Below are 55,929 nucleotides of genomic sequence, written 5' to 3'. Positions count from 1 at the left end.
GATGAGCGCCCAGCAGCCTCGTGGAGACCTGCTTGCCCAGCAGGAGTTCGATCTCTGCCGTCTTCAGCACCGATTTGACGGAATCCTTGTCGCTTTCCTTGCTCTGCTGCGCCTTTGCCGCCTCCTCGTCCCGCTTTGCCGCCTTCTCGGCCTCCATCTGCCTCGGAATGAACCAGCTCAGGAACGCCATGCCGCCGCCAAGCGCCGCAAAGGGAAGGAAGGGCAGTCCGGGCATTACGGAGAGCAGGACGATCAGGCCGGAGGCAACCATCAGCGCCCGGGGATAGCCGCTGAGCTGGCCGATAACCGCCTGGTCGGTGGAGCCCGCGGTGCCGCCGCGCGAGACGAGGAGGCCTGCAGCGAGCGAGACGATCAGTGCCGGGATCTGGGAGACGAGACCGTCGCCGACGGAGAGCTTAACGAAGACGTCGGCCGCCTCGCCGACCTGCATGTCGTGACGCAGATAGCCAATGATGATGCCGCCGAAGACGTTGATCGCCGTAATGATCAGGCCGGCGATCGCATCGCCGCGCACGAATTTCGACGCGCCGTCCATGGCGCCGAAGAAGGAGCTCTCCTCCTCCAGCTCGCGGCGGCGTCGCTGCGCTTCCTTCTCGTCGATCAGGCCGGCCGAGAGGTCGGCATCGATCGACATCTGCTTGCCGGGGATCGCATCAAGGGTAAAGCGGGCGCCGACCTCGGCGATACGCGTGGCCCCTTTGGTGATGACGATGAAGTTCACCGTGATCAGGATCAGGAAGACGATCAGACCGATAACGAAATCACCGGACATGACGAGACCGGCGAAGCCGGAGATGACCCCGCCGGCGGCGCCATGCCCTTCGTGACCGTGAGAGAGAATGACGCGCGTTGTGGCGATGTTCAGCGCCAGGCGGGTCATGGTCGAAATCAGGAGAATGGTCGGGAACGACGAGAAATCGAGCGGCCGCTGGATCCACAGCGCGACCATCAGGATCAGCACCGAGAATGCGATGGAGAAAGCAAGCCCGAGGTCGATCAGGAAGGGAGGGATCGGCAGGAACAGGATCGACAGGATCATCACGATCCCGAGCGCAAAGCCGATGTCCCGGCTCTTGGGGGCAAGTTTCGGAACGGTCAGCGTCGCCTGTTGTGCCATATCTCTTCCGTCTCGTCATGAGAGGGGGGCGGCATGACGTGCATGCTGCCCGGGTATGGCGGAAGAATTAAGCGTCCAAGCTTGCGCGAGGGTGGTATGCGGAGGAGCATGGGGATTTTCACCCGCTCTGGCTAAAACCCGCTCTGTATCCGCGAGAAAACGATATCGGTGAAAATCGAAATCTGTGCGCCGACGAATGGCGCGGAAATGGCGGCCGTGATCATTACGGCGAGAATCTTCGGTACGAAAGTCAGCGTCATTTCCTGAACCTGCGTCAGGGCCTGAATGAAGGCGATACCGACGCCGACCACCATTGCGGCGAGAACGGCAGGGCCCGAGGCCACGATCACTGTCCAGATCGCCGCCTGTACGATGTCGAGGGCATCCGCCTCATTCATGGGAACTCACTTCACTATGACGCCCGGACCGATAACGAGCTCCTTGCCCGTATCGAGCACCGCGATGATTCCGTCGGAGTATAGTTTCACCTCCTTGACGACGCCAGTGGTCTTGCCGTCGGCGCTGGTGACCGTCCTGCCGATAACCGCGTCCGCCTCGCTGAGCGAGGTGCGCTGCAGCAGGCTCTCGAGGTTCTTGTTGGTCTTGATCGTCTGCTCCACCTGCGAGAAGGTCGCAAGCTGCGCGATCTGCTGCGTCGCGTCCATCGGCTGGGTCGGATCCTGATTCTTCATCTGTGCTACGAGCAGCTTGAGGAAGCTCTCGTAGTTGAGCGTCGCCGCGCTTGCATCGCTCGCCGATTCCGTGGCCGAGACGGTGGGCGTGTAGCTGTTGGACGTGTTGTTGACGCCGCTTACCGCCATGGCGCGATCTCCTTGCGTATCTGTTCCACCGTCGCAGGCGTCATCTCCTGCGCGTTGAGGATCTGGTCCTCGATCGGATAAAGCGCCCGGATCGCCTTCAGCGCCTCAAAGGCGCGACCCTGCGTGACCAGTCCGTCGATGCGCTTCAGCTCCGCCAGCACCTCGTCGTTCTTGAAGCAGTTGAGCAGCATCACGACCGACTTGCGGAACATCGCGGTCGATTGGTCGGCGCCTTCCGGATTGATCAGGATCATCTGGGCGATGAAATAGAGCTGCCGCAACGGTGTCGTCGCATCCTCGGGCTGCAGGACGTGGTTTTCCAGGAGGAACGTCACGTCGTTCAGGAATTCGATCGCGACCTTGCGGTCGACGCGCAGCACTGCGCCGTTTACAAAGATTCTTTCGCCCGATTTCAGCGAAATACGCAGTGTGCTCTTCATTTCAGTCCATCCCTGATGATGGTGGTGATGTCGATTATGCCCTGGAAGTTGGAAGACTCGCGTTTGCGGATCTTCTCCGTCTCATTCAGAATCCAGATTCCGATCGAGATGAGGTTGGCGCGCAGCTCTTCGTTGAGCTGATTGTCCGGCGCGCGCAAATCTTCGATGAAGCGAATCCAGAGACGCCGGGTGAAGTAGACCGCTTCGATCGCCTCCCGGGTGTATCCGTCCTTTTCCTTCGCCGCCTGCAGCAGCGCAATGGAACGATCGAGAACCTGCCTCTCCCGATCCTTGGAAACGGCTACGCCTTCCTCCATGATCTCGGCGTATGCAAACTGATACATTCAGACATCCCTCATGCTTGTCCGCATCCTCTAGTCATTAGAGGAAGTCTATCAAACTCAACCGCTGGATCCGCGCCGTCAGCGTGTAGGAGGTCTCTACCTGCGTCAGCAGCGTGTTCATCCGCGTGGAAGCCTCGTAAGTGTCGACACCTTCGAGATCGGTAATATGTGTCTTGATCAGCTTGGTCTGGGCCTGGAGGGAGGTGTTCGCCTTTTTCACGCGCGCCTCCGAAACACCGAGAGTGCTGCGCTCCGCGGTGATCTGCGTATTGGCCTGTTCAATATAGCCGAGCGCCGTCTCGCCGATATAGGCCCGGACCTCGGAACCGACGTTGTCGTCCATGAGCTCCAGTGCGATCACGCTGGCAAGGGCGAATTTCCGGAAGCCTTCCGTCGTCGCATTGGTGGAGCTCTGCACCACCTCGGTCGTGCTGATGCGGCTCGTCATGTTCCGGCTCGACGCCTTGGACCAATCCGCGGCCCACCGCGCATCATCCGCATAAAGCGGTTCGAGCGTGTTGGTGATGAAATCCTCCATCTGAGCCTTGGTGAAATCGCTCATGGAGGCAATACCGTTCGTCGACATGTAGCCGGCGAGCGCGGTGTCGAAGGTCGACTTCGCCGCGGCATTGTAGTCTTCGAAGGGTTTCACGTCGGTGTTGATGCCGGCGAAGAGGAATTCGCCGTTGAAGGACAGGTTCGCCGCCGAAGAGAAGGCCGACATGGCGCTCTGTATTTCTGTCTTCTGGATGGCAAGCTGATCCGCGGCATCGTTACCCTTGAAGGTGACAAGGGTGTTGCGCACCTGCTGGGCGGCTTCCGCCATCGTGGAGAGAGCCGCTTGCGAGGCGGCCAGCCGCTGGGTCACGACGGAATTGGTGTCGACGAGCGTTTCGAGCCGCGCGAGCTCGCGCTGCAGGCTCACGGAACGCGCCGTCGACGAGCCGAGTGCCAGCCCCACATCCGCGTGGCGGCCGGTCGTCACCTCCGCCTGAAGTTTGAGAAGTTCCGCCTGCCCCTGCTGAATGGTCAGGCGCATGGCGTTCTGCACGGCCAGGTTCGAAACGAAGGACGTCTTCATGATTACCTCACGGCTTCCAGAAGCGACGCCATCATGGCGTCGACGGTGCTGATCAACTTGGCCGAAGCCTTGTAGGACTGCTCCAGATCGAGAAGCAGCGACAGTTCCTCGTCGATGCTCACCCCGGTCACACTGCCGAGTGCCTCCTGCGTGCGCGCCAGGAGCGCCGCCTTGTTGTCATCAGCGGTGGAGGCGCCGCTGCGGATCTGTTCGAACCAGCCGATCGACGAGGCGGCGAACTCCATGATCGAGCTCGTGCCGTCGAGCCCGGCCGCGGCGTCGAACTGCATGTCGCCGTCCATCGCGGTGACGAAGCCGTCGAGCAGGTCCGTGAAGCCGGCATTGCCGCCCGGGTTCGAAACGACGCCGTTGAAGCCGCCGTCACGCAGGAGGAACGGATTGGTCCTCGCCGCGGGGTTGACCGAAAGCGTCGCGGCCATCCCCGGCTGGACAGCGCCGGCGGCCGGCACGGTGCCGCCCGACCAGGTGAAGAGTCCCGGCAATCCGCCTTCCTGGAACAGGGTGACCAGGCCGCGGGCCAGCTCGTCGAGCTGCGACTGGAAGGTCGGAGCGGTTTCGTCGCGCAGCTGAAGCAGGCCCGCGAGCTTGCCCCGGGCACTGGTATCGGCACCGCTGCCTGCTGCGAGCGGCACGCCGTCGATGAATATGCCGTTGCCGGTGACGGTCGCATCGTAAGCGCTCTTCGGCGCAAAGGTGACTTCCCTCGGAAGCGTCTCGAACAGAACCGTACCGCCCGATGTGTAGATGACGGTGTCGTTGTTCGCCCGCGTCACGGTCGAAATTCCGACCAGTTCCGATATCTGCTTCAGGATCTTGTCGCGGTCGTCGAGCGCAGCGGTCGTGTCAGTCCCCGCAGCCGTCGCCTGCCTGACCGCATTGTTCGCCGTCTCGAAGCGCGCGAGAAGCGCGTTCAGATTGGCGACTTCCTCGGCGATTTTCTTGTCCGTATCGCGGCGGAGATCCTGCAGGGCGGCCGACGTCCTGCTGATCGAGTTGGCGAGGTCCGATGCGTCCGACACCACCGTGGCGGCGATCGTCGCATTGCCCGGCGTCGACGCGAATGTCTGCAGGCTGTTGCGGAAGGCCGAGAGATAGGTGGACGGCGACGATTCGTAGTCGTTTCCGCCGAGCGCGGATTTCATGATCTCCAACCCCGACAGGAGGCTGCTCTGCGCGGAGGACTGCGAGATGCTGATCAGGTTCTGCTTGAGGAGCGCCTCGTTCTGCGCCCGGTAGATCGATACGATCTGCGCACCGCCGGGAGTGGTCCCGAGCATGGCCATGCGGCGCGAGTAGTCCGCATTGCCCGCATTGGCAATGTTCTTCGAGACCGTGGCGGTTTGATGCGCCGTGGTGCTGAACGCGGATTGCGCGATGGCGATTGCAGAAGACAGCGACATGCCGGTACCGTTTTCTCAGAGCACCTCCGGTAAGAGCCTGTAACGGGCCTTAAGTCCGGAACTGCGTAGTTTCGAATTTGGAATTACCGCTTCAGATTGACGAGAACTTCGAGCAGCTCCGAACCGGTCTGGAAGACCTTGGAGTTGGCCGTGTAGTTGCGCTGCGACTCGATCATCGCCGTCAGTTCCTCGGCGATGTCGACATTCGAGCTTTCGAGCGCGCCGGAGAGGATTTCGCCGAAATCGCCCGAGCCGGCGAAACCGGTGATGATGACACCGGAGTCGACTCCCTGCGAATAGACGTTGCCGGATTCCGGCTTCAGCTTGTCCGGACTCTGGACATTGGCGAGCGCGATGCGATAGCGCGGATCGAGCTTGCCGTTCTCGTATTTGACATAGACGATCCCGTCGGAGTCGATCTGGTAGCCGGCAACCTTGCTCGGCGCATTGCCGTCGATCGTGCCGCCGTCGGCGTTGAAGGCGTAGCCGAGCTGGGTGGTCTTGGTCAGGTCGATGGTCAGGGCCGAAAGGTCCGCACCGGTGCCGGGAAGCGCCGTCATCGCCGTCGTCGTCAACGTGGCGGGAGTGGCCGTCAGGGATCCATCCGCATTGAAATTCAGCGTCTGTGTCCCGAGGACCGTTGAAGAAGCCCGATCGACCACTTCCACGGACCAGGCATTATCCGCCGTTTTCTCGTAGTTGAAGTCCAGAATGCGGGTGTTGCCCTGGCTGTCATAGACCACGAGCGACGTGGTGGAGATATCGCCCACCGCCGCGCCCGACGGCAGGTTGGCGCCCATCGAGCCCTTGGTCGATCCCACGGCAATGAGGCCGTCCGAAGCCAGGTTGACCCGGGTCAGCCCATCGAAACCGTTGACGACGACCGTCGGATCGACGCCGGCCTGGTATTCGTAGCCCATCAGCGTGAAGCCGGCGGCATTGACCAGATTGCCTTGGCTGTCCGGAACGAAGGAGCCGGCGCGCGTCAGGAATTCCTGGCCGTTTGCGCCTTCGACGATGAAGAATCCGCCGCCGTCGATCGCGAGGTCGCTCGCCGAGGTGGTGAAGGTCGTCGCGCCCTGCTGGGAGATGCTGTAGCGCACCTGCGTCTGTACGCCGCCGGAATTATAGGATCCGTTGCCCGAAGGCAGGATCATCGATGAGAACTCCGTGGAGGCGCGCTTGTAGCCGGTAGTGTTGGCGTTCGCGATGTTCTCGGCGACTGTGCTGAGCCGGTTCGACTGGGCGTTCATGCCGGAAACGCCCGTTCTCATGGTACCGTAGAGACTCATTTCGGATCCTCATTTCCTTATTGCGGCGACACTAGAGGCCGGGCCTTGCGTGAACCTGTCTTGAGCTGTTCTCGCCGTGCCCTTCGGCGCTCAATTCCAGTCGATGCAGTAGCCAAGGAAACGCTTGGAATCGATCGGATCGAAGCCGAGTTTCTTGCGCAGTTTCTTGCGCAGCTTGCTGATGTGGCTTTCGACGACATTCTCCTCGACGTCCTCGTCGAAGATGCCGTAGATCGCATTGAATATCTGCGCCTTGGAGACCCGGCGGCCGCGATTGGCGACGAGATATTCGAGGATGCGCCGCTCCCGGCGAGGAAGCGCGAAGACTTCGCCATTGATCTCCGGATCGCGCCCGTCGGCGAAAACGCGGATCGGGCCGATATCCGTGAAATTGGCGATGGCCGTCAAACGCCGGCGGATCGCTGCGACACGTGCGAGGATTTCCCGCGGATGCACCGGCTTTCGGACCACGTCGTCGACGCCGCAGTCGAAAAGTGCAAGCGTGTTCTCCAGCGACGGCGTGTCGCTCATGGCGATGACCGGCGCCCGGGAGCGATCCCGGATCGCGCGCGGCAGGCTCAATGTGCTCTCACCCTGCCCGATCAGGAAGGCTTCGACAGCGTCGATGTCGGAATCGGCGGCGGAGCTTACCCACTCGCCGAACTCCCTTGGATCGAAGCCCGTCGAGGGAATGCCTTCGCGGCCGAATAGGGACGCGTAGCCCTCCGTTACAAGCTCTCTATCATCAACCACCACGATCATTCGCCCGCCTCCGAATCAGTATGGGTGCCTCACTGACACAGAGGTACGAATCCGGGGATTCACGGACAACTAGAGGAAGTTAATGGGTGATTTTAATAGTTGATTAAGAATTACGTGCCGATTTGGTCTATATCTAGTAGGTACTGGTTAACCTTACCACTAACATGATGTTGAAAAGTTAACGCGGGATTACAAAATCACTTGCGATCACAATCTGTCCGCATTGTCGCCACAATCCGGCATTCGCTGAGAATGTGCAATCTTGAGTTGATCAACGACAGAACTGCTGCGCGTTCGGCGTCCACTTTCCATAACCGGTCGCGACAAGGTTTGCGATGACACGGCAGACGTATTTCTTCTGTGCCGGGTCGTTGTTGGGGCCGGCGTGATAGCGGGCGACGGCCATCGTCCAGCTTTCGTGCCTGGTCCGCAAATCAGACAGAAAGCGCGCCGCATATTCGACATTCTTGCGCGGATCGAGCATCTCCTCCGGAGAACTGAAATGTTCCCCGTGGAAGTGGTAGTTGATCTGCATGCAGCCGAGATCGATGAGCTTGGCGCCCTCGGCACGCGCCGCGCCGAAACGCGCGAGAACGTCCTGGGCGCTAGCCCCGAAATAGGCTTTGCCTTCGATGTTCAGGGCATAGGGCTGCAGGGACCCTTTGCGGCCCGTTTCGGTCAATCCGACGGAATAGAGAATCCCGGTCGGGACGCCGTATTTGGAGGCGGCGGATGCGATCTCGCGCTCACAGACGCCTGCGGCCGCAAAGCCGCTAGATGTAGACGTGGCCAGTGCGAGAACGCTCACCACCACCAGGCACATCGTCCGTTCCATCATTGCCCGCCCGCCTTTCCGTCACCGCCTGACCGCCATCCCGTGGCTGACGCCCTTGGCCGCCCTCTTCCCCTGCCCGCTCACGGCCCTCGTGACCGGGCTGTGCCTGCGCCTGAGACTGTCCGCCGCTGCCATTTGCCGAATCGCCGCCGCCGTTGAAGACGATATTCACCTGATCGACCGCAAACCCTTGTGCCCGCAGGGCCTTCACCATCTCGCTCTGATCGTCGCGCAGCTGGCGGAAGGCCTCGCCGGTTTCGACCTTCAGATCGACCTGTAGCTCGTCTTCCTTCAGCCTCAGCGTCGCCGTCACGACGCCGAGGTCGATCGGGTGCATCTGGATCTTCAGCACGTTGAGCGTCTTGCCCGCCTGGCTCCAGGCTTCGGGTTTCGCCGCCGCAGCGGCGGATTGAAGCGCCTCGGCCCATCCGCTATCGCCGGCGATCGCAGTCGTCACCGACGTGGCGTTATCGCTGACCGCAAGCCCGAGAAATCGGCGCGCCTCCAGAACGGTCACGGTCTCCACTGTGGATTTGCCCGGCGATCGGCTGTTCTCCACCCTAGCCCGCTCGCCATCCGGCGAAATGCTCATGGAAACGGCCTGCCCCTTGCCGTCGGCACGGGCGAAGCGGAAGAGCCGATCCGGCTCGCCGCCGGCCACGTCTCCGTTCGTCCTATGCTCATCTTTCGCCGTTTCCGGCGATGTGCCGTCTACACCTTTCGTCACGCCGCGAACTGCCGGGACCGGCTTAGACTCGCCTTCCCGCCGCGAAGCCGCAGCCGCCACGGGCACGGCGCCCGTGAGCATCGACAGGAGATCGGAGACGGTTCCGCCGGCTGCTGCGCCGTTCTCGCCACCCTCCGTCACCGCCACATCCGGCGTTTTATCCACGGCACCGGTCGAGGTCCGTACCGGCTCGCGCGAGCGGCCGGCCCCCCGCTCCGTCGGCTCGCCGATTTCCGTTCCGTCACTCTCGCGTTCGCGCGACAGATGCTGCGTACCGTCGAGATGGGTTTGCGGCAACCGCTTCGCCGCTTGTTCCCGCGCCGCATTCGCGCGCCCGGACGTGAGCCGTGTGTCCGGCGATGCAGCATCCGCGATGGATGCCGGATCATCCCCGCCAAAGGCGTCCGCCTCCGGCGCCGCCGATACGCGACCGCCGCTCGCGGCGGGGTCCGGTTGCGCTGCGCCCGCCGATGTGTGGCCGCCTTGCCCCTGCGCCTTGCGGCGGCCTGCATCGGCGATCGCCTCGCCAAAGGCGCCCGGTTCGGCCTCCGGCCGACCCCGGCCGCTCAGCGACTGCCCCGGCCTGCCGGCGGCCGGCGCCCGCAAACTTTCGTCAAGAGGCCTCATAGTCCCTCCCCCTTCAGCAGCGCATCGATCTCCTCGATCTTCGAACGACCGCTGGCAAGAAAGCCGTCGAGAACCGGGTCGCCTGAAGCGGCAACATCGGTTTCGTTCGTTCCGGCGTCGGACGGGTCCTCGGAACGCTTGTCGGGCGCCTCCTCGGCAGGCTCGCCGAAGGGGCTGATGCCGCTTCCGCTTTCCTCCGCAACCACCCCGCTTTGCTCCCCGGCCGGTCGTCTTTCCGCTATAGGCGCAGGTGCTTGCGCCAGGCTTTCTGCCGATGGTGGCCTGACAACCGCATCGGCAACGGCCTTGGCCGCATCGCGCAGGGCGCGGTCGCGCAGCGACAGCTTTTCCTCGGGAATCGCATCAAGCGCCTCGGTTGCCGAGAAGACGTCCGCGGATGGTACGGCAGCCAGCCCCTCATAGAAGCTCGCAAGCACCTGCGATCTCGCGCCGTCATCTCCCGCGAGCTCCTCGGCTCGCTTGGACGCGAGGCGCGCCAGGGGCTGGTTGCCGGCGATCGCCGCGCGGCGCGCCACCCGCAGATAGACCTCGCGCTGGCGCGCGCTGTCCATGAAAGAGAGTATCTCCGAGACGCGCCCATCGGCCATCTCGTCGAAATGGGCGACCGCCAGCTCGACGAAGACGTCGGCAAACTGGCTCGCATAGGGTGACGTGAGATAGCGTCGCGCATAATTCAGCGCATAGCGAAAGCCCTTCTCCGGAAGGCCGGCTCGCGCCGCCAGCGAAACCGAGCGGCGAAGGGCAGCCTCCTCGATGATGGTCCCCGGTGCCGTCAGGCGCGCCCAATCGTAATGCTTCATCGCCTCGACCGGATCCTGCTGCGACATGGCGTTGCCGAGGATCAGGAACAGATACGGACCGATGCGTGAATTCCGGTATTCCGGGGCAGCCTTGGTGAGGCTTTCGATGATCAGAGGGCCTTTGCCGTTCAGATATTGCCTGAGCGCTTCGGTTACCCGCGAATCGAAATTGCCCTCGATGTCGCGGCCGGCCAGAAGGTCGAGCGTCGCGGGATTGCCGCCGCTCATGACGTAGACGAGAGCCGCGTCGACGTTGCGCGGATCGCGAAACGCCGAGGGATCGGCGGCTCTCAGCCGCTCGTCGATCGCGGTGAGCATGAAGCGCTGCATCTCGCTCGCCGAATGGTCGCCGAGCACCACCGAATCCTGCACATATTGCAGCGATCTGATCATCTTGTAGGGTGCGAGTTCTTCCGTTCCGTTCGCGCGGGCAGGACCGAACGCGAGGGGAACGGCAAGCGCCGATGCCGACAGAATGGTGCCGAGCCGCTTTAGCATGTCTTCAGCCCTGGCCCGATTGCAGCAGGATTTCGATCCGCCGGTTGGCGGGCGCATAGGGGTCGTTCGGCACCTGAAGCCGCCGGTCGGCAAAGCCGCTGATCTGCTTCACGCGCTCCTCCTCCAAACCGCCGCGCACCAGCATGTAATAGGCGCTCTGGGCGCGTGCCGCTGAAAGACGCCAATTGTCGTAGGTGCCATCCTTGAACGGCCGTCCGTCGGTATGACCGCGAACGGCCACGGCGCCCGGGCGCTCGGCGAGCAGCCTGCCGATCTTCTCCATCGCGAGCACCAGCTCCTTTTGCGGCACCGCCGAGCCGACCGCGAACATCGGCGCATCCGTCTGCTCGCTGATCGTCACCAGCAGGCCGCCCTCGGCCGGCGTTACCACGAGGCTTTCGAGAAGCCGCCCGGCCTCGCCGCCGAGTTCCTTTTCGATCTCGGCCTTCAGCGCTTCGGCTTCTTTCTGCCGGTCTTCCGCGTCAGCCTCGATGTCGGGTGTATCCACGGCCTTTGCGCGCCCTGCGTGACCGGCCGCTTTCGGCCCGCTTCCGTTCGCCGCTGACGCCACGTCGGTGGTGTTGCCGGCATCCTTTACCTCCACCTGCTTGGTCCAAAAATCCGGATCGAAGGGATCGCGATAGGCTTCGCCCCCGGCGGCGCCGGTTGAAGGCCCGGACTGGGCCGCGCCGCCGTCACCCTTGACGCTGATATTCGCCTCGTGACCCGCTTCGCGGGCGATTTCGGACAGGACCGAGTAGGGATTTTCGAAAAAGTCGGCGTCGGAATATTTGGTCTCTTCGCCCGATGTCGCCGTCAGCTGATCGCCGGTTTTGGCCGAACCGCCCGACTTCGTCTGTTCGCCGTCGACCTTGGAACGCTGCTGGGTCTTTTCGCCCTGCGCATCCTTGGCCGGGTCCTTGAGGCCCTTCTCCGCCGGTTTTTGGTCGGTCAGCTGCACCGGATTGAAATAGGCCGCGATGGCCGCCTTGGTCTCCTCGTTCGCGGCGTTGATCAGCCACATGACGAGGAAGAAGGCCATCATTGCCGTCATGAAGTCGGCATAGGCGATCTTCCACCCGCCGCCGTGATGGCCGGCATGGCCATCACCCGAACGCCGGACGATGATGATTTCGTTCTTGCCGTTGTGATGGCTGTCGTCGCTCATGCCAGAACCTTGCGAACAGTATCGGACCACGCGGCCATGCGCGTCACCAGTATCGCCTCGCCCATTTCGACGGTCAGGTCGACATCGCCGCTTTCAGCGTGGCGGAACGCAGTCGTTTCAGGCAAGAGCGCTTTTAGCGCTTCGAAAAGCGCAAGCGGTCCCCGCACCGTTATCGTGAGCCCTTCACCGGCAGCGAGGCCGTGCCGGACCATGCCGGCCAGGTTCTCGACCGCGCGCTTGGCGAGTGCCTCGTCCATGACCGGAGCGAGGACGCGGGCCGTCTGGTCGCCGAGCGCCAGCGCGAGCCGATCCGCCATTTCGCCGAAGCCGGCGGCGATCCTGCCGGCAGCCTGTTCCTCCAGGCGCCGTGTCAGGGACGCAATCTCCTCCGCATGGCGCACCTCGAGATCGGCGATCGCCTTCCGATGCTCGAGAGAGAGTTCGGCGCTGGCTTCAGCACGGCCCTGCGCAAAGGCTTCGCGGCGCTCGGCGTCGATATCGATCTCGGGCATGGCCGGCCTCGCGCCGGCTTTGGTTTCCGCATGATCCGTATCGACCTCCGGAAAATATCTCGGCGGCATCCGCGTGAGTTCGACCTTCGGCGGGCTGAAGTCCTTGAGATAGCGGGAAAGCGACGCGCTCATCGGCACGCCTCCCGGTTCGGCCCGGCGAAGGCCGATGCTGCCTGCCGCACCTGCGAAGGCTCTCTCATGGCGCGGAAATCTGTAGAGCCCGACACGTCTGACCGTCTCCTTCGGTCCGGCCGCCCGCGACGGCGACAGGACCAGCATTCTCGATTGTGCAGCGGCTCGCGAAGCGAAGGCGCGATGCAAGCGACAGCCGGACTGAGTTCCGGCCGGCAATCTCCAACAGGACTGCGAAGGAAGGCTATCCGGTCAAACTTGTGCGAAGGTGTTGGACCGCGCCAGGGCAATAGCGCGGTCCAACCATTTTCCCCCGATGCCGATGACCGGCGGCACGGCGGAAAGCGATGCCCTACTCCTGGAACAGGCGGAGAATGTTCTCGGAGGTGGTGTTCGCGATCGACAGCGACTGGATGCCGAGCTGCTGCTGAGTCTGCAGGGCCTTCAGCCGGGTCGACTCCTCGTTCATGTCGGCATCGACGAGCCGGCCGACGCCCTTGTCGATCACATCCATCAGATTGGCGACGAAGCTTTCCTGCATTTCGATGCGGCTGGTGATCGCCCCGAGCGTTGCGGCCGAGTCGGTCAGCTGGCTGATGAGCTCGTCGACGACGCTGATCATGTCGCCCAGCTGCGCATCGGTCGTTGCATCGCCGATCTTGATTTCGGTCGCTCCCGCGGGTGCGGCGCCTGCGTCGATGAGATAGTAATTGCGCGCCGTGCCGGCCGGCGCGGAGTGAAGTGCATCCGCGTCGACCGCCTTGGTGAGCATACCTCGCGCCGGGTCCGCGACGTCGATCAAAACAGATTTGGCGGTGTCGTAACTGAGCGTCGAGACCGTAACGCTGCCGTCGGCGCTGCGGTTGAAGGAGGCGACGATCGATTTGGTGCCCAGCGCTGCCGCCGCACCGTTATGGAGCCAGTTCTCCCCGGAAAAGGAGGCGGACTGAGCGGCCGAGATCAACTGGCTCTTGAGCTCGGTCAACTCCTTGTTGATCTTGTCCTTGTCGACGCCGGGTTCGCTTGCCGCGACCAGCTTGGCCTTGATCTCGGTCATCACGTCGATGACCGTATCCATCGCCGAATAGAACGTGTCGACCTTGGCGGCGCCGAGGCCCAAGGCGTCGTGGACCGTCGACAGCGCGGCATTGTCCGACCGCATCGTGGTTGCGATGGACCAGTATGCGGCATTGTCGGCCGCAGTTTCCACCCGGAAGCCCGAAGAGATGCGGCCCTGGGTGGTCTCCAGATTGTGATTGATTGCGCGCAATGTCTGCAACGCCGCCATTGCGGCGGGGTTGGTCATGATGCTGGTCATTGGTTGTCACCCTGATTGGGAAGTCGGATCATGCCGTAAGCCGGCAACGACGGTGGGGCGTCATGCGCGCTGGCACCATTTTGCCCTGGGTGACAGACCGCCGTTCTTAAAGAACCATTAACGGAAATAGTTAAGAAAAAGTTAACGGCGGTACTGCGCCGGTAACAGAGATGAAGAATTCGTTAAACCGGCAAGTTTGGCGCAAGATCCGCACCAAACGAAAATCCGCGGCGCCCTTTCGGGAACCGCGGATGTTTCTCCTTCAGAGCGGGACGAAGCCGCCCCCTAGCCGGGGCGCCGCTTACTGACGGAAGAGCTGGAGGATGTTTTCCGAATTGGTGTTTGCGATCGACAGCGACTGAATGGCGAGCTGTTGTTGCGTCTGCAGCGCCTTGAGCCTGGTGGACTCCTCGTTCATGTCGGCATCGACAAGGCGGCCGATGCCCGAGTCGATCGAGTCGGTGAGCTTCGATACGAACTCTTCCTGCATGCCGATGCGCATGGAGATCGAACCAAGCGCCGAAGTGGCGCTAATCAGATCCTCGAGCGCTTCATCGACACCCCTGATCAGCGCGGCGAGATTTGCGGCCTGCGTGGCGTCGGTGATGTCGATATTCTCGACGGAAGCGGGTGCGGCGACACTGACAGCCGGGGCCGCAGCTGTGTCGACAATCCAGGAATCGGCGGTAATCGGCGCTGCGGCGGTCGTCACCGCAGCGATTTCCTGGCCGGGCACAGCCGACGAAGCTACCGCGGCAACCCAGACGCCTTCCGCCTGAACATAGCTCACGCCGCCTGCGAGGGCGTAGTTGCCCTGAAAGACCGCCCCGGCCGAGATGAGTTCGTCCACAGTGTAGGCGGCAACGGTGTGCTCGGAAACAACACCGCCCGTGTTGATCGACAGCGTCACGCTCGCCTGTGAAACGTCATAGATCTTGTCGAGAATTCCGCCATTGCCGACCGTATCGAACAGCACCGATTTTCCGTCCAGGACGTAATCGATCGTCTTCACCGAGACGACCCCTGAGGAATCGCGAACGAAAGAGCCGACGACGCTCTTGGTGACGGGCGCCGTCAGATCCGCCTGGAGCCAATTCTCGCCGCTGAAGGAAGCCGCCGTAGCAATGCTCTTCAGCTGCTCCTTGAGCTGCTCGATCTCTTCCTGAATCTTGGCCTTGTCGACACCGTCTTCGGTCGCGGCAACGAGCTTGGCACGAATTTCCTTCACGACCTCGACGGCATTCTCCATCCCGGCATAAGCCGTGTCGATTTTGGCCGCACCGAGGCCCAGGGCATCCTGAACAGCGGAAAGCGCCATGTTGTCCGATCGCATCGTGGTGGCGATCGACCAATAGGCAGCGTTATCCGAAGCGGTGCCGACGCGGAGGCCCGACGACACGCGAGCCTGCGTCTCCTCCATGTTGGAATCGATACCGCGCAGGGTCTGCAGTGCAGCCATCGCTGCAATATTGGTGAGAATGCTGGTCATTATGGGCCCCTTTGAATGGCTAGTTGGAAAGGGACATCCCGGCTGCCACGGGGAATCGAACGCGAGGCATCATGCCGTTAACCGCTTCTTCGTCTTGGTTAACCGTTCGTTGCGTTGAGCCCCACTTAGCGCTGCTATAGTTAACAAAGGTTAAACGATGCTTGCCCAGCTAAAACAACAGAGGGCCACGCTCGACGAGCGTGGCCCTCTGTAAGTTCGGTCAGGGTGGCGGTCGCTCCGTTCGCGACCCCTTTTCGGAGATATTAGCGGAAGAGCGTAAGAACGTTTTCCGAAGCCGAGTTCGCAATCGACAGCGACTGAATGGCGAGCTGCTGCTGAGTCTGCAGGGCCTTCAGGCGGGTCGATTCTTCGTTCATGTCCGCATCGACGAGACGGCCGACGCCCGAGTCGATCGAGTCCGAGAGCTTGTTGACGAAATCGCTCTGCAGGTCGATGCGCATGGCGATCGAGCCGAGGTCGGCGGCAGCGCTGGTCATGTCCGTCAGCGCAGCATCGACACCGCTGATCAGGGCGTCGAGGGCGGCTCCACCCATGCCGACGATGTTGATCCCGGCAACGGACTGACCGGCCGAAACGTTGGCGGCAGGAGCGTTATCGACGTCGACGACCCAGCTGTCAGCAGTGATCGTGCCGGCTGCGGTCGTTGTCGCGGCAAGCTCTTGACCCGTGGCGCCGGCTGCAGCGGTCTCAGCGCGAACCCAGACGTTCTCGACCTTGACGTAGCTGTTACCGCCCTGAAGGGCGTAGTTGCCCTGGAATTCCGCACCGGCTTCGGTGAGAGATTCCAGCGAATAGGCAGCAACCGTGTGCTTCGCTTCGACGCCATTGGTGTTGATCGTCAGCGTGACGCTTGCCTGCGAAACGTTGTAAACCTTGTCCAGGATGCCGGTGTCGCCGACCGTGTCGAAGAGGACCGAGTTGGCGTTGAGGCTGTAGTCGACCTTCTTGACCGAGACGGCGCCGCTTGCGTCGCGGACGAACGAGCCGACAACGCTCTTGATCACGGCACCGCCGCTGAGGTCCGCCTGCAGCCAGTTCTCGCCGGAGAAGGAGGCTGCGTCGGCAATGCTCGTCAGCTGGTCCTTGAGCTGATCGATTTCTTCCTGGATCTTGGCCTTGTCGACGCCGTCTTCAGTCGCGGCGACGAGCTTTTTCTTGATTTCCTTAACGACTTCGATGGCCGATTCCATACCGGAGTAAGCGGTGTCGACCTTGGCGGCACCGAGGCCGAGGGCGTCCTGAACGGCGGAAAGCGCCATGTTGTCGGAGCGCATGGTCGTCGCGATCGACCAGTAGGCGGCGTTGTCGGCGGCCTGGCCAACGCGCAGACCGGAGGAGACATGCGCCTGCGTCTCTTCCATGTTGGAGCCGATTGTACGAAGGGTCTGGAGAGCGGCCATAGCCGCGATGTTGGTGAGAATGCTCGTCATGGTTTAGTGCCCCTTGATGGCTGATGAGAAGGGACATTCCGGTTCCACCGGCGAAAGTCGGTCAACGTCATGCTTGCTAACCAGCTGTTATTCCTGCAGTTAGCCCGTTCTTTCGATGGGCTTAGATAATCTCGGCTTGGTTAAAGAACCCCTAAGAGCACAAGAATTTCGACGAAGTATTTCAACCTTTGCGCGCACGCGCGTGCCATAGTATGCTTAAGAAAAGGTGAAGTGCCGACAACTTACCTAGAAAGCAAAAAACCGCGCCCCGTTTTCTGGGCGCGGTTCGAAGGAGCCAGATGCAGGCACAAGGAGCCTGCATCCGCACTGCACGTCTTTTAGCGGAAGAGCGAAAGGACGTTCTGCGAGTCGGAGTTGGCGATCGACAAAGCCTGGATGGCGAGCTGCTGCTGAGTCTGCAGGGCCTTCAGGCGGGTCGATTCTTCGTTCATGTCCGCATCGACGAGACGGCCGACGCCCGAGTCGATCGAGTCCGAGAGCTTGTTGACGAATTCGCTCTGCAGGTCGATGCGCGAGGAGATGGAGCCGAGCGAAGCGGCCGCGCTGGTCATGTCCTTCAGCGCAGCATCGACACCGCTGATCAGGGCGTCGAGGGCGGCCGCACCCATGCCGACGATGTTGATGTTTGCGACCGACTGACCGGCCGAAACGTTGGCGGCAGGAGCGTTATCGACGTCGACGACCCAGCTGTCAGCAGTGATCGTGCCGGCCGCAGTCGTGGTTGCAGCAATTTCCTGACCCGTGGCGCCGGCTGCAGCGGTCTCGGCGCGAACCCAGACGTTCTCGACCTTGACGTAGCTGTTACCGCCCTGAAGGGCGTAGTTGCCCTGGAATTCCGCACCGGCTTCGGTGAGAGATTCCAGCGAATAGGCAGCAACCGTGTGCTTCGCTTCGACGCCATTGGTGTTGATCGTCAGCGTGACGCTTGCCTGCGAAACGTTGTAAACCTTGTCCAGGATGCCGGTGTCGCCGACCGTGTCGAAGAGAACCGTGTTGGCATTGAGGCTGTAGTCGACCTTCTTGACCGAGACGGCGCCGCTTGCGTCGCGGACGAACGAGCCGACCACGCTCTTGGTCACTGCACCGCCGCTGAGGTCCGCCTGCAGCCAGTTCTCGCCGGAGAAGGAGGCTGCGTCGGCAATGCTCGTCAGCTGGTCCTTGAGCTGGGTGATTTCTTCCTGGATTTTGGCCTTGTCGACACCGTCTTCAGTCGCGGCGACGAGCTTGGCCTTGATTTCCTTAACGACTTCGATGGCCGATTCCATACCGGAGTAAGCGGTGTCGACCTTGGCGGCACCGAGGCCGAGGGCGTCCTGAACGGCGGAAAGAGCCTGATTGTCGGAGCGCATGGTCGTCGCGATCGACCAGTAGGCGGCGTTATCGGCGGCCGAACCGACGCGCAGACCGGAGGAGATGCGGCTCTGCGTGTCTTCCATGTTGGAAGAGATCGAGCGCAGCGTCTGCAGCGCGGCCATTGCGGAGTTGTTGGTGAGAATGCTTGTCATATTCGTTTGTCCCTACGAAATACTGATTGGGGGGACATACCGGACTGAGAAATCGTTACCGGTCACGACGGTCCGGCATCATGCCACTCGGCTCCGCTCAACTCGTGATGGACACCAAACCCGTCGTGTGAGGACGAAATTCGCAGCCATTCATTGCCAAGTGTTTAACCGGAGAAGGGCGTTCCAGGTCCCGGCGCAGCTGTGGTTAATCTCCTGTGAAATCCTATGCTTAACGGAATCTTGTCCGGCGCGGACCCCGAGGGCGAGCGCTTCGTGCGCTCGTCAGATAAACGAGCGCACGAGGCTGCCGACGAGCAGGTTCCAGCCGTCGATCAGCACGAAGAACAGGATCTTGAAGGGCAGTGAAATCGCGGTCGGCGGAAGCATCATCATGCCCATCGCCATGGTGATCGTCGCGACGATGAGGTCGATCACGAGGAAGGGCAGCATGATCAAGAAGCCGATTTCGAAGCCGCGGCGGATTTCCGAAATCATGAAGGCCGGCACGACGGCGCGCAGGTCCACCTTCTCGTCGACGACGACGGTCTGTCCCTTCTCCTGGGCAATGTCGATGAAGAGCTGCAGGTCCTTGTCGCGGGTATTGGCCAGCATGAATTCGCGGAAAGGCTCCGACATGCGCTGCATCGCATCCGTCTCGGAAATCTCGTTCTTCAGGAGCGGGTCGATGCCGTCGCGCCAGGCGCGATCGAACGTGGGCGCCATGACATAGAAGGTCATGAAGAGCGCCAGCGACACCATGATCATGTTGGAGGGCGTCGTCGCCAGTCCCATGCCCGAGCGCAGGATCGCGAAGGCGATGACGAAGCGCGGGAAGCTCGTCACCATGATCAGGATGCCCGGAGCGACAGAAAGGACGGTCAGGAGGCCGAAGGTGCGGATGATCCACGAGGCGACGGAGCCGTCGACCGGCGTATTCAGGATATCGGCGGGGAAGGTCTGAGCCCCGGCAATTCCCGACATCGCCGTCATGGCGATTATAAAGGTGGCAAACCGGAGCATCAGCGAATCATTGGATGACGAAGGTGCGGAACATCACATTCGTTACGCGGCCCTCGGAGCGCAGGTCAACCCGCTCCTGGATGTCATCCCGGAGATATTGGAAGCCGCGCGGTCCTTGAATCTGCTGCAGCGACACGGTCTTGAGGTAGGCTGCGATGTCCTGGTGTATCGTCTCCGCCAGCGCAACGTCGGGAGCGCCATTGAACTGAAGCGCGACCTCGAGGCGAACCCAGTTTTCGGTCGGATAGGCGAGGTTCGTCGTGATCGGATCGAGCTGCACGATGCCGCTTGCCGCTGCGGCGATCTTCGGTATGCCCTCCTCGCCGGTCGCGTTCGCCGGAAGCTCGACCAAAGCCTTCGCCGCCTCGTCAGGCGGCGGCGCCAGGAGCATGCCGGCGAGCCAGCCGCCGCCGGCGGCGACGAGCGTCAGCACCGCCACGGCGGCAATGGTCATCACCAGCGAGGGGGATTTCGTTTCTTTGCTCTCGATTTCTTCCATTGTGCGTTCCGGCCGATCAGAGGGGCGAGACGAGATCGACGAGCTGCTGGCCCCATGGCGGCTGCTGAACCTCCGTCAGGCGGCCGCGGCCGCCATAGGAGATGCGCGCCTCGGCGATGCGGTCGTAGGAAATGACGTTGTCGGCATCCACATCGCGCGGGCGGACGATACCGGCGACATTGAGGATGCGCAGCTCGTGGTTGACGCGTACTTCCTGCGAACCGCTGATGAGGAGGTTGCCGTTTTCGAGAACGCCGGTCACGACCGCGGCGACGAGCAGCCTGAGCTTCTCCGAGCGCTTGGTCTTGCCGTCACCTTCGGTTTTCGTGTTCGAGCCGTATTCCAGATCGCCCGACCAGGCGAAGTCGCTCGTCTGGGATTGCCCGCTGGCGCCGAGATTGAAGCCGCTCGAATTCTTGCGGCTGCGATCCGTCTCGTTTTCGAAGGAGGCCTTGTCGTCGATGCGTATGTCGACCGTCAATATGTCGCCGATGTCGATCGCGCGGGCGTCCTTGAAGAGGGCCGCTTGCTGATCGTTCCACAGCGAGTATCCGTTCGTCACGTGGCGCGGCTGCTTCGGATACATGGCGAGCTGCGGCGTCTGCGTATATTGCAGGCCGCTGCCGATCGGGCTCATGGCCGGCGCCCGCCCGATCTCGTTGAGGGCCTGATTCTGGCAACCCGCCAGGAACCCTGCGGCCAACAGGGCCGTGATGCGCGTTCTCATGATGGCTCCTTGGAGGTATTTGCATCGCTCGCGCTCGAAATGATGTTGGTCAGCACCGCCGCCTTTTCGTCGGTCATTTCGCTCAGGATCAGCGACGACTGGCGCGGCGGCAGGCGCATGACGATTGCTGCCGCGATCTCCGGGCGCACCATCTCGAGCTTGCCGGCAGCGGCATCCGGCTTCATCGCCTTGTAGATGTCGACAAGGCCAAGCTCCGCCTGCTTGAGGAAGTCGTTGCGCCGTTTCAGCCAGTCCTCATATTCCGCCCGGCGTGTCTCCAGCGTCGCGATCCGCTCGTCTACATTCGCCCTCAGCTTCTCCAGGTCCTGGCGCTGCAGGAGGTAGCGCTGGTCGCGCGCCGCGTCGGCGATATTGGTGCAGAACTTCTCGATCTCGCTCGCCGCGGTATCGCCGGCCGACGGCGCCGTGACGTCCTGGGCGAAAGCGCCGGGCATCGAAAGCACGAGCGCGGCGGCGACTGAGCCCAGGAGGGCGCGGCGCGCTCTGCCGAAAAGATGATCGAAGTTTTCGGTCATTGCAGAACAAGCTCCGCCTGAAGGGCTCCCGCCGATTTGATGCTCTGGAGGATCGCGATGATCCCGTCCGGCTTGACGCCTATGCTATTCAGACCCGCGACGAGCGAACGCAGGCTCGAGCCGTTGAGGATGGCGACCGTGCCGCCGTCGGCCTGCGCTTCGATCGTGGTGTTGGGCTCGTAAGCCGTCTGGCCGCGCGAGAACGGCTCCGGCTGGACGATCGTCGGCGTCTCGCTGACCTGTACCGTCAGCGTGCCGTAGCTGACGGCCACTTCGGCGACGCGCACGTCCTGGCCGATGACGATCGTGCCGGTGCGCTCGTTTATGACGACCCGGGCCGGTGCGTCGGTCTCGATCACAAGGTTCTCCACGTCCGCCATCAACCGCGCGAGATCCGCCATCTTCGGCTTCTGGACGAGCACCGACTGCGAGTCCAGAGCTTCCGCGATGCGGCCCCCGAAGTGAGCGGCGGCGTATTTGTTGATCGCCGCAGCCATGCCGACGGCGGTCGAGAAGTCCGGATTGCGCAGCTGCAGCACGAGGTTGAAGCCGTCCTTGAACTTGGACGGCAGTTCCCGCTCGATGATGGCGCCGTTCGGGACGCGTCCGGCCGTGGTCACGCCCTGGCTCAACTGGGCGGCCTCCCCCTGAGCATTGAAGCCGCTGACGACGACCGAACCCTGCGCCACGGCGTAGATCTGACCGTCGGCTCCCGAAAGCGAGGTCATGACGAGCGTCCCGCCGCGCAGCGACGTCGCGTCGCCCAGCGAACCGACGGTCACGTCGAGCCGGCTGCCGGGGCTCGCGAAGGGCGGCAGCGTCGCGGTGACGAGCACCGCTGCCACGTTGCGCGTGCGCGAGTCGCCGCCCTGTGTCGAAATGCCGAGATTCTGCAGCATGGCGCGGATCGACTGATCCGTGAAGGGAGAGGAGCGCAGGCTGTCACCGGTGCCCTGCAGACCGACAACCAGCCCGTACCCGATGAGCTGGTTGTCCCTGCCCGACTGCAGGGATGCGACATCCTTGATCCTCGAGGCCGCATAGGCGGAGGTCAACGTCGCGGCGAAGGCCACCGCAAGGGTCAGCAGCCATTTGCATGCATCGGTCTTCATTTCGCCACCACATGGATCGTGCTGTCCGCCATCACCGTCCCGGAGACGATCACGCCGGTATCGACGTTGCGCACGCGGATCAGATCGCCGACGGCGGCGTCCTGCAGCGGCGAGCCGGCGGCCGTTATCGACAGACCGCCATTGTTGAAGACGAGGCGGACCGTGGAGCCACGCTCGACCGCATATTGCTGGCGCAGCGCCGAGGCCAGGATGACCCGCCCCGGAAGAAGGGTCCGCTTGGTGACCATGCCGTCAGCCTCGTCGAGGGAGCGCACATAGCCGTCGCGCAGGTCCGGGTTGGTCACGTCGACCACCTCAAGCATGCTCGCATCGAGCGTTTCGCCGGGATAGATCGTCTGCTTCGGAATGACGGCCGTCGGCGGCTCCGCAACGGCGGCTGCCGGCGATAGCAGGCAGACTGCCATTGCGGCAAACAGGACGGCCCGCGCCGGCTGCGCGAAGCCGCTTGCGATTGCTTTTACTCCGGCGGATCGGCGAAACATCATGTTTGCCTCCTCTTCCTGTTACCTCAGGTTCTTGCTCACCGTGGCCGCCATTTCGTCCGCGGCCTGGATGATCTTCGAGTTCATCTCATAGGCACGCTGGGCCGAGATGAGGTCGGTGATCTCCTTGACCGGATCGACGTTGGAGGATTCCAGGTAATTCTGCTTGATCTGCGCATAGCCCGGATCGGCCGGGGTGCCGACGATCGGATCCCCGGAGGCCGGCGTCTGCCGGAACAGGTTCTCGCCCATGGGCTCCAGGCCCGCTTCGTTGACGAAGTTGGCGATCGTCAGCTGACCGATTTCCTGCAGCTCGGTATCGTTGCCGATACGCACCATCACCTGACCCGAGGAGGTGAAGACGATCTCGGTCGCATCCTGCGGCACGGTGACGCCCGGGACCACGGTGTAGCCGTCGATAGTGACGAGCTGGCCGGTCGCATTGGTGTTGAAGGCGCCCGAGCGGGTGTAGACCGTCTCGCCATCCGGCGTCTCGATCTGAAACCAGCCGCGGCCGACGAGCGCGAGATCGTAGTCGTTGCCGGTATTGACGAGGCTGCCCTGGATGTGAAGGTTACGCACGGCGGAGGTCTGGACCCCCAGGCCGATAATCGCGCCTTCGGGCACGATCGCCTGGTTGGAGCGGTTCGGGACGCCCTGCGCCCGCTCGGTCTGATAGAGCAGATCCGAAAATTCGGCGCGCGCCCGCTTGTAGCCGGTCGTGTTGATGTTGGCGATGTTGTTCGCGATGACTTCGAGATTCAATTGCTGGGCGTTCATGCCCGTGGCGGCGATGGAAAGGGCCTTCATGTCTCTTCTTCCTCAGATCTGCATGCGCGCAATTTCGAGATAGGCGGTGACCACCTTGTCGCGGATGGCGATGGCAGTCTGGAGAGACTGCTCGGCGCTCATGACGGCATCGACGACTTCACGGGTATTCGCTTCCCCGCGGATCGCCTGGAGCGAAACCCCCTCCGCCGATTTCATCGAGCGGATGGCATCTGTGGTCATGTTGCCGAGGACTTCGGCGAAGCTGCCAGCCTGAGGAACGGCCGTGCCGGCGCCCGGCATGACGGGCGAGGCGGAGTTCGGGCCGGCGCCTTCGGTCTCCTTGATGGCCGAAAACGCGCCTACGGACTGAATTGCGTCGATCATTATTGCGAAGCCCTCAACAGGTCGATTGTCTGGGAGATGAGATCGCGAGACTGCTTGATGGTCTGCAGGTTGGCCTCGTAGGCGCGGTTGGCCTCGCGCATGTCGGCCATCTCGATCAGGATGTTGACGTTGGGCAGTTTCACCATGCCCTTCTCGTCGGCGGCCGGATTGCCCGGGTCGAATTCGATGTTGAAATCCGAATCGTCCGTGCCGAGACGTTCGACCTCGACGAGCGATGCGCCGCTTGCCCTGTCGACCTCCGCCGCGAAGCTGATCGTCTTGCGGCGGTAGGGGTCGGTGCCGGGGGCGTCGCCGGTGGAGCGTGCGTTGGCGATGTTTTCCGACACGATGCGCAAGCGCGTCGATTCCGCCTGCAGGCCGGAGGCCGAGACTTTCAGTGCCGAGGTCAAGGGATCCATGTCGCCTATTTCCGTACCGTCATGAGCATCATCCGGTGAAAGGCCTTCACGAGCCCGGCATTGAGCTCGTGGTCGCGCTTGATCGCACCGGTCTTCATCAATTCTTCTTCGAGCGCGACCGTATTGCCGGACTGCTGTACGGCAACGCCATCGAGAGCGCTGACCTCGGTCACATGTGCGGCTTCCGGGCTTTCGGTGAAATGGGCGCGATGGGTCGCGGCCATTTGCATCCCGGTGTTCTGGAGCACGCTTTCGAAGGGCTGAACGTCTTTCGCCCTGTAGTGCGGCGTGTTGGCGTTGGCGATGTTGCCCGCCACGACGTTCTGGCGAACGGTCAGCCACTGGGCCTGCCGCGACGCGAGTTCGAAAAGCTGAATCGGTTCCATCAAGAGCTCCTGCTGATGATGGCGAACCTAGACCGGTAATCTTGCGTGGGACTTGTCGGAAGACGCGGAAGAACCGAACCCGTGATCTTGCCCCTCTCCTCGGGGTTTAACCCGAGGACCAACCCTCTCGCCGCAGGTGGGGAGAGGGGACGTGGCTCACATACGCGACTCGTTTGCAGCGAGGATTGCATGGGCCGAGGCGGCGGTGCTCGATCCCTTCGCCCCGCATGCGGGGAGGAGGTGCCGGCAGGCGGATGAGGGGCAAGCGCGAGGGGAAGCAGCCCTGCCACACCCCTTATGGCCCCTTCGCTACTTCGCCTCGTAGACCTCGCCTCTGGAGGTGATCATCACCCAACGGCCGTCGCGCTCTTCGAAGGTGGCAAGCCGGCTGTTGTCCGGCAATACCGAACCGATACGGACGATATACATGCCGCCCGGATCCCCGATCAGGGCGCGGCCATTGGCGACATGGATGAGTTTGAAGCTGTCCTTTCCGGGGAACGGCTGATCGGGAGGCCCCATGTCCCTGCCTTCTTCGGCGGGGTCCTGGTCGAGCCCCGGCACCGCCGCGGTCGTCAGGCGATCGACCGCGGCGGCGGTCTCCTCGTCCAGGTCCGTCATTGCCAGCGGCGACACCGACACGATCCGCCGTTCCGGGCGCTCCGGCAGATTCCGCGTCGTTCCCTGCCACAGCGAGGGCATCGAGAATTTCTCCGGATGCAGATAGACGTACCACGGCAGGACTGTCGCAAAGGCGGCCATTGCCAGGCCGACTGCGCCGAGGATCTTGTCGATCAGCGGCATCCTGGTTTCGCGGCGGCGTTGGCGCACGATCTCGTCTGCATCGAAATCCGTCAATTTCATCCCCTGCCTCGCAGGCCGGCGGCGCCCGGCTGATTGCCCGCTGCAGCCGCCTTCAGCGCACTGGCGAGGTCCGTGAAAGCGTCGAAGGCGGGCCGTTCGCCGGGTGCCTGCTTCAATACGTCGTAGATGATCGGCACCTGCTTGATCGCCATGTCGAGATCGGCGTCGCCGCCCGGCCGGTAGCCGCCGATGAGCCTGAGGTCCCGGGTTTCCTCGAAGCGGTGGATCAGCGATTTGAGCCGGGCAACCAGCTTCTCCTGATCCGGCGTCCACGCCTTTCTGGCGAGGCGCGAAATGGAGGCAAGCGGGTTGACCGGCGGGTATCGCCCCTCTTCGGCAAGGCTTCGATCGAGTACGATGTGTCCGTCGAGAATGCCGCGCGCCGAGTCGGCGACCGGGTCGTTGTGATTGTCGCCGTCGACAAGGATCGAGATGATCGCCGTGATCGTGCCGGTTCCCTCGGAGCCGGGCCCCGCCCGCTCGAGGAGCCTCGGCAGTTCGGTGAATACGGACGCCGGATAGCCGCGGGCGATCGGCGGCTCCCCCGCAGCGGTCGCCACCTCGCGGATGGCATGGGCGAACCGGGTGACGCTGTCGACGATGAGCAGCACGTTATCGCCCTTGTCGCGATAATGTTCGGCAATTGTGACCGCGGTCAGCGGCGCCATTTTTCTCAGCATCGGGCTCTCGTCGCTGGTGGCGACGACGGCGACCGATTTCGAAAGGTTGTCGCCCAGCGTGTCCTCGATGAATTCGCGCACTTCGCGGCCGCGCTCGCCCACCAGCGCGATCACCACCTTGTCGAAGGCGTCGGCGCGCGCCAGCATCGAAAGCAGCGTCGATTTGCCGACGCCGGAGCCCGCGAAAATGCCGAGGCGCTGCCCGAGGCAGAGCGGGGAGAAGATGTCTATCGCCCGGACACCCGTCCTGAAGCCCTGCTCCACCCGCTTGCGCGTCATGGACGGCGGCGCAGTGTTCGCGATCGAGCGACGGACATCGCCCTGCAGCAGCGGACCCAGGCCGTCGATCGGCTCGGCCAGCGCATTGATGGTCCGGCCGCACCAGTTATCTGTCGGCGCTATGCGGAAGGCGCCCTTGCGGATGACGACATCGTGAATGCCGATCGGGTCCCCCGGTTCGATCGGGCAGACGACCACCCGCTCGGGTTCGACGCGGACGACCTCGCCGAGATGGGTGCCGGTCGCGCTCTTATGCGCGACGAAATCGCCAAGCCGGACATGGCGCGACAGGCCGCTGACCGTGTAGTGTCCCGGCGAGATCGTCTGGACATGGCCGCCCGGCGCGATGGCGAATTCGGGATTTGCGTAACGCGCGACCAGTCCGGCGAGTGCCGCCAGAGAGGTCGATGCTGCAGGTTTTTCAGAGCCTACGCGTGCCATCCGGCTTTCCGTCTCGTCCCGCCCTTAAGTCCGCCCGATCGAATCATCAACGGCTGCCGCCCAGAGTCTCGATGGCCTTGTCGAGCGATCCCTCGCTGTCGCGCATCAGCGCGGTAACGTTGTCGAACGCGCGGGTGATCATGATCAGCTGCGACATCTCCTGGATGGCGTTCACGTTCGACTCCTCCAGGAAGCCCTGCATCACGCCGACATCGAACCGGTCCACGACCGGTTCCGGCTGGGACGCAGGCATCACGGAACTGTTGTCGTAGCGCATGAAGCCTTTGCTGAAATCGGCCTCGTACAGCCCCAACAGGGCGACCTGCAAGCCGTTCTGGTGAACGGCTCCATCCGCGCCGACGGTGATTTCGCCGGCACCGCCGTTCAATTGGATTGGCGCGCCGCCGGCGTCGAGCACCGGATATCCCTTGATGGTCACGAGCTCGCCGGTCTCCGTCAGCGTGAACCGGCCGTCGCGCGTCAGAGCGGGACCACCGGGCGTGTCGATCGAGAACCAGGCATCGCCCTTGATGGCGAAATCGAGCGCGGAGCCGGTGCGCGCCAGCGCACCCGTTTTGGTGCTCAGGAATTCCTCTCCTTCCGACACATACGACACTTTCGTCGGCTTGGTATCGCCGAGCACCTGGTTGAACTTCACTTCCGTCGCGCGGAAGCCCACCGTGTTGGAGTTGGCAATGTTGTCAGCCAGCGTGTTCAGGCGCTTTTCAAGCGCCATCTGCGATGAAAGCGCGACATAGAGACCGGTCTGCAAATCAGCGTCCCCCGAGTTTCAGATTGTTGATCGTCAGGAGCAGGTCGGGAGAAATTCCGTAGCCGCTCGACGAGCCGAAAACCGCAAGCGGGTCGTAGCCGTCGGAAGAATTGTCGATCTCCCAAAGGGTAGTGAAACGATCCAGGAATTCGGCCATCTTCTGCGGATCCTGGAAGTCCTTGAAATCGATCGCCGCCTCGTAGGCTTCCGCCTGGTGATCCACGTCGGCGGCCGCGAATTCGGCCGGCAGCTGCAGGACGGTTCGGACCACATGCGAGAGAGCCTCGTCGGCGATGATTTCGTAGCCATTGGCGATCGTCGGCGCCATGCGCTGGAAATAGAGCGCCAGCCGCACGCCGGTGTTTTCCTCGCCGGCCTTCTGCTCCAGCGTCTGACGCGTGTATTTTTCAGCCACACCTTTCTGCGCGCGCTCGAAGGCCGTGGCGGCTTCGCCGTGCCGCGCGAAATTCAACGACTCGGCCAGGGCCTTGTAGCGCCCGTCCGCCAGCTTGTTGGCAAAGGCGTCGTCGCTGTCGATGCCTTCGGCAAGGACCTTGCGCATGAAGGCTTTGGCATAGGCCATGTCCTCGAGGCCGTGCGCTTTCATGGCGTAGTTGTAGAGCCGGCTGTCGGCGAAGAAGTCGTCGAGCGTTTTGATGCTGCCGATCTTCGACAGATAGTATTCGGTCTCGCGGGCGACGTCCGGCTGCGCCGAAACGCGCTCCAGCGATTTCGTCAGATCGGCAGTGATCAGCCTGTAGCTCGTATAGGTCGTGGTCACGATCGGCTCGCCCTGTCGCATTGAAGCGGAATGAGGAACTGTGCGGTCTTTCGGCCGCACCAGCTTTTCAGAATCGGACGCCATGCTGCCCGATCTCGATCAACCGTGACGGCATTGGCTTGCGCGAACCTGTCCCGGGCGCCTGGTCTCCGCGGCCAGCCTCACGCAAGGATAAAACCCTATTTCATCGGGAGAAATCACGATCGCGACAGGTATCGGCAATGAACATCATCATCGGGCTTCTTGTGACTTTCGGCTGTATTCTCGGCGGCTACATGGCGATGGGCGGCCACCTGGAAGTCCTGAACCAGCCCTTCGAGCTGATGATCATCGGCGGGGCGGGTATCGGTGGCTTCATCATGGCCAACTCGATGAAAGTGGTCAAAGACACCGGCAAGGCGCTTATAGAAGCCTTCAAGCACAAAGTGCCGAAGGAGCGCGAATACCTCGATACGCTCGGCGTGCTCTACAGCCTGATGCGCGACCTGCGGACAAAATCGCGCAACGAGATCGAGAGCCACATCGACAATCCGGAAGAATCCTCGATCTTCCAATCCGCGCCCACCGTTCTGCAGAACAAGGAGCTGACCGCCTTCATCTGCGACTATGTGCGCCTCATCATCATCGGCAACGCCCGCTCGCATGAGATCGAGGCGCTCATGGACGAGGAAATTCAGACGATCACCCATGACAAGATGAAGTGCTATCACGCGATGACGACCATGGGTGATGCTCTGCCTGCGATCGGCATCGTCGCCGCGGTTCTCGGCGTCATCAAGGCAATGGGTGCGATCAGCGAGGCTCCGGAAGTGCTGGGCGCCAAAATTGCCGCCGCACTGGTCGGAACGCTGCTCGGCGTCTTCCTTTCCTATTCGATCGTCGGCCCCCTCGTCGCAAACATCAAGTCCGTGCGGGAAAAGCAGAACCGTCTCTATGTGATCGTCAAGCAGACGCTGCTTGCCTACATGAACGGCTCGGTTCCCCAGGTCGCACTCGAATACGGCCGCAAGACCATCTCCGCCTATGAGCGGCCGTCCATCGACGCGGTCGAACAGGAGATGATGAATCCCGGCGGCGGCAGCGAAAGCAAGGCGGCCTGACATGAACACGAGCACAGCATCGAACGTCCATGCATTCGACAGGAGCCTGCTTGCGCGGATGACCGGCGCGCTCGGCGACGACAAGGTCATCGGCCGTATCGCGCTCGAGCTTGCCCAGGTCTTCGACATGCACCTGCCAGGTGTTCTGCAATCGGAGACCGGGTGCGACGTCACGATCGCCTATGCGGGCTTCCGAACGGGGCTCCGCAACGATCTTATCGCGGAGCTTGGAGACGGGGTCCTGCTTGGCGATCTTTCCCTGCGCAACTGGTGCGCCGACTTCCAGATCGGCTGCGACAGCCCCGTTCTGATCGCGCTTGTAGAGGCTCTGCTCGGAGCCGAACCGACAAGCATCGAGGAGCCGGCACCGCGTTCTCTGTCGAAGATCGAGATCGATGTCGCTTTGCCGGTCTTTCACGGCATTGCCGAGGTTCTGCGCACGGCCGTGGACGCGCCCGGCGGTTTCGAACCCGTCGTCGGCCGCCCGTATAACAGCGCGGATCGGGCAAAGCCCGACCCGGCGCTCGAAGACGTTTACGCAGCCTCCATCGACATTACCATCGGCTTCGGGCCGGTGCTTTCCACCTTCTCGGTCATCGTGCCGCAAAGCACGCTCCTCAAGACCCGGATCGTCTCTCCCAGGGGCGCGGGCGAGGACAAGAATGCGAAGACCGAGTGGACGGAACAGCTGGAGGAGCAGGTCCGCCGCTCGGCCGTTGCCCTAGAGGCACGGATCCGCCTGGAAAGCCTGACGCTCGACACGATCAGCCGATTGCAGGCCGGGGACGTAATCCCTTTCCGCGACGGCCAGGACGTCCGTGTGGAGGTGAGCGCCAACGGGCGCGAGCTCTATGTCTGCGAGTTCGGCCGTTCGGGATCGAGATACACGGTCCGGGTCAAGGATACCCACGGCTCCGAACAGGACATCCTTCGCCACATCATGAGTTAATCCGCCCTCGCCTGGCAGAATGCCTGAGGCAAGCTTCAACTGGAATATTCGGCACATGGCACCCAAGAAAGCAGCACCCATCGCAGAACCGGCCGCATTCGCAGCTGACGCAGAGCTCGACCAGGCGATCGACGACCTGCGCGGCGTTCTCAAGAAGGACGGCGAGGCTGACTTCGGCGCAGATTTCGCCGCCGCTCAACCGCTGGAGCAGCCGGCGGATTTCGGCAGCGACTTCGGTTCTGCCGACAGTGCCGGATTCGGCGGGGATTTCGCTGCCGGCTTCAGCGGCGACTTCGCGGACGCCGGCGTAGCCGGCGGCTTCGACGCGGGTCCCGATTTCGCCGGTAGAGATTTCGATGCGGCGCCGGCTGTCGGGGAAGCTGCACCGGGCAGCGGAATGACCGCCAATATGGACCTGATTATGGACATCCCAATCGATGTCCAGATCGTGCTCGGGAGCAGCCGTATGCCGGTTTCCGGCCTCATGGCGCTTAACGAGGGCGCGACGATCGCGCTCGACCGCAAGATTGGCGAGCCGGTCGAGATCATGGTCAACGGCCGGGTGATCGGTCGCGGAGAAATCACCGTTCTCGAGGGCGATGTGACCCGCTTCGGGGTCAAGCTCCTGGAGATCAAAGGCACCAAGAAATAGAGCGGGATGAAGAAGTTCAGGCGGTTTCCGCCCGTTTCCCGTTTCAGCTCACTAACAGCCCGATGACCGGGCGGAGATGAATCCATGACGGATTTCGGAAGTTTCGAGGCACAGGCTCAGGCGCTCGCACAGCCGCTGAGTCAGACGGAAAAGGCCGCGGCGGTGTTGCTCGCCATGGGCAAGTCGATCGCCGGCAAGCTGTTGAAATTCTTCACCCAGAGCGAGCTGCAGGCCATCATCGCGGCGGCACAATCGCTAAGAGCCATCCCGCCGCACGAGCTGGAAGCACTCGTCAACGAGTTCGAGGACCTCTTCACCGAAGGCGCAGGCCTGATGGACAATGCCAAGGCCATGGAGAGCATTCTCGAAGAGGGGCTGTCGCCCGACGAAGTGGACGGCCTCCTCGGCCGCCGCGCCACCTTCCAGTCTTACGAGGCGAGTATCTGGGACCGGTTGATGGATTGCGATCCGGTGATCATCGCCCAATTGCTCGCCCGGGAACATCCGCAGACGATCGCCTATGTTCTATCGATGATGCCGTCGAGCTTCGGCGCCAAGGTGCTGCTGCAGCTTTCAGACAAACAGCGGCCGGAGATTCTCAACCGTGCCGTCAACATCAAGAACGTCAACCCGAAAGCAGCCGCCATCATCGAGGCGCGGGTGATCGAAATCATCGAAGAGATGGAAGCCGAGCGCAACTCGCCCGGCCCGGCGAAGATCGCCGAAGTGATGAACGAACTCGACAAGCCGCAGGTGGACACGCTGCTCGCCTCGCTCGAAACGATCAGCACCGATTCGGCCAAGAAGGTCCGGCCGAAGATCTTCCTCTTCGACGACATCCTCCTCATGCCGCAGAGGAGCCGCGTGCAGCTTTTCAACGACGTCTCTACGGACGTCATCACCATGGCGCTCAGAGGTTCTGCGGCGGAGTTGCGCGAATCTATCCTCGCCTCCATCGGCGCCCGCCAGCGGCGCATGATCGAATCGGACCTCGCCGCCGGTGACGCGGGCATCAATCCTCGCGACGTCGCGATCGCGAGACGCTCGATCACGCAGGAAGCAATTCGCCTCTCCGCAAGCGGACAGCTCGAGCTCAAGGAAAAGGAGCCGGAGGCCGCCTGAGGCCCCGGCCTGCCGGTATTTCGCGCTGGGGTTTCGATTTCTGTTGACCCGCGCGGGCTGCTGCTCGCCCGCCCCTTGCGTATGGCGCTGTCCAGGTTCACCACGACATCGAGCGTTTGCGTCTGCTGCCGCGATTCCCTGGCGATTTCGGTTGAGGGTCATCCAGGAGCGCCGTTCAGATTGTCGCCGGCTGAGGAGCTTCCTGTTTCATGGCGGAAGAGCAGGACAAGGACAGTAAGACAGAAGCGCCGTCGGAAAAGAAGATCTCCGACGCGACCGAGAAGGGCAACGTTCCTTTCTCGCGTGAGGTGACCGCTTTCGCCTCGACGCTGGCGATCTATATCTTCGTCGTCTTTTTCCTTTCGGACGGCGCGGCAAACATGGCCGAGGCGCTGAAGGACATTTTCGAGCAGCCGGAAGCCTGGCGTCTCGACACCGCAACCGACGCGGTCGGCCTGATATCCCATGTCGTTCTCAAATGCGCCGCGCTGGTTCTGCCTATCTTCGTCCTGCTCATCGTCTTCGGCGTCGGGTCGTCGATCTTCCAGAACCTGCCGCGACCGGTTCTCGACCGCGTCCGGCCGAAATGGAACCGCGTATCGCCTGTCGCCGGCTTCAAACGGATCTACGGCATTCCGGGTCTGGTCGAATTCGGCAAGTCGCTGTTCAAGATAATCGTCGTTTCGATCGTCGTCGTGCTCGTACTCTGGAACGATTATTTCGCGACGCTCGACATGATGTTTTCCGATCCGGTGATGATCTTCACGACCATGATCTCCGACCTCAAACAGATCGTCATCGTCGTTCTCTTCGCCACTGCTACGCTTGCCATAGGCGACCTCTTCTGGACGCGCCATCACTGGTATACCGAACTCAGAATGACGAAGCAGGAGGTGAAGGATGAGCTGAAGCAATCGCAGGGCGACCCGATCGTCAAATCGCGGCTCAGATCGGTGCAGCGCGACCGCGCCCGTAAGCGGATGATCTCCGCCGTGCCACGCGCAACCCTGATCATCGCCAACCCGACCCACTATGCCGTAGCGCTCCGCTATGTGCGCGAGGAGAGTGACGCACCGGTCGTCGTGGCTATGGGGAAGGATCTGGTGGCCTTGAAAATTCGCGAGATTGCCGAGAAGAACGGCATTCCCGTCTTTGAGGATCCGCCGCTTGCACGCTCCATGTTTGCACAAGTCTCGGTGGATAGTGTCATTCCACCGGTTTTTTACAAGGCAGTCGCCGAACTGATTCACCGGGTATATGCAGCTCAGCCGCAACAAAGACGGGTGACATGATCTTGAAAAAGTGCCAATTCTCCGAAGAACGAGAACAGTTAGTTGCGGAGGCGATCCGTCCGGTTGCGACCGAATTGCGCCTCATCGATGCTGCGGATTTCATCGCACTCCTGCGATTCGAGTCCTATGCGAGCATCGCCGATTTGGTGGAATCGGCGGCCGAGCTCCATTTCCTGCCCGGCACCGTGAACTTCGGCCTCGGCGGCAATTATGATCTCGACTGGGACAGTCGCCCGGAGATCACTCTCGATCTCGAACTGAAGCCGCGCGGCGTCACGGTCTATGCGCGCCTGGTGCTCGCGGGCGATAAGGCCGGCATCGAAATCACTCACATCAACTTTCAGCAGCCGTCGGCCGATCCGGACGAGAATACGGCCTTTCTCGCCAAGAGCCTGGCAGAGGCGAAGTTCGTCAAGTCCTATCCGCTGCCGCTGGCAAGCTGAGCAGCAAACGGCTTTGCGCTTTTGCCCATCTTAGTCTCGCAGAACCACACGCCGTTGCAGCTGACGATGCCACGAGGTTGAGACTCGTGGCATCGGTTTTGGATGTTGCCGACGCCATCAAATAAAGATAAGCGCGAGCCACTCGATTGCACTAATCAATGCTGCGGCGTCACTGCTGGCGCCCACGGCAGTATCCGTGGCTATTTCCGTGGCCATGCCGGTCGCGGTAGCCGCGCTTGCCTCAGTCTCGCTCCCCGTCGATACCGAGAGGCTGGCTTCTACTCCGCTGGATTCGCCTTCGCTGGAGCTGACGACGGAGGATGAGTTGGAGGCGGCTGCATCGCTGGCGCTATTCTGCGAAGCGGTCGCAACAGTCGGCGATTCGAGCTGGTTGCCTGAGTTCGCGCCGAATTCCGTCTCGCCAGGCACTTTGCCTGTCGGCTCACTGTCTGAAGCGACAGTATCGCTGCTGGTGCTCGAACCGTCGTTTGTCACGGTGCTGTTCCCGGTGCCTTGGTCCAGGCTGTCCTCGCCGTTGCCGTCTTGCGGAGGCGTGTTGCTGGCATCGGGTTGGTCGCTCCCGGTGCCATCGTCTTCGGTTTCGCCTTGGTTGTCTCCGTTGCTTTGTGGCGGTTCGGGCGGTGGTTCGTCTGGTCCGCGATTGGCAGGTGGGAGGATGTTCGGAGGGTCATCGTTTGGCGGGCCTTGAATGCCGTCGCCACCATTCCCGCCGCCGTTTGGCGGACCGTTAACGCGCGAGCGAAAAAATTTCAGGCAGGCGGATACACCGCCGCTTGTGGCAAAGATCCCGCCGATGGTCGTCGTTGCGCCCACTCCGGCCGCCGAGAGCGCGTTCTTCTGAAGCGAGCCATCGATGGTCTGAGCGATCCCTGCCGCGGTTCCGAATATGCCGCCGCCGAGACCGATCAGGCAGGCCGGCAATCCGTGGCCGCTCGGATCGAAGCCCCAGGAGGGATTGTTGAGCATGAAGGCGTATCGATTTGCGCTGTCATGCCGGTAGATGCTGGCGGAATACAGCGTGTCCGGTCTCGTAAATCTGGCCAGCACCGGGTGATAGTATCGTTGATTGAAATAATAGAGGCCGGTGTCGGCGTCATAGGGCTGCCCCATGAAGCCGTAGTCAGGCGATCCCGCATCGCGCCCCACCGGGGCGCCGTACGCGTTGTAGAGGAACCAGCTGCTTGCCGAGCCCGATGCGTCCGACGTGAAGGTCAGGCTATGCCGGGCGTCTCCATGGAGATAGGTCTCAGTCGTAGTATCAGCGCTCACCTGGCGCGTATAGGCGGGTCCAAGCCCACCATGCAGCACCGTTTCGGAGACTGTGGTGCCATCCTTTGTCGTTTGCCGAAACTGCGGTGACAAATAGATGTAATCGACGCCTGCGAGATCCTGGCGCCATACGCGATTGCCGGCGTGATCATAGGCAAACTTCGCGGCTGCGCCACCGTTGCCATTGGTGAAGCTTTGCAGACGATTCCGACCGTCATAGGCGGCCGAGAAAGCCAAGCTCGGCGCCGATGTCGACAGGAGATTGCCCATTTTGTCATAGGCAGGATTGAGGGGTTTGCCATCGATCGAGCTTGACGCATCCAGAAGATAGCCGTTGCTCACCAGGGAAAGGCTGGCCGATGATTTGAGATTACCGGCATCGTCATACTGAAATGTCTCCGAGCCGCCGATACGGCTGTCGGCGATCGCCGACAGCCGCGCGGCATCGAATGTCGCCGTCTTCGTATAGTCGGACCATTTCGCCGACGATCCGTTGACTTGCAGCGGGAAGCCATATGGGTCGAGCTGGTAGGCCTCGGTAAGGAGGTTGGTAGCGCCGGCCGTTATGCTGAGCTCGGAGACGCTGAAGTCCGGCGTGTATTCCAGGGCGGTCGTGACGCCATTGGCATATTTGATCGCCTGAGGCTGTCCCATTGCCGAGAAGTCCGAAAGGTTCACCTTCGTAATGCCATCGACGGACAGGCTTGCCAAACGCTCCAGGCTATAGGAAAAGCCGACCACGGTGCCATCGGACATTGTCGTCTTCAGAGGGCGCCTCAAAGGGTCGAATTCGGCAGTCATCGAGACTGCCTGGGCAGGGCTACCGATCTGCAGGTCGCTTTTAACGGTCGAGCCGTAGGGGTCGTAGTTGAAGGAGCGAGTGACGTCGACCGCCTGGCCGGTCACGGTGGCGGAAGCAAGCCTGCCGAGGCCGTTCGGCGAGGTATTGCTGTCGTAGACATATTGCACCGCAATCCCGCCGGGATAGCTGACCGCGACTTTACGGCCAAGATCGTCATAGTCGTAGGAGATGGTGCCGTTGCCTTGGCTCTTCTTCGCCAGATAACCATCGGCGCCATATTCGAAAGTCAACGCGCCGAGGGCTGGAAGCGTTTTTTTGGAGACCCGGCCGACGCTGTCATAGGCATATGTCGACCTGGTCGAGCCGCCGTCTGCCGGCGGCTCGACAGATGTTATACGGCCGATCAGATCACGCCCGTAGCCCGTCTTGATAGTCGCCGAACCGGAAGAGCGTTGATCCTGAAATGCCTGTGTTTCCACCTTGTCCTGATTGGCATAGTAGGAACGGTTCTCGGTGATCGTCGCCTGATAGGCGGTCCCGGCTGCCAGAGTGTGGGTGATCGATTGACCCGCCTTCGTCGTTTCGTAGCTGGTTTGCGAGGCGATGCTTTCGATTTCGTCGCCATTCTGCCACGGTGACGTGGTCTCGATCGGCCGGTCCAGAGGGTCGTAGGCCGTCGTTGCGTAAAGAACCTGCTCGCCCTGAACATATGGGAGGGCGCTCTTCAGCGTCTTGTTCGTGGCGCTGAAGGTTTCGTCCTCCATGACCCGGTCGAGCGCACCTCCGTCGCTTGATTCGGTGAGCATCTGATATTGGCGCTCGAGTCCGTCGTAAAGATAGGTGACGGACTGTACCGACGGTTTGCCGCCTTGCTGCGGCCATTGCGCCAGGTTGGTGCGCGTAACTGCCGGCACGCCGCTCGACCAACCGTGAGTGAAGCTGGTGAGGGTCGCAAGATTGGCCGGCGAGACATCCGCGGGCGCAGTGACATATGTCCCGAGGCAGGCAGCCGTCAACGCGCCCGGATCGACCCCGTCAGGGGCCGGCCCCTGAATGGATTCCCTCCGCCCGAAGGTGTCGTAGCAGGTCGTGAACTGGTTGCCATTCGCGTCGATCTTCAGAGTTTGCTTGCCGAAGCGAGCGTCGTAACCGTACTGCGTGATCAGCACCGCCGAATTCGTGCCGGTAGGTTGCGATTTCTGCTGCACATAGGTGTGGAAGGTCGGTTCGATCGTGTAGCTGGTTGTTGCTCCCCCAGGCTGGGTGAGCGACAGCCGGTTGCCGAACGTGTCGTGGGAATATTGCGTCACGAGATAGACTTGCCTTCCGTCGTCCCAGACGCCCTTGGTTTCGACATTCATGGCTGCATCGTACGTCCAGTGACTAAGTGAGATATCCTGGTCGACCTCGAAGGATTGCAGATTATCCAGCGACGCGTTGCGGGTGGTCTTGGCATACTGTTTGTAACCGAAACGCCAGTTCGCCGGATCGTTCTGATAGGCGGTGTTGCGGTAGACATTGTCGGAGGGATCGCTGTCGGTGCCGGAGCGATCGACAAGGTTCAGCTTGGCGCTCTGCGTCCGGTTTCCATAAGTGTCGTATTGAAAAGTCTGGCCGATGGAGTGTTGATAGGTGCCCCCCTGGAATTTGTCCGTCCGCACGAACGAAGGACGCACCATCGTTGCCTCATTGCCGCTTTCCTTCGAGACCTCCGTGATGACTGACTTGTACTCGAAGCTGTCTACGGACAACACGTCGCCCGCCGCGCAAGTGTTCGCTACCGCATCGGAGCAGCTTACCGTGCGCGACAGCGGCCGCCCGATCAGCGGAAAGGTCTGGCTGTAGGTGACCGTCGTTTCCCTGCCGATCGATGGGTTCGCGTGGCTGCTCGCAGCAAATCCCAACCAGCCTCTGCCGGTGTCGCTCACCTGCCCGCTCCGATAGAAATGCGTGACGGTGTAGCTGTAGGGATTGCTGGCGATAGCCGGGTTATTGCTGTCGGTGGACTCGGCGACCACATAGAACCGGCCGGTCAGGTTCGAGCTCGATCGGTATTGTGGCAGCGTCTCATTCTGCGTAAGCGGGGGGTAGCGCTGGTATTTCGCCAATGCGCCCTGGCCGGCCGTCTCAGAGTAGACAGAGGGATCCGATAAAGGCTTGTAGGAGATCGCGACGGTCCCCAGCGAGGATCGTTCTATATTCGTCATGAGATCGGGGAAGGCGCCCGCAGTCAGTCCCACCTTCACGGCGTCCTGAGTGAAGGCAACGACATCCAAGAGGCCGTCGGCGTTGATGTCGACGATAAGTCGGTTCGTTTGGCTCGCCGAACCGCCCTGGGAAAGGCCGAGTCCTTCCAGTGAGTCCTGGTCCCAACTGCCCGGCACGAACGCTGACCCCGTGGATAGCGCCACCACCGTGCCGCCATCGTTGAACCCGACGATGTCGCCGCGTCCGTCGCCGTTCACGTCGGTCATCATCCGTGGCGTATCGCTGGTCCAGTCGGGCGCGTTGAATTCGTTCGACCAGGTCGCCGGCGGTTCGAAGCCCGCGCCGTTGGACAATCCGACCGTGACCTCGGTGCTGAATCCGACAAGATCGGAAAGACCGTCGCCATTGACGTCGGACATCATGCGCGGGTTGTCGGCATTCCAGGTGCTGCTGTCGGCGAAATTGGCGTAGTTCTGGTCCCAGCCGTCCTGCGAGAAGCTCGTACCGGTGGAGAGGGCGACGTTGACAGAGCGTGTTTGCTGATTCATGGCGACCACATCGCTCTTGCCGTCACCATTGACATCGGCCATGAGGAGGTCGTCGCCGTTCCAGCCTTGCTTGACGCCGATGTCGGCGAACCAGGTTTGCGGCACGTCAAATCCCCCCGAAGCGTTGGCAAGGGCGACTTGGACGCCGTCGTTGAAGCCGACGATATCGGCAGCACCGTCCCCGTTCACGTCCGCGAGATAGCGCGGTGCCTCGGCGCTCCAGCCTGCGTTCGGAGCAAAATAGGCGAATGTGGTCGGTGACTTGACGAAAGTCGAGCTGGTCGCGTCAGCGAGAGCCAGCTCGACTCCATCGTCTGAGAAGCCCACGATATCGGATAGGCCGTCGCCGTTGATGTCGGTCAGGTAGCGCGGTTGGTCGCCGGACCAGTTATATTCCGGAGAGAAGTCTTCGAGCCAGGTCGTGGGTGCAGAGTAGCCGCCCGGTTCCGCGAGCGCGACCTGTACGCCGTTCTTGAACCCGACGATATCGGTGAGTCCGTCGCCGTTGACGTCGGCGAGCGTGACCGGATTGTTCGCCTGGTCCCAGCCGCTTGATGCTGTAAAGTCCCCCTCAAGCCACGTCTGGCTGCCCCCAAACGCATTGGCGCCGGTTTGATAGGTGAAGCGTGAGGGCGAAAGACCCTTGGCGTTCCCGTCTTCGCTGTCGAAGAGTTGCACTGTCGTCAGACGCGACAGCCCCGTCGAGGGCGAGGTTTCGTAGCTCAGTCGATAATTGCCGACGAGATTGTGCGCGAGATAGGTGCTCACGGCGCTCAGGCGCAGCGTCGTTTCCGCCTGCGAGCCGCCGGTGAAGTTCCTGATCGGATCAGGACGGGTCTCGTAGCTAAGGCGAATGAAGCGGTTGGCGGCCGTAGCAGGTTGCGTGTTTACGTTTGCACCGTATGCGATCTCCACCGGATAGGCCAGACTACCCGCCTGGCCCGTGCCTGTCGGATCGGTGCTGTAGGCGAAGCTTATCTGATTCCCGTTCCTGTCCGTCTGGGATGACAAGAGCCATTCACGTATGGTTGCCTGTCCCGGTGCAACCGGCACGCGGCTGTCGTCGGTACCGCCGAAGGTAAGAGTCTCTCCGTTCGGCTGCCGAACCACGAAGGATTGAGGGCCTGCGCCGCTCACACCGTTGGACGTGATCTGGTCCCAGTTGTCGATCTCCGTGCGATAGACGCTGCCATCTGCGCCATTTCCGCCTGTCATGACGAGAAGCCGTTTGCCGTTGAAGGCGAAGCGATCCTCATTGGTGTAGGTGATATCGCCGTCGATGCCGTCGATCGCAATGATCTTTCGGACACGGCCTATTTTCGAAAAGCCGTTGAGGTTCCATCCGACGCCGAGCAGACCGTTCTGGCTGGTGCTGTTGTAGCCGAAGGAAAGAGACGGTTCGTAGCCCTGAATGCCGGGCGGTGTCTGAACCTTGATGGTATAGATCGCGCTGCCCGACGAGGTAACGCTGAAACGGCCCTTGTCGGAACCCGCTTCCTCGTCGGAGGCGGCGTTTGCCAGCCGCGGACCACCGTTTGGCAGCCCGGCCAGAATGAGAACAAGTGCCAGGGACATTCTGAAGAATTTCGCGAAGCGGGTCATGTCTTCCCCCTTTGGATACTCGTAAACAGTTCAGGATTTCAGTATCTCGTTGACGTGAACTCGGGCGCTCGGTCGGCCGCGGCCCGGAAGGCCTGGCTCTCCCGATGGCCCCGGTAGCCCCGGTAATACGCTCGATATGCCTTCCTTACTTTCGCCGGGTGCGCCGCCGCGGCCGCCCCCGCCGCCTGATCCGCACCTGCCGCCTTCGCTTTCCAGGGCCTCGACCGTGATCAGATGAGCCTTGGCCGGTGGGCACGAAATGAAGACGTTCGAGGAAATGCCGCCATTGCCACCGTTTCCGCCCCGCCCGCCCTTGCCACCGCGGCCGCCGAGTCCGGGCGGGCCATAGCGGCTCTCATTCACGTCGGCCCCGCCGCGGCCGCCGTTTCCGCCGCGGCCGCCATCACCACCCTTGCCGCCCGCGCCCCCGTCGCCGCCGCGCCCGGCCTGACAAAAAACCGAGAGGCGATCGCTGGTGCTCGCAAAGGACCGGATCGTGATCTCGGCCGTTTTGCACATGCCGCCGGTGCGGCCGCGGCGCCCGCGGCCGCCGTCTGTGCCGTTCCCGCCATCGCCGCCACTGCACTCATCGAAAGGAACGACATCGACAATGGCAGGACCGAACACCGATGCGCGCAGCTTGACAGAGCGGCCATCGCGCCCAGGGAGACCATCGCGTCCGGGAAATCCGGCCGGCCCGTCGAGCGGCCCGCTGATCCCGCTGTCGACGGGGTGGGGCGTGGGCAGAATGGCGATGTGGTGACTGACTGCGCCGATCTCTTCGTCGGCGTGACCCGGAAGAATGTCGAGCTGCTGGACCAGCATCGAAAAAACATTGCCTCTGACGACAATTCGAGCGCCCCGGTCGAGTGTGAGGCTGCCGATGTTCAAGAGCGTGTAAAGCTCTTCGCGAGTCCCGACGTTCCATTCGTCGGCGGTTGCACTCACGTCGAGAACGGCGCCCGGGCCAAGCTTGACGTCTCTTGCTGAGACCACTTTGAGGCGGGCCGGGAAATGCTCGCCCATCCTCTCGATATCGCTCGCTTCGAGAGGAGTGCCGGCAAAAATGTAAGCCTCGCCGCGGTCATGCACGCCCTGCCAGAGGCGTGTGCGTCCTCCAAGCCCGGCGAAGCTCCGCTGCCGCAGCCGCCGCTCAGTTCCGCCCGCATGCGACATCCATCTGCGCAGAGAGTGGATGTCGCTGATGCGGAGGTGGGCCGTTGCGATGCCACCGGCAGATAGAGCGCCGAAGTCGTGACCGGCTGCGGCCGCAATCATCTCGAATTCGGTCATCGGCGAGTGCTGAACATCCAGCGCCGCGGAGCTGCCGGTAAACATCGCTTCACCCCCCGTTGGCAATCGAGATCGTGCCGGGATTACCGGTGTAGGTGCCCGGGGCGCCGACGGTCCCATTGGTTCCGGGTTGTCCGGCAGTTCCCGCGGTACCGGCCGAGCGATGTTTGCCGCTGCCCGATCCGCCAGCTCCGCCACTGCCTCCAGACCCGCCGGTGCCCCCGGCGCCTCCGGTGCCCGCTGCTGCGATAATGCCTCCGCTCTGGACCATCGTCTGGTTCACATCGTTCGCAAGCGTCACATTGATCGGGTGTCCGTCCACACCGTTTCCGCCGGGTCCGCCGTTGCCGCCGGCGCCACCATTGCCACCATTGCCACCATCGGCGCTCTGGGTTCCTTCACATCCCGATTGGCACCCGTCTCCGCCGATGCCGCCGTTGCCGCCGGCGCCGCCGTTGCCTCCCGCACCGCCCTGTCCACCTGCGCCCGACTGCGTGAGCATGTAGATCGGATTCTGCGTGATCGCATTGAAGGTGAAGCTGGCGGTCAGATTGGGTGTTCCGTCGGCGCCGCGCTGACCGTCGGTACCGGCGGCTCCGTCTGCACCGGCGGTACCTGCGGTCGGGTCCTTCGCGCCGGTGCACACCCCGGGTGAAGGCGTCCCTGAACTGCTGCCGTCTTGACCGTTCGCTGCTTGTGGCTGGTTCGTCCCGGCCGTCCCTGCGGTCCCGGGCTTGCCGAAGATGCCGATCGTGTAGTTCGCCCCGCTGCTGCCGCCGCTCGCGTTGTTGACGACTGTTTGAGCCACGAAAGTGACGCTGGTTGCATAGGCGTTGATGTATCCCCCCTGATCGATCGTCAGAGTTTCGATGTTTAAGGAGACGGGTGTGCTTTCATCTCCCAACGTCCACTCCGACGAGATCGTTTTGTCCGTGGCCGACACCAGTTTGACTTTGGTTGGGAAGACGTGTTTGAGGGCGAGAGCGTCGTCGTGGGACAGAGGCCGATCGGCATGAACTGCCGCTGCGGCACGCAGATGCAACGCCTCGATGCTGCCGTTCGATTCATCCATGAGCTTTGGATGATCTTTCTCGTACTGTCGGATGCGTGCCTGTCTCACCTCGGGGCTTGCGCCGTCATGCATCAGCTCCCGAAGCTCCTCGATCGAATGTACCGTCCGGGTCGTGTGTATCTCGTCCCCGTTTTGCAATGCTTCCAGGCTGTGACCGAACTTCAATGCGCGTTCATGAAAGGAAAGCATGACATTTCACCTCAATTTAGAGTTGTAAACACAAACGGATTTTGGCCGCGAGCGGAGGTCGCGGATATCGATGTATCGAGATAGTGTGTGGCCGACCTATGCGGATGGCGCAATCGAGAATGGGTGGCGCTGGGCCGCGCTGTTCACCGGCCGATGCATACTGCAGAATGCGATGCCGGTCTTTGCGAGAACCGGCGTTTTCTGCAAGTGTTAGTAGAGTACCAAGTCGCGCTACACACGATCTACCCTCAATTTTCGCGGGCTTTCAGAGAGCTCTCGTGAAGAGTGTACAAATCGATAATACAATCCAAGAACAGGATTCATCGTCGGCGCGTGCCGCATCGCCTGCGACCGTTCAAAGGCGCAGAGCATGCGCGCTCCTGCGCGGCTCGCACGGCGCTGGGTCTATTTGGTAGTTCCTGCAAGGGGTTACCGGATCGGACGGCAGCCGTTCGCCGCGCCGGCGCATTTGCCGCAATTCCGGAGGGAAAACCGCTGCGCACTTTTCCTGGAATGGCCGGTTCTGTGCTTTGTCGCAATTCCGGACGGAAAACCGCTGCACACTTTTCCTGGAATGGCCGGTTCTGTGCTTTTGTCGCAATTCCGGACGGAAAACCGCTGCGCACTTTTCCTGGAATGGCTGGTTCTGTGCTTTGTCGCAACTCCGGACGGAAAACCGCTGCGCACTTTTCCTGGAATGGCTGGTTCTGGTCTTTCGTCGCAATTCCGGACGGAAAACCGCTGCGCACTTTTCCTGGAATGGCTGGTTCTGGTCTTTCGTCGCAATTCCGGACGGAAAACCGCTGCGCACTTTTCCTGGAATTGCTCTAGCTGATATAGCCGAGGCGGATGGCCTTGGCGATCGCCTGGATCCGGTTGACCGAGTCCAGCTTCGTCGTCGCGGCGCCGAGATAGGCATTCACGGTATGGACGGAGAGACCCATCTTTTCGGCGATCTCCTCGCTGATATGACCGTCGCCGGCCATTTGCAGGCAGGCGATCTCGCGATCGCTCAAAGCCTCGGTCTTGAACAGGCGCTTCTCGTCAGCGGCCAGGAGGTCCGTCATGATATGGGCGCTGCGGCCGTGCAGTTCCACGATCTGTTCGCCCGAGGCATCGATATAGCTTCCGGCGAAAACCACATAACCGTTGCCTTGCGCGCCAAGCCGTACCGGAAAGGCGATACCCGAATAGGGAAGCGTACGCGCCTTCAGCCGGCGCGTGAACGGAGCGAAATCCGGGGCTTCGGCTGTCTGGTGCTCCCCCTGGCCGTTCCAGAGCAGCGGCAGCAAGGAATGGTCGAGATGCTGGAGCAGCTCCTCGCCGTACAGGTCTATCAGGTCACGCGCGTTTTCCTCGCAGGAGGATCCCCAGTTGTGGAGGACGCAGGCGAGCTTGCGCGTTGCAGCAACGCCCCTTCCGTTCGTTCGCAGAACGGCGAAATTCTTCGCGTTGATCTGCCGTTGCATGGACTGCAGGCGCGTCACCAGCGTCGCCGCCCGCGCCGCTGGCCCGTTTCGGCCCAACCGGTTGCCGTCGCCGCGTTCCTCCGCCACGAGATAGGCCATCGTCCCCGCTCCTAAACCAGATTGTTGCGCACGGCGTGGGCGATCGCTTCGGACCTCGTTCGCGTCGCCGTCTTGCGCATCACACTGGTGATGTAATTGTTGATCGTGTTGCGGGAGATCCCGAGTATAACGGCGATTTCATCGCTCGTCTTGCCTTCGGCGATCCAGAACAGGCATTCGAGCTCGCGCTCGGTCAGCTCGCATTCCCGATCATGGCGCACATCGGCTTTGATCTTGTGACTCGCGACATAGCCGGCAAGCACCGCCATGTCACGCAGCGCCTCCTGGGAGAGAATCACATCCTCGGGGAAAAGCAGCATCAGGGAGAAACGCGTGCGCCCTACGCTGAAGGTCACAGCGCAATAGCTCCGGCTGACGCCGCGCGGCAAACCGATGTCGTCGGGCATCGTATGGAAGGCCGGCTGCAGTTGGGCCAGGCACTTTTCCAGTTCCGTGGTCTTCGCATCGAGCCCGGCGACAATGCCCGAAAGACGCCGCACTATATCGAACGGCCAGTCGGAACAGACGACGAAATCGAGTCCGCCGTCCTGAGAAACGTCATGCCGGGCGAGAAGATAATGCGTTGCGCCGACACATTCCGTCAGCGCCGCCAATCCGTTGCCGAGCCCCGCACCCGAGGCCACTTCCCCCAGCCTTCGGATCAGTTGCTCCCATGATGTTTTGCGACCGCACATCCGCGGCGCAGCGGTCTCCAAGGACCAGACTGCGTCCGACCGCGACATTTCCATGACTTTCAGCCCCCGTGCCCGATTCGACGCCCTGAAATGTCACGCTTGCCCTGTCGTCCCCGACAGCCGGCTTCGCCGGTATTCTTGCCACCAAGCGAGTATCAGGACGCGAATCAATCGCTAAACTGTACATCGGCGACCTCAAAAAGACAGAGCGTCCAGTTGCGCGATTACTTGGCAATCTCGGCCTCAACCATTCACGTGTGCGTGAGCTCGTAGACGGTCGGCCATGCTCCGCCGGCAGCCGAATCGCTAATCAAGCTGTTGATAATGAAGGGAATCTCAAAGGAGATTGCCGATGCCTGCTCAGTTGAAAATCGACGAAGCGGCGCGGGGGTTCGCCTTTGCGTTGCAGATCGGTTGCTTTCGTGGCGGCTCAAATCTTCGACGGATACTTACTTTAAAGCGGGAGATGTTGCCTAAATGCATCAAATCCCGCCGGGGTCACCAATAGCAACGCGGGGAAGGCAGACAGTCCGTCAGCAGAATTATATTTCACGCCTATGGGCATATATTTAAATAAATCTCCCGGACAGCGAAACAACACCGAGTAACCTGCGGCAGCGGCCGCCGGATGCCGAGCGGCCCGCGAATCCAAAACAGTTAAAATTTGGTTTAAATTTACCGGCAGTCGATGGAGATGATTCCGGGCTCCCCAAGGATTCTTGAGCCGGACTCCGCCGCACCGTCGCCCGTCCGGGCTAGACTCGGCAATACTCTTCGACACCCCGCCAGCGTCGACGCGCGCCCGGCGGCGTCACCCGCATAAGCAAAGCCCCGCCTGCGCGGCGGGACTTGCTCCGATCTTCTGGCGCAGGTTGTCACGCAGCCTGGTCGACCGCCCATTTTCGCAGGATCTTCGCGGCACGCTCCTCGCTGATTTCGACCATACGGGCGAGGCGCCGCTCCGGCCCTTCCTTGACGCGGCGGTTGAAGCCGGCCTCGTCGCCGAGATTGAGCAGGTCGTCGGCACCGTCGAAGCCGAAGTCGGAGCCGAAGCCCTCCATGAGGGCGCCTCCTGCGCCGGTGCCGGCGGGCGAGAAGTCCGGCAGTTCCAATCCGGCGGCTTCGCCTTCCAGCTGACCCGGCTGTCCGCCGAAGCCCAACTGGCGGGCAAGCGGCCTCATCCCGAACCATACCACCAGAAAGGCGACCGCGACGAAAGCGAGCGCGTTGATGATGCCGCCGAGGTTGCGTGTCAGCATTTCCATGATCCCCGGGCCCGGCACCCCCTGATCAAGCAGCTGTGTCTCCACGAAATCCATCGCGTTCAGCGTTACGACATCGCCGCGGCCCGGATCGATTCCTGCGGCGGAGGAAACGATCTTCTGCATCTGCTGGAGATAAGCATCGATCTTCGCCTGGTCTGCCGGTTCGCCGGCCATGGCCGCAAGCCGCCCGCGATTGACGACGACCGCGATCGACAGCCGCTCGATCGAATAGCTGTTCTTGACGGTGGCGATCGTCTTGCTGTTGATCTCGTAATTCGTCTGCTCTTCCTTCTTCGCCGCCTCGTCGCTCGACTGCTGACCGGCCCCGCCGCGCGGTGCCGCCTGGGGCACGTTCTGCTGTACCGTCGCGGCATTGTCCGGCTGCTGCTGGCTGGACTTCTGCTCTTCCTTGATCACGCGCGTGGAGCGTTCGACCCGCGATTCCGGATCGAAGACGGTCTCCTGGATCTGTTGCGCATCGGTGTTGAGCCTGGCCGTTACGCTGGTGCGGAAATTGTCCATGCCGAGGAACGGCGCCAGCGCATTGTCGATCTTCTTTTCGAGATCGGTCTGAACGTTCTGGACGACGCCCAGCGACTGATTGAGCGCGCTGTTTCCCGGGTCGTCGCCGGATGCGAGCAACTGGCCGGTCGAATCGAGCACGGTCACGTCGTCGACGTCGAGGCCAGGCACGGAAGAGGCTACCAGATGCCGGATCGAGGCGGCGGCGCTGCGGCCGACCGTGGCGCTTGCGCGTATCATAACCGAGGCCGTCGGCGTCTGCTCGGCCTTGCGGAAGCTGCCGCGCTCCGGCATCACGATGTGGACGCGTGCGGCGGCGATACCGGAGATCTGCTGGATCGTGCGTGCGATTTCGCCCTCGAGCGCACGCACGCGGGTCACTTCCTGCATGAACGACGTCAGTCCGAGCGAACCGACATTGTCGAAGAGCTCGTAGCCGGCATTGGCGCTGCTCGGCAGGCCGCGCTCGGCAAGCAGCAGACGGGCCTTGCCGGTCATGCCCACGGGCACCTGGATACTGCCGCCGTCGGTACCGACCTCGAAGTCGACATTGGCCTCGGCAAGGGCGATGCTGATCTGGGTGACGTCGCTGCGCTCGAGGCCGACATAGAGCGTCTCGAAGGACGGCCGGTTCACATAGATACCCGCTCCGAGGACGAAGCCGATCGCCGCGACGCCCGCCACGGCAAGCGCAATGAGCTTTCCTTGTCCGAGATTGCTCAGATTTTTCGTGAACGTCGAGAATTGATCGAACAGATTCATTCTGTTTCCGCACCCAGTATCGCAAGGCACCGGCACGACTGTTCCGTCGGCACCCTGCGCAGCTCCAACATTCGGGTTTGCTGGATAAACGGCTTGCGCTCAGCCGTTCTGCATCAGCCGCGAATCTACCAGCCCCGACGCGAAGCTAGGCGACGAAACTTGCGCGAACTTGGCGAAAGACGGGTATCGGCCGAACCGTTGCGCGCTGCGCCGTGTTCATCCGCCTGCCGGCCCCTTCTCCCCGCAAGCGGGGTGAAGGAGACTCGAGGCAGCCTCCCGCGCCTCATTTCAGCCTACTCGTCCCCTCCCCGTCAGAACGGAGAGTTAGGGTCTTCTGCGACCGCTATCCTCAGAATGCCTCGAAGTCGCCGGCCGCCCTGGTCAGCGGCTGCGAATGACCGTGAAGGATGCCGCTGCCGAGCGCCCTTTTCATCTCGGCGAGCTTGACGAGGTTTACAGCGGCGGTGATGTCCACCTGCCAGTCGTCAGGAATGGAGGCGGTGATGGTGTCGATAAACTCCGCCAGCCCGCGCGCCTTCTGGACCGCGAGGTCGATGCCCTGCAGCACCATGATCCTGTCCGCGCCGTCGCCGTCGCGGTCGACACTCATGAGCTGCGGCTCTATGCGCTCGATCAAATAGGCCACGTCGTGAAGTTCCGTGACGACGCGCATAAGCACGTCCGGCAGCGATTCTTCCGCGTGAGGCGCCTGGTTGTGGTCTTTCTGCATTATCTCCTCACGGGGCATCACGGCCGGTATGATCAGAAGAATTCGATAGAGCTTTCCGCCGGCTTCGGAACGACGGGGCGCTGGTCCATCTGCAGTGCCCGCTGTGCCTCCACACCCGTCAAGGCGTATTGGCGCGCGCGGCCGGACGACGGCCAGTATTCGAGCTTGCGCCCGTGTTCGCCACCGGTGCTTTCGCCAACGATACGGATGCCCTCGTCCGTCAGGAACTGACGCGCGAAGGCGGCATTCTGCTCGCCGACATTGGAGAAGCGCGCGATCGTTTTGGCGCCGCCGAAGATCTTCGCCTCCAGCCGGTCGCGGCGCGCCCCCTGCTTCAGGAGCCCGTTGATGAGAAGCTCCATCAGGTGTACGCCGTAGCGCGTGGCGTCGGCGCCCGAACTCGGCGAGGACGCCGAACCCGGCAGCAGGAAATGATTCATGCCGCCGACGCCGGCCACCGGGTCGCGCATGCAGGCGGCCACGCAGGAGCCGAGAATGGTCGAAAGCACGATATTCGGATCGTTGACGACCTTGAACTCGCCCTGAATGACATGCATGCGCCTGCCGGCAGCCTCCGTGTTCATTTCAGAGCCCCGAATACGGCCTCGATCGCCGCCTTCATCTTTTCGATCGTGAACGGCTTGGCCAGCACGTTGTTGGCACCGAGCGCCGCCGCTTTCTGCACCAGCGCGCGGTCGCCCTGTGCGGTCAGGATGATGAAGGCCGCCTTCTTCGTGGCAGGGTTTGCACGCACCGCCTGAAGCAGGCCGAGCCCGTCCATTTTCGGCATGTTGAAATCGGAGATCACCAGATGGTGGGGATTCTGGGCCATGATCTTCATGCCCTGCTCCCCATCGCCGGCCGCGGTGATCTGCTTGAAGCCGAGCTGCTGCAGCGCGTCGCCCAACAGCAGGCGGCTGGTGACCTGATCGTCGACGATCAGAACTTTTATCTTTTCGGCGAGGGACATTATTCGATTCCTTCTTTGCGGGCTGCCGCGGTCTTCAATATCTCCTCCCCGATCGATCCGAGGGGAAGCTGCGTTTCGACCGCGCCCAATTCATAGGCGACGCGCGGCATGCCGTAGACGACACAGGTCTTTTCGTTCTGACCGAAGGTACGTGCTCCGGCATGCCGCAACTTCAGGAGGCCGGCAGCGCCGTCGCGGCCCATTCCGGTGAGGATCACCCCGATGGCGTTCCGGCCCGCCAGTTGGGCGACCGAGTCGAACAGGACGTCGACCGAGGGGCGATGCCCATTGACCGGCGATCGGTCGGCAAGCCGGCAGCAAGGCGCGGCGGCGTTGGCGACCTCAAGATGTCGTTCGCCGCCGGGAGCCAGATAGACCTTGCCGATCTCGAGCCGCGCGCCGTCCGTCGCCTCCTGGACGGTCGGAGCGCACAGCCGGTTCAGCCGTTCGGCGAAGCTCTTCGTGAAGGTGTGCGGCATGTGCTGCGTGATCACCGTCGGCGGGCAGTTCGCCGGGAACTTCTGCAAGACCGCGATCAGGGCTTCGACCCCGCCTGTCGAGGCGCCGATAGCGATGACCTTGCGCCCCGCCCGGTAATCGGATACGGCCGCCACCGCCGGCGAAGCCGCCCGGTTGCTGGTGATCATGGATTTCCGCTGCGAACGCGCAGCCGCCTTGACCTTGTCGGCGAGATCGCCGAACGGATGCGGGTCCCCCGGCTGAGGCTTGCCGACGCAGTCGAAGGCGCCGATCTCGAGCGCGGCGATCGTCGCTTCGGCACCCCGGTGGGTGAGCGTCGAGACCATGATGACCGGCATGGGCCGCAGCCGCATGATCTTATCGAGGAATTCGAGGCCGTTCATGTTAGGCATCTCGATATCGAGAGTCACGACATCGGGGTCGAGCTGCTTGATCGCCTGGCGCGCTTCGAGCGCGTCGGCAGCCTGACCGACAACGGTGATATCCGGATCGGCATTGAGCACGGCGGAGATGAGGCCGCGCATGGTGGCCGAGTCGTCGACGACGAGAACACGTGCGGGAGCGCTCATGTCCGCCCTCCATGAAACCTGCCGGTGTGGCGATAGGTCGTGATGCCGATATTGTCGAAGAGGGCCTTGGCATCTCCCGATACGCGCTCCGAGTGGCCGATATAGAGGTGGCCGCCGGCGTCGAGGACGCCTGCGAAGCGCGACCAGATCTTCATCTGCGTCGGCTCATCGAAATAGATCACTACGTTGCGGCAGAAGATGACGTCGAAAGGTCCCTTGAGCGGCCACTGCGCCATGAGGTTGAGCTCGTTGAAGGTGATCAGCCGCTTGACGCGATCATCGATCTGCCACTTGCGGCGGCCGCCCGCTTCGACCTCGCCGAACCACTGCTTGCGCATGGCAGGGTCCACCGTCTCGAGTGCCGTCGCGTCATAGGCGCCGGCGCGCGCCAGCGCCAGGATCTTCGGATCGATGTCGGTCGCCAGGATGCGGAAGTCGTATTCCGCGGCATTGGGCAGGAGCGACAGGACCGTGAGCGCAATCGAATAGGGCTCCTGTCCATCCGAACACGCCGCCGACCATATGCGAACGCGACCGCCGCTCTTCGCCCGAGCGACGAGGCCGGGCAGAACCTCCGTTTTCAGGTGCTCGAAATGATGGTTCTCGCGGAAGAAGCGCGTGAAATTCGTGGTCAGATGCGAGAGCATGTCGCGCCGCGCCGCCGCACCCGCCGGCGAAGCGACGAGCTGACAATAATCGCGGAACCCTTTCAGCCCGAGATTGCGGATATGCTTCGAAAGCCGCGAGTAGACGAGCGACGCCTTGGATTCGTTGAGATAGATGCCGGCGTCCGCGTAGATCATCGCGGCGATCTCGCTGAGATCGCGGCGTGTCAGCGGATATTCGCCGCTGGCAAGACATTCGTCCGGCGGCAATCTCTGTTCGTGAGCGGCCTGGGTTCTCATGCAGCCTCCCTTTCCTCGATCGGAAAGACCGAGTCGAGCTCGACGAGGCAGATCATCCGCCCCTCGATCGCCAATACGCCGCGCGCGAAACTCCGCTCGAAGTCGGAGGCAACGTCCGGCGTCGGCTGAATATCGCTGCCGGAAACGGTGAGAATGTCGGAAACGGCGTCCACCAGCAGGCCGACCACCCGGCTCTTGACCTGTGCGACGATGATCACGTGCCGGACCGTCGGCTCGGGCGGCTTCATGCCGAGCCGTGTGGCGAAATCGATGATCGGCAGCACGGCGCCGCGCAGATTGATGACACCGAGCACGTAGGACGGCGCATGCGGCATGGGGGTCGCCGGCGTCCATCCGCGAATTTCGCGCACCGACATGATGTTGACGCAGAATTCCTGGTCGCCGACGCGGAAGGCGATCAACTCCCGTCCACCATTGGTCGGATGTTTTGCGGCATTGGTCATGGGAACTATCCGGTTGCAGCAAGAGAAATTTCAGGTTTCAGAGATTGCCCGCGCGACGCGGCGACGATGGCATCGACATCGAGGATGAGTGCCACGCGCCCGTCGCCGAGGATGGTGGCCGCGGCGATGCCGGGAACATGCGTGTAGTTCGCCTCGAGGCTCTTGATCACGACCTGACGCTGGCCCTGGATGGCATCGACCATCAGCGCGCGCTGGCCGCCGCCTTCGGATTCGACGAGAAGGGCGACGCCCTCGACCGGATCGGCCTGTGCCCCGCGGAAGTTGAGGATGCGGCCCACGTCGACCAGCGGGCAGAAGGAGTCGCGGATCGAGATCAACCGCTGGCTGGCACCGAAGCTGTGGATCGCAGAGGCCTCCGGCTGCAGCGTCTCGACAATAGCCGTCAGCGGCACGACGAGCGTCTGGTTCGCGACGGTCACCACCATTCCGTCGAGAACGGCGAGCGTCAGCGGCAGGCTCATGGTGAAGATCGAGCCCTGGCCCGGCTTCGACGAGATATTGATGCGGCCGCCCAACGCCTGGATAGAGCGTTTGACGACATCCATTCCGACGCCGCGGCCGGAAATGTCGGAAATCTTGTCGGCCGTGGAGAAACCCGCGTGGAAGATCAGGTTGTCGACCTCTTCGTCCGAAAGGTTTGCGTCCGCGGCGATGAGATCGTTGTCGATCGCCTTCTGACGCACCTTCTCGCGATTGATTCCGGCACCGTCGTCGGCAAGCTCGATGACGATGCGGCCGGAGCGGTGCTTGGCCGTGAGCCGAACCGTGCCTTCCGGGTTCTTGCCCGCGGCAACCCGCTTTTCGGGCGTTTCGAGGCCGTGATCGACCGCGTTGCGGATCATGTGGGTGAGCGGCTCGGCGAGCTTGTCGATGACCGTCTTGTCGACTTCCGTGTTCTCACCCTCGGTGATGAGCCGAACGGACTTGCCGGTCATGTCGGCGATTTCGCGGACGATGCGGGACATGCGCTGAAAGACCGGCTTTACCGGCTGCGCGCGGATCGCCATGACGCTGTCCTGGATTTCGCGCGTAAGCTGCTGCAGTTCCTCAAGACCCATATTGATCGACGACGTGCCGCTGGCATCGTTCTCGATCACGCTTTGCGACAGCATCGCCTGGTTGATGACCAGTTCGCCGACGAGGTTGATCAGGCGGTCGACACGGTCGAGATCGACACGAATGGTCGGGGTCGCGGCGGAAGCGGCCTGCTGGGCGGCGGCTGACTGCGCCGCAGATGCCGGCGCTGAATTGCGGGTATTCTCCGGGGAAACGCGTGCGGCCGACTGCGCCATTTGCAAGATGTTGCTTGCCGACTGTGCCGCAGAGACGGCCGCATCCCGGGCCTCGGCTTCGCCGGCGGTGCGGTGCTCTTCCCCGGCAGGTGCCCCGGCTTCCTCCTCCAGGATCGACAGATCGAAGGGAACGGGCTGCATCGGCAGCTCTTCGTCCATTCCCACCGCGCCCTCTGCCAGCGCGACGTCGAGCTCGCAATCCCACTCGGCGAATTCGAAGACGGAACGGATCGCCTCTTCGCCCTTGTCGGTCTTGAGCGAGATCTTCCAGGAGAAATACGCCGCCTCCGGATTCATCCGGTCGAGCGGCGGCAGGCCGTCCATGTCGCAATGGACGCTCATCTCACCGAGGCGCGAGAGATCGCGCAGGAGCAGCGTGGCGTCGTTGCCTTTGGCGTAAAGCTCGGATTTGGGCTTGAAGACGATCTCATAGGTGGACGGTTCGATCGTCGGCTCCTCGCTCGCTTCAAAATCGTCGAAGGAGAAGGCGACCGGCTGGAACCCTTCCTCGCCGGTAACCGGAGCAGCCGCGGCAACGGCAGCCGGCGCCGCGTTCGGCGCGGGTTCGGCGGCTTGAGGCAGTTCGCCGTTGGCGAGCGCTTCGAGTTCCTTGATCAGCTGCCGGCTGCGCCCCTGGTCGACGCTGCCCCCATCGCGGGCGGCATTGGTGAGATCGGCGAGCACGTCCGCCGACCTCAGCATCACCTTCAAGACATCCTGATTGGGCTCCAGCCTGTTGGATCGAACGCAATCGAGCGTCGTCTCGAACACATGCGCGAAGGAGACGAGATCGTCGAGCCCGAAAGCACCGGCGCCACCCTTGATGGAATGGACGGCGCGAAACACGGCGTTCACCGTTTCCGGGTCGCGATCTCCGTCATTGAGCTTGAGGAGACCCGATTCCAGTTCCGCGAGTTGCTCCTCGCATTCCTGGAAGAAGATCTCTTTGATTTCGTTCATATCCATTGAATGGCTGCCCCCGGAATTCAGGCCGTTACACGCTCGATGGCATCGATCAGCTTGGTCGGGTCGAACGGTTTGACGATCCAGCCGGTGGCGCCCGCCTGCCGTGCGCGGTTTTTCTTCTCCGCATCGCTCTCGGTGGTCAGCACGAGGATCGGCACCGCACGGTAGCGGTCGTTCTTTCGCACACCCTCGATGAAGCCGAAGCCGTCGAGGCGCGGCATGTTGATGTCCGTGACGATAACGTCGGGGTTGGCCGTATCGAGCTTCTCGAGGCCCTCGACGCCATCCTCCGCCTGGATCGTTTCGAATCCGGCATTGTTGAGGGTGACGAGAAGCATGTTCCGGATCGTCCGGGAGTCGTCGACAGTCAGAACTCTCTTCTTCATTGCTCAAATCTCCTTTGCCATCAGGGGACCGATGTCCGTCCCGATGAGCCGTGTCGTTTTAATGAAAGCGTCCGACACCTCGGCAAAGGTGAAAGACAAACGATCCTCTTCCCAGCTTCTTGCAGCGGCCATCAGAACCTGCACGCACAATGTCCCTATCCGCTCCACGCCGGATGCATCGATCGCCAGGGCGCCGCCCTTCAGTGCCAGGAGTCTTTCATGCAGTGCCGTCGCCTCGTTCAGGTCCAAAACAGGAGCGAGCTTCAGCGTTTTTCGTGCGGTGTTTCTGCTGGCCATCTTTCCTCGCTTGAAGTGCCCTAAACTAGCGCCGCCATCCGGCGAAGGACCGTTCGGATGCGTCTTCGCCGAACGGTCGCGCGGTTTCGTCTTCCCGCGCCTCGATCCTTGGCGGAGCGGTGAAGCTCGCGGCCGACCGCAGCTGACGGTCGAGATGGAAGCGGCGGACGGTCTCGCCCAGTTCCACAATGACGCCGTGAAGATCGTCGGAGGACGCCAGAGCCGCGTCCGCAAGGGCGGCACTGCGGTTCATCGCCTGCGCGACCCCGCCGATCTCTGAGGTTGCGGAGGCAAGTTCGCTCACCTGACATTCCGCCTCGCGGACAATGCCGGTGACGGCCTCGTTTATGGAGATCACCTGTTCTGCGATGCTGCTGATCGCGTGCTGCGTCCGGCCGACGATCTCGACGCCGGCGACGACCTGGCTCTTGGTTCCGGTTACCAGTTGCTTGATCTCGCGTGCCGCTTCGCCAGAGCGCTGCGCAAGCGCCCGCACCTCCTGTGCGACGACCGCGAAACCGCGGCCGCTTTCGCCCGCCCGTGCGGCCTCGATTCCTGCGTTGAGAGCCAGGAGATTGGTCTGAAAAGCGATCTCGTCGATCACGCCGATGATTTGGCCGATCTTCTCGGCAGAAGCCTCGATGTCCGCCATGGCCGAGATCGCCTGGCCGGCGATCTCGCCGCTGTGCTCCACTGCGGTGCGGGTTTCGCTTGCCTTGGCCTCTGTCTCGCCGATCCGGATCGAGCCTGTGCGAATTCTCTCGGTTACGCTGCCGAGGCTCGCGAGATGCTGATCCAAGGCTTTTGCCTCCGCGCCGACATTGCCCGAGAATTCGGCAGCACTGCTGCGCAGATCCGAAACGATCGCCTCGGCCGCAGCGGCGCGTTTGTCGGCCGT

55 protein-coding genes (2 of these 55 only partly in view) are annotated in these 55,929 nt (G+C 62.3%); 7 read left to right on the top strand and 48 right to left on the bottom strand.

The annotated features are described in order from the left end of the window. From flhA to SINAR_RS0112840, 32 genes are all read right to left on the bottom strand, one after another. On the bottom strand, positions 1–1,138 hold the 5' portion of the coding sequence (flhA, locus tag SINAR_RS0112995; protein ID WP_027999500.1) for a flagellar biosynthesis protein FlhA. 950 nt of this gene lie to the left of the window's left edge; the window shows 1,138 of its 2,088 coding nt (coding positions 1–1,138); its start codon is at positions 1,136–1,138; its stop codon lies off the left edge, out of view. 131 nt (positions 1,139–1,269) lie between these two features. Continuing rightward, positions 1,270–1,536, bottom strand: coding sequence for a flagellar biosynthetic protein FliQ (locus tag SINAR_RS0112990; protein ID WP_003529857.1), 267 nt, complete (start codon positions 1,534–1,536; stop codon positions 1,270–1,272). Positions 1,537–1,542: 6 nt separating this feature from the next. Next, positions 1,543–1,959, bottom strand: coding sequence for a flagellar hook assembly protein FlgD (gene flgD / locus SINAR_RS0112985; RefSeq protein ID WP_027999499.1), 417 nt, complete (start codon positions 1,957–1,959; stop codon positions 1,543–1,545). Continuing rightward, on the bottom strand, positions 1,950–2,399 hold the full coding sequence (gene flbT / locus SINAR_RS0112980) for a flagellar biosynthesis repressor FlbT (RefSeq protein WP_027999498.1): 450 nt from the start codon (positions 2,397–2,399) through the stop codon (positions 1,950–1,952). The genes flgD and flbT overlap by 10 nt, the downstream gene beginning before the upstream one ends. Next, entirely contained in the window at positions 2,396–2,743 is a 348-nt protein-coding gene (gene flaF / locus SINAR_RS0112975) for a flagellar biosynthesis regulator FlaF (RefSeq protein WP_027999497.1), read from the bottom strand. The genes flbT and flaF overlap by 4 nt, the downstream gene beginning before the upstream one ends. 37 nt (positions 2,744–2,780) lie before the next feature. Further along, entirely contained in the window at positions 2,781–3,824 is a 1,044-nt protein-coding gene (locus tag SINAR_RS0112970; protein ID WP_027999496.1) for a flagellar hook-associated family protein, read from the bottom strand. 2 nt (positions 3,825–3,826) lie between these two features. Continuing rightward, on the bottom strand, positions 3,827–5,245 hold the full coding sequence (gene flgK / locus SINAR_RS0112965; RefSeq protein ID WP_027999495.1) for a flagellar hook-associated protein FlgK: 1,419 nt from the start codon (positions 5,243–5,245) through the stop codon (positions 3,827–3,829). An 83-nt stretch (positions 5,246–5,328) separates the two neighbouring features. After that, complete coding sequence (locus tag SINAR_RS0112960) at positions 5,329–6,537, bottom strand: flagellar hook protein FlgE (RefSeq protein WP_027999494.1); 1,209 nt, start codon at positions 6,535–6,537, stop codon at positions 5,329–5,331. Positions 6,538–6,627: 90 nt separating this feature from the next. Next, entirely contained in the window at positions 6,628–7,299 is a 672-nt protein-coding gene (gene rem / locus SINAR_RS0112955; protein ID WP_027999493.1) for a transcriptional activator Rem, read from the bottom strand. A gap of 271 nt (positions 7,300–7,570) precedes the next feature. Next, complete coding sequence (locus tag SINAR_RS0112950) at positions 7,571–8,122, bottom strand: transglycosylase SLT domain-containing protein (RefSeq protein WP_027999492.1); 552 nt, start codon at positions 8,120–8,122, stop codon at positions 7,571–7,573. Next, a complete protein-coding gene (gene fliK / locus SINAR_RS0112945; protein WP_027999491.1) occupies positions 8,073–9,488 on the bottom strand; it encodes a flagellar hook-length control protein FliK in 1,416 nt (471 codons plus the stop codon). Before fliK ends, SINAR_RS0112950 begins: the two co-directional genes overlap by 50 nt. Next, positions 9,485–10,807 (bottom strand): chemotaxis protein MotC, encoded by a 1,323-nt coding sequence (gene motC / locus SINAR_RS0112940; RefSeq protein ID WP_027999490.1) that lies wholly within the window; start codon positions 10,805–10,807, stop codon positions 9,485–9,487. Before motC ends, fliK begins: the two co-directional genes overlap by 4 nt. A 4-nt stretch (positions 10,808–10,811) precedes the next feature. Continuing rightward, the gene (locus SINAR_RS0112935) at positions 10,812–11,975 is read right to left on the bottom strand and encodes a flagellar motor protein MotB (protein ID WP_027999489.1); all 1,164 of its coding nucleotides are present in this window, start codon (positions 11,973–11,975) and stop codon (positions 10,812–10,814) included. Next, positions 11,972–12,619: a hypothetical protein gene (locus tag SINAR_RS0112930; protein ID WP_027999488.1), complete on the bottom strand. Its 648-nt coding sequence runs from the start codon at positions 12,617–12,619 to the stop codon at positions 11,972–11,974. The genes SINAR_RS0112935 and SINAR_RS0112930 overlap by 4 nt, the downstream gene beginning before the upstream one ends. 352 nt (positions 12,620–12,971) lie before the next feature. Continuing rightward, positions 12,972–13,937 (bottom strand): flagellin N-terminal helical domain-containing protein, encoded by a 966-nt coding sequence (locus SINAR_RS0112925; RefSeq protein WP_027999487.1) that lies wholly within the window; start codon positions 13,935–13,937, stop codon positions 12,972–12,974. A gap of 301 nt (positions 13,938–14,238) precedes the next feature. Further along, a complete protein-coding gene (locus SINAR_RS0112920; protein ID WP_027999486.1) occupies positions 14,239–15,426 on the bottom strand; it encodes a flagellin N-terminal helical domain-containing protein in 1,188 nt (395 codons plus the stop codon). Positions 15,427–15,689: 263 nt separating this feature from the next. After that, positions 15,690–16,877: a flagellin N-terminal helical domain-containing protein gene (locus SINAR_RS0112915; RefSeq protein ID WP_027999485.1), complete on the bottom strand. Its 1,188-nt coding sequence runs from the start codon at positions 16,875–16,877 to the stop codon at positions 15,690–15,692. A gap of 338 nt (positions 16,878–17,215) precedes the next feature. Beyond that, positions 17,216–18,403, bottom strand: a complete 1,188-nt coding sequence (locus SINAR_RS0112910) for a flagellin N-terminal helical domain-containing protein (protein WP_027999484.1) — start codon at positions 18,401–18,403, stop codon at positions 17,216–17,218. 282 nt (positions 18,404–18,685) lie between these two features. Then, positions 18,686–19,423: a flagellar type III secretion system pore protein FliP gene (gene fliP / locus SINAR_RS0112905; protein ID WP_027999483.1), complete on the bottom strand. Its 738-nt coding sequence runs from the start codon at positions 19,421–19,423 to the stop codon at positions 18,686–18,688. A gap of 7 nt (positions 19,424–19,430) precedes the next feature. Then, on the bottom strand, positions 19,431–19,922 hold the full coding sequence (locus SINAR_RS0112900) for a flagellar basal body-associated FliL family protein (RefSeq protein ID WP_027999482.1): 492 nt from the start codon (positions 19,920–19,922) through the stop codon (positions 19,431–19,433). Positions 19,923–19,938: 16 nt separating this feature from the next. Continuing rightward, the gene (flgH, locus tag SINAR_RS0112895; protein WP_027999481.1) at positions 19,939–20,649 is read right to left on the bottom strand and encodes a flagellar basal body L-ring protein FlgH; all 711 of its coding nucleotides are present in this window, start codon (positions 20,647–20,649) and stop codon (positions 19,939–19,941) included. Continuing rightward, positions 20,646–21,185, bottom strand: a complete 540-nt coding sequence (locus SINAR_RS0112890) for a MotE family protein (RefSeq protein ID WP_027999480.1) — start codon at positions 21,183–21,185, stop codon at positions 20,646–20,648. Before SINAR_RS0112890 ends, flgH begins: the two co-directional genes overlap by 4 nt. Then, positions 21,182–22,297 (bottom strand): flagellar basal body P-ring protein FlgI, encoded by a 1,116-nt coding sequence (locus tag SINAR_RS0112885; RefSeq protein WP_027999479.1) that lies wholly within the window; start codon positions 22,295–22,297, stop codon positions 21,182–21,184. The genes SINAR_RS0112890 and SINAR_RS0112885 overlap by 4 nt, the downstream gene beginning before the upstream one ends. After that, positions 22,294–22,803 (bottom strand): flagellar basal body P-ring formation chaperone FlgA, encoded by a 510-nt coding sequence (flgA, locus tag SINAR_RS0112880; protein ID WP_027999478.1) that lies wholly within the window; start codon positions 22,801–22,803, stop codon positions 22,294–22,296. Before flgA ends, SINAR_RS0112885 begins: the two co-directional genes overlap by 4 nt. 18 nt (positions 22,804–22,821) lie before the next feature. Further along, complete coding sequence (flgG, locus tag SINAR_RS0112875; protein WP_027999477.1) at positions 22,822–23,610, bottom strand: flagellar basal-body rod protein FlgG; 789 nt, start codon at positions 23,608–23,610, stop codon at positions 22,822–22,824. 12 nt (positions 23,611–23,622) lie between these two features. Beyond that, positions 23,623–23,955, bottom strand: a complete 333-nt coding sequence (fliE, locus tag SINAR_RS0112870) for a flagellar hook-basal body complex protein FliE (RefSeq protein WP_027999476.1) — start codon at positions 23,953–23,955, stop codon at positions 23,623–23,625. Beyond that, on the bottom strand, positions 23,955–24,374 hold the full coding sequence (flgC, locus tag SINAR_RS0112865) for a flagellar basal body rod protein FlgC (RefSeq protein ID WP_027999475.1): 420 nt from the start codon (positions 24,372–24,374) through the stop codon (positions 23,955–23,957). The genes fliE and flgC overlap by 1 nt, the downstream gene beginning before the upstream one ends. A 5-nt stretch (positions 24,375–24,379) precedes the next feature. Next, positions 24,380–24,760 (bottom strand): flagellar basal body rod protein FlgB, encoded by a 381-nt coding sequence (flgB, locus tag SINAR_RS0112860; protein ID WP_027999474.1) that lies wholly within the window; start codon positions 24,758–24,760, stop codon positions 24,380–24,382. A gap of 309 nt (positions 24,761–25,069) precedes the next feature. Continuing rightward, on the bottom strand, positions 25,070–25,624 hold the full coding sequence (locus tag SINAR_RS0112855; protein ID WP_027999473.1) for a hypothetical protein: 555 nt from the start codon (positions 25,622–25,624) through the stop codon (positions 25,070–25,072). Continuing rightward, complete coding sequence (gene fliI / locus SINAR_RS0112850) at positions 25,621–27,024, bottom strand: flagellar protein export ATPase FliI (RefSeq protein WP_027999472.1); 1,404 nt, start codon at positions 27,022–27,024, stop codon at positions 25,621–25,623. Before fliI ends, SINAR_RS0112855 begins: the two co-directional genes overlap by 4 nt. A gap of 46 nt (positions 27,025–27,070) precedes the next feature. Beyond that, on the bottom strand, positions 27,071–27,796 hold the full coding sequence (gene flgF, locus SINAR_RS0112845; RefSeq protein WP_027999471.1) for a flagellar basal-body rod protein FlgF: 726 nt from the start codon (positions 27,794–27,796) through the stop codon (positions 27,071–27,073). A 1-nt stretch (position 27,797) separates the two neighbouring features. Next, a complete protein-coding gene (locus SINAR_RS0112840; RefSeq protein ID WP_027999470.1) occupies positions 27,798–28,577 on the bottom strand; it encodes a DUF1217 domain-containing protein in 780 nt (259 codons plus the stop codon). Between the two features lie 221 nt (positions 28,578–28,798). Here SINAR_RS0112840 and motA point away from each other — a divergent pair, with 221 nt between their 5' ends. The 6 genes from motA (at position 28,799) to SINAR_RS0112810 (ending at position 34,135) form a co-directional block, all read left to right on the top strand. Beyond that, the gene (motA, locus tag SINAR_RS0112835; RefSeq protein WP_027999469.1) at positions 28,799–29,677 is read left to right on the top strand and encodes a flagellar motor stator protein MotA; all 879 of its coding nucleotides are present in this window, start codon (positions 28,799–28,801) and stop codon (positions 29,675–29,677) included. 1 nt (position 29,678) lies between these two features. Then, positions 29,679–30,626 carry a FliM/FliN family flagellar motor switch protein gene (locus SINAR_RS0112830; protein ID WP_027999468.1) on the top strand — a complete coding sequence of 316 codons (948 nt, stop codon included), beginning with the start codon at positions 29,679–29,681 and terminating at the stop codon, positions 30,624–30,626. 55 nt (positions 30,627–30,681) lie between these two features. Then, positions 30,682–31,278 carry a flagellar motor switch protein FliN gene (gene fliN, locus SINAR_RS0112825; protein ID WP_027999467.1) on the top strand — a complete coding sequence of 199 codons (597 nt, stop codon included), beginning with the start codon at positions 30,682–30,684 and terminating at the stop codon, positions 31,276–31,278. A gap of 84 nt (positions 31,279–31,362) precedes the next feature. Then, complete coding sequence (gene fliG / locus SINAR_RS0112820; RefSeq protein WP_027999466.1) at positions 31,363–32,400, top strand: flagellar motor switch protein FliG; 1,038 nt, start codon at positions 31,363–31,365, stop codon at positions 32,398–32,400. Positions 32,401–32,609: 209 nt separating this feature from the next. Then, complete coding sequence (flhB, locus tag SINAR_RS0112815) at positions 32,610–33,692, top strand: flagellar biosynthesis protein FlhB (RefSeq protein WP_027999465.1); 1,083 nt, start codon at positions 32,610–32,612, stop codon at positions 33,690–33,692. 2 nt (positions 33,693–33,694) lie between these two features. Then, on the top strand, positions 33,695–34,135 hold the full coding sequence (locus SINAR_RS0112810; protein ID WP_033057689.1) for a BspJ family T4SS effector nucleomodulin: 441 nt from the start codon (positions 33,695–33,697) through the stop codon (positions 34,133–34,135). Positions 34,136–34,252: 117 nt separating this feature from the next. Here SINAR_RS0112810 and SINAR_RS1000000134695 read toward each other — a convergent pair whose 3' ends face one another. From SINAR_RS1000000134695 to SINAR_RS1000000138175, 3 genes are read right to left on the bottom strand one after another with little or no spacing between them, the layout of a single operon-like run. Next, entirely contained in the window at positions 34,253–40,585 is a 6,333-nt protein-coding gene (locus tag SINAR_RS1000000134695; protein ID WP_050577501.1) for an FG-GAP-like repeat-containing protein, read from the bottom strand. Between the two features lie 30 nt (positions 40,586–40,615). Continuing rightward, positions 40,616–41,923: a hypothetical protein gene (locus SINAR_RS1000000137180; RefSeq protein WP_027999463.1), complete on the bottom strand. Its 1,308-nt coding sequence runs from the start codon at positions 41,921–41,923 to the stop codon at positions 40,616–40,618. Between the two features lie 4 nt (positions 41,924–41,927). Then, positions 41,928–43,139, bottom strand: coding sequence for a hypothetical protein (locus SINAR_RS1000000138175; RefSeq protein ID WP_027999462.1), 1,212 nt, complete (start codon positions 43,137–43,139; stop codon positions 41,928–41,930). 370 nt (positions 43,140–43,509) lie between these two features. On the opposite strand from SINAR_RS1000000138175, the gene SINAR_RS1000000137360 reads away from it, so the two are divergent. Then, complete coding sequence (locus SINAR_RS1000000137360) at positions 43,510–43,974, top strand: hypothetical protein (RefSeq protein WP_167333597.1); 465 nt, start codon at positions 43,510–43,512, stop codon at positions 43,972–43,974. Here SINAR_RS1000000137360 and visR read toward each other — a convergent pair. From visR to SINAR_RS0112720, 13 genes are all read right to left on the bottom strand, one after another. Continuing rightward, positions 43,967–44,707 (bottom strand): transcriptional regulator VisR, encoded by a 741-nt coding sequence (visR, locus tag SINAR_RS0112780; RefSeq protein ID WP_027999461.1) that lies wholly within the window; start codon positions 44,705–44,707, stop codon positions 43,967–43,969. The two genes, SINAR_RS1000000137360 and visR, sit on opposite strands and share 8 nt — an antisense overlap. Before the next feature lie 11 nt (positions 44,708–44,718). Continuing rightward, positions 44,719–45,456: a transcriptional regulator VisN gene (gene visN / locus SINAR_RS0112775; protein WP_027999460.1), complete on the bottom strand. Its 738-nt coding sequence runs from the start codon at positions 45,454–45,456 to the stop codon at positions 44,719–44,721. Between the two features lie 821 nt (positions 45,457–46,277). After that, on the bottom strand, positions 46,278–47,951 hold the full coding sequence (fliF, locus tag SINAR_RS0112770) for a flagellar basal-body MS-ring/collar protein FliF (RefSeq protein WP_027999459.1): 1,674 nt from the start codon (positions 47,949–47,951) through the stop codon (positions 46,278–46,280). A gap of 349 nt (positions 47,952–48,300) precedes the next feature. Further along, positions 48,301–48,681, bottom strand: a complete 381-nt coding sequence (gene cheT, locus SINAR_RS0112765; RefSeq protein WP_027999458.1) for a chemotaxis protein CheT — start codon at positions 48,679–48,681, stop codon at positions 48,301–48,303. 32 nt (positions 48,682–48,713) lie between these two features. Beyond that, positions 48,714–49,265, bottom strand: a complete 552-nt coding sequence (gene cheD / locus SINAR_RS0112760; protein ID WP_027999457.1) for a chemoreceptor glutamine deamidase CheD — start codon at positions 49,263–49,265, stop codon at positions 48,714–48,716. Next, positions 49,262–49,651, bottom strand: a complete 390-nt coding sequence (locus SINAR_RS0112755; protein ID WP_003529938.1) for a response regulator — start codon at positions 49,649–49,651, stop codon at positions 49,262–49,264. Before SINAR_RS0112755 ends, cheD begins: the two co-directional genes overlap by 4 nt. Further along, on the bottom strand, positions 49,651–50,700 hold the full coding sequence (gene cheB, locus SINAR_RS0112750) for a protein-glutamate O-methylesterase CheB (RefSeq protein ID WP_027999456.1): 1,050 nt from the start codon (positions 50,698–50,700) through the stop codon (positions 49,651–49,653). Before cheB ends, SINAR_RS0112755 begins: the two co-directional genes overlap by 1 nt. Further along, complete coding sequence (gene cheR / locus SINAR_RS0112745) at positions 50,697–51,605, bottom strand: protein-glutamate O-methyltransferase CheR (RefSeq protein ID WP_027999455.1); 909 nt, start codon at positions 51,603–51,605, stop codon at positions 50,697–50,699. Before cheR ends, cheB begins: the two co-directional genes overlap by 4 nt. Beyond that, a complete protein-coding gene (locus SINAR_RS0112740) occupies positions 51,602–52,069 on the bottom strand; it encodes a chemotaxis protein CheW (RefSeq protein WP_027999454.1) in 468 nt (155 codons plus the stop codon). The genes cheR and SINAR_RS0112740 overlap by 4 nt, the downstream gene beginning before the upstream one ends. A 5-nt stretch (positions 52,070–52,074) precedes the next feature. After that, positions 52,075–54,348 (bottom strand): chemotaxis protein CheA, encoded by a 2,274-nt coding sequence (locus SINAR_RS0112735; protein ID WP_027999453.1) that lies wholly within the window; start codon positions 54,346–54,348, stop codon positions 52,075–52,077. A gap of 20 nt (positions 54,349–54,368) precedes the next feature. Then, positions 54,369–54,734 (bottom strand): response regulator, encoded by a 366-nt coding sequence (locus SINAR_RS0112730; RefSeq protein WP_003529950.1) that lies wholly within the window; start codon positions 54,732–54,734, stop codon positions 54,369–54,371. A gap of 3 nt (positions 54,735–54,737) precedes the next feature. Beyond that, the gene (locus SINAR_RS0112725) at positions 54,738–55,031 is read right to left on the bottom strand and encodes an STAS domain-containing protein (protein WP_027999452.1); all 294 of its coding nucleotides are present in this window, start codon (positions 55,029–55,031) and stop codon (positions 54,738–54,740) included. A gap of 25 nt (positions 55,032–55,056) precedes the next feature. Next, positions 55,057–55,929, bottom strand: partial view of a globin-coupled sensor protein gene (locus tag SINAR_RS0112720; RefSeq protein WP_027999451.1) — the 3' portion only. The gene runs 729 nt beyond the window's last position; 873 of the gene's 1,602 nt are visible here — the last part of the coding sequence; the start codon falls outside the window, past its right edge; its stop codon occupies positions 55,057–55,059.

The sequence above is a fragment of the Sinorhizobium arboris LMG 14919 genome, assembly GCF_000427465.1.
GTDB classification, from domain to species: domain Bacteria; phylum Pseudomonadota; class Alphaproteobacteria; order Rhizobiales; family Rhizobiaceae; genus Sinorhizobium; species Sinorhizobium arboris.
This window is presented reverse-complemented; position numbering and strand designations above follow the sequence as displayed.

What these genes read in the sequence shown, in the direction of transcription:
- flaF (WP_027999497.1), bottom strand. Translation starts at nt 2,743, where the DNA reads ATGTATCAGTTTGCATACGCCGAGATCATGGAGGAAGGCGTAGCCGTT.
- cheB (WP_027999456.1), bottom strand. Translation starts at nt 50,700, where the DNA reads ATGAGCGCTCCCGCACGTGTTCTCGTCGTCGACGACTCGGCCACCATG.
- SINAR_RS0112990 (WP_003529857.1), bottom strand. Translation starts at nt 1,536, where the DNA reads ATGAATGAGGCGGATGCCCTCGACATCGTACAGGCGGCGATCTGGACA.
- SINAR_RS0112900 (WP_027999482.1), bottom strand. Translation starts at nt 19,922, where the DNA reads ATGGAAGAAATCGAGAGCAAAGAAACGAAATCCCCCTCGCTGGTGATG.
- SINAR_RS0112735 (WP_027999453.1), bottom strand. Translation starts at nt 54,348, where the DNA reads ATGGATATGAACGAAATCAAAGAGATCTTCTTCCAGGAATGCGAGGAG.
- fliK (WP_027999491.1), bottom strand. Translation starts at nt 9,488, where the DNA reads ATGAGGCCTCTTGACGAAAGTTTGCGGGCGCCGGCCGCCGGCAGGCCG.
- SINAR_RS0112740 (WP_027999454.1), bottom strand. Translation starts at nt 52,069, where the DNA reads ATGACCAATGCCGCAAAACATCCGACCAATGGTGGACGGGAGTTGATC.
- cheD (WP_027999457.1), bottom strand. Translation starts at nt 49,265, where the DNA reads ATGAACACGGAGGCTGCCGGCAGGCGCATGCATGTCATTCAGGGCGAG.
- SINAR_RS0112925 (WP_027999487.1), bottom strand. Translation starts at nt 13,937, where the DNA reads ATGACCAGCATCATGACCAACCCCGCCGCAATGGCGGCGTTGCAGACA.
- cheR (WP_027999455.1), bottom strand. Translation starts at nt 51,605, where the DNA reads ATGAGAACCCAGGCCGCTCACGAACAGAGATTGCCGCCGGACGAATGT.
- SINAR_RS0112920 (WP_027999486.1), bottom strand. Translation starts at nt 15,426, where the DNA reads ATGACCAGCATTCTCACCAATATTGCAGCGATGGCTGCACTGCAGACC.
- fliP (WP_027999483.1), bottom strand. Translation starts at nt 19,423, where the DNA reads ATGCTCCGGTTTGCCACCTTTATAATCGCCATGACGGCGATGTCGGGA.
- SINAR_RS0112930 (WP_027999488.1), bottom strand. Translation starts at nt 12,619, where the DNA reads ATGAGCGCGTCGCTTTCCCGCTATCTCAAGGACTTCAGCCCGCCGAAG.
- flgK (WP_027999495.1), bottom strand. Translation starts at nt 5,245, where the DNA reads ATGTCGCTGTCTTCTGCAATCGCCATCGCGCAATCCGCGTTCAGCACC.
- flhB (WP_027999465.1), top strand. Translation starts at nt 32,610, where the DNA reads ATGGCGGAAGAGCAGGACAAGGACAGTAAGACAGAAGCGCCGTCGGAA.
- SINAR_RS0112950 (WP_027999492.1), bottom strand. Translation starts at nt 8,122, where the DNA reads ATGTGCCTGGTGGTGGTGAGCGTTCTCGCACTGGCCACGTCTACATCT.
- SINAR_RS0112970 (WP_027999496.1), bottom strand. Translation starts at nt 3,824, where the DNA reads ATGAAGACGTCCTTCGTTTCGAACCTGGCCGTGCAGAACGCCATGCGC.
- SINAR_RS0112830 (WP_027999468.1), top strand. Translation starts at nt 29,679, where the DNA reads ATGAACACGAGCACAGCATCGAACGTCCATGCATTCGACAGGAGCCTG.
- cheT (WP_027999458.1), bottom strand. Translation starts at nt 48,681, where the DNA reads ATGCAGAAAGACCACAACCAGGCGCCTCACGCGGAAGAATCGCTGCCG.
- SINAR_RS0112890 (WP_027999480.1), bottom strand. Translation starts at nt 21,185, where the DNA reads ATGACCGAAAACTTCGATCATCTTTTCGGCAGAGCGCGCCGCGCCCTC.
- flgC (WP_027999475.1), bottom strand. Translation starts at nt 24,374, where the DNA reads ATGGATCCCTTGACCTCGGCACTGAAAGTCTCGGCCTCCGGCCTGCAG.
- SINAR_RS0112730 (WP_003529950.1), bottom strand. Translation starts at nt 54,734, where the DNA reads ATGAAGAAGAGAGTTCTGACTGTCGACGACTCCCGGACGATCCGGAAC.
- SINAR_RS0112755 (WP_003529938.1), bottom strand. Translation starts at nt 49,651, where the DNA reads ATGTCCCTCGCCGAAAAGATAAAAGTTCTGATCGTCGACGATCAGGTC.
- SINAR_RS1000000137360 (WP_167333597.1), top strand. Translation starts at nt 43,510, where the DNA reads ATGCGCGCTCCTGCGCGGCTCGCACGGCGCTGGGTCTATTTGGTAGTT.
- visR (WP_027999461.1), bottom strand. Translation starts at nt 44,707, where the DNA reads ATGGCCTATCTCGTGGCGGAGGAACGCGGCGACGGCAACCGGTTGGGC.
- SINAR_RS0112885 (WP_027999479.1), bottom strand. Translation starts at nt 22,297, where the DNA reads ATGAAGACCGATGCATGCAAATGGCTGCTGACCCTTGCGGTGGCCTTC.
- flgB (WP_027999474.1), bottom strand. Translation starts at nt 24,760, where the DNA reads ATGGAACCGATTCAGCTTTTCGAACTCGCGTCGCGGCAGGCCCAGTGG.
- SINAR_RS1000000134695 (WP_050577501.1), bottom strand. Translation starts at nt 40,585, where the DNA reads ATGACCCGCTTCGCGAAATTCTTCAGAATGTCCCTGGCACTTGTTCTC.
- flgH (WP_027999481.1), bottom strand. Translation starts at nt 20,649, where the DNA reads ATGAGAACGCGCATCACGGCCCTGTTGGCCGCAGGGTTCCTGGCGGGT.
- fliI (WP_027999472.1), bottom strand. Translation starts at nt 27,024, where the DNA reads ATGGCACGCGTAGGCTCTGAAAAACCTGCAGCATCGACCTCTCTGGCG.
- SINAR_RS0112725 (WP_027999452.1), bottom strand. Translation starts at nt 55,031, where the DNA reads ATGGCCAGCAGAAACACCGCACGAAAAACGCTGAAGCTCGCTCCTGTT.
- fliE (WP_027999476.1), bottom strand. Translation starts at nt 23,955, where the DNA reads ATGATCGACGCAATTCAGTCCGTAGGCGCGTTTTCGGCCATCAAGGAG.
- motA (WP_027999469.1), top strand. Translation starts at nt 28,799, where the DNA reads ATGAACATCATCATCGGGCTTCTTGTGACTTTCGGCTGTATTCTCGGC.
- motC (WP_027999490.1), bottom strand. Translation starts at nt 10,807, where the DNA reads ATGCTAAAGCGGCTCGGCACCATTCTGTCGGCATCGGCGCTTGCCGTT.
- fliF (WP_027999459.1), bottom strand. Translation starts at nt 47,951, where the DNA reads ATGAATCTGTTCGATCAATTCTCGACGTTCACGAAAAATCTGAGCAAT.
- SINAR_RS0112935 (WP_027999489.1), bottom strand. Translation starts at nt 11,975, where the DNA reads ATGAGCGACGACAGCCATCACAACGGCAAGAACGAAATCATCATCGTC.
- fliN (WP_027999467.1), top strand. Translation starts at nt 30,682, where the DNA reads ATGGCACCCAAGAAAGCAGCACCCATCGCAGAACCGGCCGCATTCGCA.
- fliG (WP_027999466.1), top strand. Translation starts at nt 31,363, where the DNA reads ATGACGGATTTCGGAAGTTTCGAGGCACAGGCTCAGGCGCTCGCACAG.
- visN (WP_027999460.1), bottom strand. Translation starts at nt 45,456, where the DNA reads ATGGAAATGTCGCGGTCGGACGCAGTCTGGTCCTTGGAGACCGCTGCG.
- flgD (WP_027999499.1), bottom strand. Translation starts at nt 1,959, where the DNA reads ATGGCGGTAAGCGGCGTCAACAACACGTCCAACAGCTACACGCCCACC.
- SINAR_RS0112910 (WP_027999484.1), bottom strand. Translation starts at nt 18,403, where the DNA reads ATGACAAGCATTCTCACCAACAACTCCGCAATGGCCGCGCTGCAGACG.
- SINAR_RS0112960 (WP_027999494.1), bottom strand. Translation starts at nt 6,537, where the DNA reads ATGAGTCTCTACGGTACCATGAGAACGGGCGTTTCCGGCATGAACGCC.
- flgA (WP_027999478.1), bottom strand. Translation starts at nt 22,803, where the DNA reads ATGATGTTTCGCCGATCCGCCGGAGTAAAAGCAATCGCAAGCGGCTTC.
- rem (WP_027999493.1), bottom strand. Translation starts at nt 7,299, where the DNA reads ATGATCGTGGTGGTTGATGATAGAGAGCTTGTAACGGAGGGCTACGCG.
- SINAR_RS1000000137180 (WP_027999463.1), bottom strand. Translation starts at nt 41,923, where the DNA reads ATGTTTACCGGCAGCTCCGCGGCGCTGGATGTTCAGCACTCGCCGATG.
- flgG (WP_027999477.1), bottom strand. Translation starts at nt 23,610, where the DNA reads ATGAAGGCCCTTTCCATCGCCGCCACGGGCATGAACGCCCAGCAATTG.
- SINAR_RS0112915 (WP_027999485.1), bottom strand. Translation starts at nt 16,877, where the DNA reads ATGACGAGCATTCTCACCAACATCGCGGCTATGGCCGCTCTCCAGACC.
- SINAR_RS1000000138175 (WP_027999462.1), bottom strand. Translation starts at nt 43,139, where the DNA reads ATGCTTTCCTTTCATGAACGCGCATTGAAGTTCGGTCACAGCCTGGAA.
- flbT (WP_027999498.1), bottom strand. Translation starts at nt 2,399, where the DNA reads ATGAAGAGCACACTGCGTATTTCGCTGAAATCGGGCGAAAGAATCTTT.
- SINAR_RS0112855 (WP_027999473.1), bottom strand. Translation starts at nt 25,624, where the DNA reads ATGAAATTGACGGATTTCGATGCAGACGAGATCGTGCGCCAACGCCGC.